Origin of the sequence: Thermincola ferriacetica, assembly GCF_001263415.1 — a bacterium.
Lineage (GTDB): Bacteria > Bacillota > Thermincolia > Thermincolales > Thermincolaceae > Thermincola > Thermincola ferriacetica.
In genome coordinates, this window is the sequence record NZ_LGTE01000006.1 from 1 (window position 1) to 57,671 (window position 57,671).

Consider the following 57,671-nt stretch of genomic DNA (forward strand, 5'->3'; position numbering starts at 1 on the left):
ATGATGGAGGTTTGCTGGTATAGCTTGTTTATCAGGCCAAAAAGCATATTGGCTTCCTGTCTGGTTATGGGCTGAAAACCAACTTTATCAAGTATGATAAGATTAGCCGCATACAGTATCTTAAGTTTTTTCCGGCTTTTACCCGATATCATTTCGGTTTTTAAAGCGTGTACCAAGTCATCCATGGTTGTAAAATATACCCGGTATCCGGCATCTATCGCTGCCAATCCCATGGATACAGCAAGATGGGTTTTACCAACTCCGGGAGGGCCCAGGAACATAATGTTGTAGGCGCCTTCCAGCCATGCCATATCAGTGAGCTGTTTCATCTGTCTTGTTTTGAAATCCGAAATCAAAGTCTTCCAGTGTTTTCATATACGGCAGATTTGCCGCTTTCAGCCGTCTTAGTCTGCCTCGGTCCTGTCGCCCGTTTTGTTCGGCTTCGAGCAATTCCTTAATCGTCTGCAGCGGCGTCCATTCTTCTTTTTGGGCTTTTTCAAGTATATCTTCGAGTTGCTTTGCAGCATATACCATGGCCAGGCTATTAAGCTGTTCCTGTACTGTGTAAAGAAGGTTCATTCTGTTTCACCCCCTTTGGCCAGTACAGCATATTCGGATAACGACCGCTTTTGAGTCGTAACCTGTGGCAATATAACTACCTTTGGTTCCTGTTCAAGACGTTCAATTTCTTGCTCTATCGTACCTTGGAAATAACGGGCGGCATCTCTAAATTCGACAGCGCTGTATAGACTGTTTGTTATGCAATAACTAAGCGCCTTCTGCCATGCCCGTTTATCATACTCTTTTAGGACGCCTTGTATCAGTTGGAATTGATCACGTGCGTACCGGGGTTTAAGCCGACGTATTTGGGCAAGTAAAAGCTCGGCTTCTTCGCTTTCCTCCATGCCCCTGAAGGTTTTCGTTTGCATTTTATCCAAAAAATTGCTGTAATCCCTGACACAGTTGTTATTACGTATCAATCGCCCTTTTTCTTTAGAGACAGGGTATTCTGCCAAAAGTATAGTCAAATTCGTCAAATATTTTTAATGTACTGTTCTTGTTACAATGGGGTTGGATAATTTTTTGGTGCATGGTACCGGCTAGCCCACCGCATTTAGCCCACCGCCAATAAAGGTGGGCTTTCCGGTACCTTGATAAAATGACCACCGCCATTGGCGGAAATGCCTAACTTGTTGACAACCTTATTTGGCGTTCCTTGACAACCGCCACTGACGGTTATCAAACTGCCGCCAAATAATGTGGTCTTCAACAATAAATAATAATAATGAAGTTAAATTTATATTTAATAATATTCCTGTTATTAACGGAGGAGTAAAAGCGGTATATAATTTAAGTGACATAAACTGAATAATATTATCAAACCTAATAAATATGTAAAAATAAGTTTTTTACAAGGAGGAGAGTTGCCTGTACTGGAAACAGGCACAAGTAGGAAGTGAGCAGGTAGTTAACCTTGTTATTAATGATATTAAGATAAATAATGAAAAAGGTGTTGTCACATGTGGAAAGACATTAGTACCTATTCGGTTGATGTCGGAAAATCTAGGGGCCAAAGTAACATGGGATGCAATAAATAAAATGGTAACTGTTGACACTAATGTTGGAGACGAATTAAAGAGAATTAAACTTTTCATTGGAAAACGAAATGCTTTTGTAAAAGAAATTCCTGTTCCCTTGGAAGTACCTGCAGAAATAAGAGGAAATTTGACTTACGTACCCTTAAGATTCCTGGGAGAAAATCTTGGTTTTGATGTTGGTTGGGATAATGTTACTAAAACGGTTTTAGTAAAGAAAAAAATAAGTATCCAGGTGCTATTTTTTAGCTGAAAGCAAAAACGAATGTATTATATAACTTCTATTAAAAGCAGAGGTTTTAAAGCCTGTGCTTTTTAAGTGTCTTTTTTATGGACAACATTTCCTTGGCAGAAAAATGAGAAATTAGGAGGATTTTAGCTTATTAAGTAGAAAATTAACAAAAGGCAAAGCAGAAATGGAAATTAAGGAAGGCTGCTTATGTGGCTTACATATAACAAATCCAGATATTCTTTTTTTATAATGCTAGCAGATGCGGTAATTATTAATATTAGCATAGTTCTCGCTTATCTGGTTCGGTTTAACTTTGCTCTACCGGCATTTAATTTTCAACCGTACCTGGAGATGTCAGTTTGGATTACGTTAGGGGCCGTATTCTTTTTTCATGCTTACCACCTCTATTCCATTTCGGCCCGCACCAAGTGGGACGATCAGTTTTATTCAGTTATTTTGGCCGTAACCCTTACCTTGATGTTAAGTATCTCCTTAACCTACATCAGCGCGAATTATTCTTTTCCCAGGTCTGTTTTTTTGTTAAGCTGGGTGCTACAAATTATGTTTATGCTGCTGTGGAGGTACTTCCTGTGGAAACTGAGCAAAAGGGTTTTAGGGGTACAAAAGGCTGTTTTAATCGGCGATAAACAGGACGCTGCAACACTGGCAGATGAACTGAAGAAATTTCCGGAAAGCCACATTGAGATTGCAGGGTTAATAGTTACGGAAAATAAACCGGTTGACAGAGTAGAAAAATACGAAGTACTGGGTGACTTAACTAATTACGAAAGCATTCTGGCCAATACTGATTTGTATGATGTTGCAGTTATCACCCCTTCCCTGCCCATAACTATAAAAGAGAAAATAGTCTGCAGTTGTTATAATTACGGGAAAGAAGCGCTGCTCGTACCGGATTTATACGAAGTGCTTCTGATCAGGGCAAACCTTGATCTGATTGACGATATACCTTTGTTTAGCGTCAAAGACACCAACGGAAATAATGATCCGGTGAAACGGTGTTTAGATGTTGTGTTGGGAAGTATAGGACTTATAATTGCTCTACCGATAATGGCTGTTCTGGCAGTGATTATTAAATTAGACTCGCCGGGGCCTATCATTTATAGGCAAGAGAGGGTAACCAAAGGCGGCAGGGTTTTTACCTTGTACAAATTCAGGACCATGGTAGAAGATGCTGAAGCAACTACCGGACCTGTTTTTGCTATGGAAGATGACCAACGGGCAACAAGGGTAGGTAAGTTCCTGCGCAAATCCAGGTTGGATGAGCTTCCACAGTTGATAAATGTGATAAAAGGCGATATGAGCCTGGTGGGCCCAAGACCGGAACGACCGGTGTTTGTGGAGCGGTTCTCCAAAGAGATCAATGGTTATGACCATCGCCACAGGATGAAACCGGGCCTGACAGGGGTAGCTCAAGTTGCGGGCAAGTACGATACAGGGCCCAGGGAAAAATTGATTTTTGATTTACTATACGCTAAGCGCAATGGTATTCTGGTTGATATTCAAATTCTGTTGAACACAGTAAAAGTGCTGTTTATGAGGGATAAGGCGTTATGAGCACGAAAGTGCGCATTCTGGAGATTATTACGTTGGGCGAGATTGGCGGAGCGCAGAACGTATTTGCCGATTTAGTCCAAGGTATAACCGAATATGGCCGGAATGTCGAAATTGATATTGTCTTTGGGAAAGGGGATTATCTAAAAGAAATTTTTGCCGGTTGGCCTTTTGGCGAAGTAATACAAATACCTTTTATGGCAAGAAACTTAAATTTATCCGCAGACTTAAAAGTACTATTTTTTTTAAAGAGACTGTGTAAAGAACGTAAATACGATATTGTGCACTGCCATAGTTCCAAGGCTTCCTTTCTGGCACGCGTTGCGGCCCGATGGGCCGGTGTTCCCAGAATATGCATGACGGTACACGGACTACCCTTTCACCAGGGAATTTCACCAGTGGAATCAGCCGTTTACAGAGCTGTAGAAAAATTGGCCTTTCCTCTGGCGTCAGAATATATATTTGTTTCACGTGCTGATATAAAGGAGGCCTTAGAATTAGGGCTTCATGAGAATAAAGTAAAATTTATCCCCAATGGCAGACCTATACCCAAAAAGCCTATGCAAGGATTGCGCCAAAAATATGGAATTCCACGAGAAAGACCCATTGTATGTATGGCGGCCAGACTCAGCCCTGTTAAAAATCCCATGTTTTTTTTGCGAGTGGCTAAAAGAGTTTTGCTGAAAATCCAAGAGGGCTGTAAACCGGTTTTTATCTTAATCGGTGACGGCCCTATGATGCAACAGTGTTTGGATTTTGTTAAAGGAACCGGTTTGGAGAGGGATATTCTCCTGACAGGAGAGATAAAAGAAGCTGCTGCACACTTTTGGGATGCCGATGTAGGGGTGCTTACATCTGAGTATGAAGCCTGTCCGCTTGTGCTGATAGAAGCTATGGCCACCGGGACACCGGTAGTTGCTCCTGATGTGGGGGGGATTAGCGGTATTGTTCAGAAAGACCGGACAGGCTTTCTATATCCTGCAGGCAATGAAGAAGAAGCGGCTGCCTGTCTGATAAAATTGTTAAAGGATGAAAAGCTGCGCCGGGAAATGAAAAAGGCAGCTCTGCAAAGGTATTATGCAGAATTTACTGTCCAGAAAATGATTGAAGGTTATATGAGTATTTTTGATTTGACAGGGGCTTAAAAATGCAAAATGCGTTAAAAAATTATTCACGTAAATTTGATGCTGTTGTTTGTCTTTCTGCCATAGACTGGGACTTTTTATGGCAGCGTACGCAGGAAATAATGTTTCAGTTTGCCTGTATGGGTTACCCCGTTCTTTTTGTTGAAAATACAGGTGTGCGCACGCCACGAATAAAGGATGTTCCCAGGGTATTAAACCGGGCAAAAAATGCGTTAGCCAAATTAAAAAATAGAACAGCCTGGGCAAGAAATAAACAATACGCCGAATCATTAAAAATACATAGTCCTCTTGCATTGCCCTTTCCATATTTCAAGCCGGCCATTAAAATAAACAATATGTTGCTTAAACGCCGGATTATGAAGTTCAGTCAGGAAACCGGGATACCTGTAAACCGCATGTTAATGTGGACCTACATGACAACACCGTTGGCTCTGGAACTGTCAAATGGGTTGCCCTGGGCCGGGGTAGTGGTTGATCTGGTCAGTGATCCTTGCAAGGTTCCCGGGGCGGAAAAGCTCAAACCTTTTCACCTGCAAATACTGCAGAGAGCTCACCTGGTTGCCTGCGCATCTAAGCCAATGTTCGATCAAGTTAAGACGCAAATGCCAAGCAATCAGGTTGACAAAGTCATATTGATTGAAGATGGATTTTCGGCCTGGCTGGCCGAGGCTGCTGATAAAGAAATAAATGTGGTTACAGATGCTTCTTTTCGACCGACGGCTGTTTACATCGGCGGAATTAATCAAAAAATCTGGTGGGAGGCTCTTATCCATCTCGCCAAGAACTTTCCTGAAGTATCGTTCGTTCTCATTGGGCCAAAAGAAACAGAAAAATTGCCCACCGATGAACTGCCTAATGTGACATGGTTACCGCCTTTTTCAAATTACACCCAGCTAGGTGCATTTTTAAAGAGATGCCAAGTTGGTTTAATACCGTATGTAAAGGATACATATGTGGCGGGGATGAGGCCGGCCAAAATCAATGAATACATGGTCATGGGTTTGCCGATAGTAGCGACTAAGCTGCCGGAACTGGTAAGGTTTACAAAAGAACATGGCTCTGGGGTTATGTATGTGGCTGAAACTCCTGAAGAATTTGTTTTCGCACTGAAAAAAGCCCTTGAAGAGGATTGTATAAAATTACGTAGCAAACGAAGACAAATAGCCCATGAGCATGCGTGGATAAAAGTCTGTGGTAAGTTAGAGGGAAAATTACACCAATTGATTTAAAGTTAAGATTAAAATACAGACAAAGATAATATTTTATTGGAGGAAATTGACGTATGGTGTAGGAAAATTGGTTCTGAAGTGGAAATTTAATAAAGTTCTAAATTCCATTGATTTGAAGTGTAGTTTGGGCTGCAATTTGAAAGCTGGCAAATATAAAATAGTATTGAGGGATACTTAATGAGAATTTTTAGGTCAGTTGTTGAACTGCTGGTAAGGAGTTTCCGGATTTTAAAAGTTTATGGATTGCTGTATTTTATTCGGAGAGGTTGGAAATATGTGAAGAGACGTGGGTGGAGAAATTTGTTTGCTTCTGAGGACATAAACACCCAGTATCAAAAATGGATACATAAAAGAAAAGCTTATTATTCTGAGAAGCCATTTAATTGCAGTGTCGTTCCTGTTATCGGCATTATGATGCCTGTTAACTATACAGAGCACATACGTATTCAAGATTCCGTAAAGTCTATATTAGCTCAGGATTCGCCATATTGGCATTTATATTTGGTAACTGATGACCCTACTGAACTCGGTACAAAAGAAAGCTTAGTAAAACAGATTAAAACGGATAAACGTATCTCAATTATTTGGCGTTCAGGTGCGGACGTTGCCGGTATTGTTAAAAAAATGACTCAAGTAGATTATGTCTTATTTATGGATGTAAATGATCGTCTTAGTTCTGAAGCCGTGGCGACTTTTCAAAAAACTTTGATTAAAGACCGAAATTTAGATTTGATATACGCCGATGAAGATACGTTTGACGGGGTGTCAGGTCAACGATTTAATCCTGTTTTTAAACCGGGATGGTCACCTCACTTATTACTTTCGTTTAACTATATTGGTCATCCAGTAGTATTACGTAAGGAATTATTAGAAAAGGTAGGCAAAACGGTATTTTTTAGTAACAACTGGGAATATAGGATTTTGTTAAGCCTGACTAACCTACATGTAAATGCCAAGCGAATACCGGAAATGTTGTGTAGTAGAATTAGTCCCGCCGATTTTATTGTAAATGAATCGGAGGAGAATCATAATTCAGGTTATTTGGCAATAAAGGAAGCATTAAGTAAAAAAGGCCTTCATGCAACAGTTCGATTTTGTCCTGAGATGGGAATCTATGCTACTAGGTTGGGCATTAAAGAGAAAGAAAAGATTTCAATAATAATTCCCACTAAAGATAACGGTAAAATATTACAAGGATGTTTGGAGAGCATACTGGAAAAATCTAGTTATGACAACTATGAAATATTAATTATTGATAATGGCAGTACTGACGAATCTACTTTAATATTTTTGGCGGATATAAAAAAATTCGATAAGATTAGGGTATTAAGTTATCTAAAGGAGTTTAATTACCCGCTGGTTAACAATTTTGGCGCAGCTAATGCAGCGGGAAAACATTTGGTTTTTTTAAATGATGATACCAAAGTAATCAGCTCTGATTGGCTGGAAGCTCTTCTTGAATACAGTCAGATGCAAGAGGTGGGCGCTGTAGGGGCATTGCTATTATTTCCTAACGGCCTCATTCAGCATGCCGGAATTGTTATCGGCATGAGAGGAAGCGCATCTCATGCTTTCTACAAATACGAAGCTGATAAGCCCGGTTATTTGAATTTAATTCAGTGTGTTCGGAATGTATCTGCGGTAACGGCAGCTTGCATGATGATTAAAGCTGAAACTTTTGCCAAAGTAGGTGGTTTTGATCCCAGGTTTCGGTTAGGCATGAACGATGTAGATTTGTGTTTAAGGTTGTTAAAGATGGGTTTATATAATGTATATACGCCATATGCAAAGCTGATCCATTATGAATCATTAACCAGAAACGAATATGTAGACGATAATGAAATTGAAATGTTTAAAAGACTTCATTGCGAATTTATATCTAATGGTGATCCCTATTATCATCCTGAACTAAGCCTTGAACGAAATGACTATTCACTGGCAATATAAATTGTGCTGAAAGTAAGAAAATGTTATGTTGATTCAGGAGGAGAATATTGTCAAAAAGATGAGTTATTTGAAACAGTTTTATTTGTTCTTGATTGATACAATTAAGTGTAGAGGCCTAATTTTTGAATTAGCAAAAAAGGATTTTAGGGCAAAGCATTTAGGCTCATACCTTGGTATTCTTTGGGCCTTTGTTCAACCAACCATTACCATCTTGATTTTCTGGTTTGTATTTCAAGTTGGGTTTAAATCGACTCCTGTTGATAATTTTCCTTTTATACTGTGGCTTTTATGTGGGATGGTACCGTGGTTTTTCTTTTCGGAAGCTATATCCAATGCTACCAATGCTGTAATAGAAAACAGTTATCTTGTGAAGAAAGTAGTTTTCAGAGTCAGCATATTGCCAATCATTAAAATAGTATCGGCGTTATTTATTCATATATTTTTTATCATTTTTTTGTTTTTAATGTTTTTCTTATATGGTTACAAGCCAAATATTTACAATATACAAATAATCTATTATTTGTTGGCAACTGTTATTTTGGTTTTGGGGATTTCATGGATAACTTCGTCGCTAATAATTTTTCTAAGAGATATAGGACAAATAGTTGGAATGTTACTGCAGTTTGGTTTTTGGATGACTCCAATATTTTGGTCATTAAAAATAGTGCCTGAAAAGTATCACAACATTTTGAAACTAAATCCCATCTATTATATAGTGGAAGGGTACCGGGAAAGTTTTATTTATCGTACATGGTTCTGGGAGCATTTATATTTAAGCATTTATTTTTGGATTATAACTCTTTCTCTGTTTATAATCGGGGCTTTAATGTTTAGAAGACTTAGACCACACTTTGCAGATGTCTTATAATCATAAGGGGATAATTATGGATAAAGATATAGCTATTAAAGTACAAAACGTATCAAAGATATATAAACTGTATGATAAGCCAATAGATAGATTGAAAGAGTCTATAAACCCATTTGGGAAAAAGTATCATAAGGACTTTTATGCCTTAAAGGACGTATCATTTGAAGTTAAAAAAGGTGAAACTGTTGGTATTATTGGGAAAAATGGGTCAGGGAAATCAACATTGTTGCAACTTATAACAGGAGTTCTTACGCCTACAACGGGTTCGATTCAAGTAAATGGTAAGGTATCAGCATTATTAGAACTTGGTGCAGGATTTAATCCGGAACTTACAGGAATAGAAAATGTATATTTGAACGGAACTATAATGGGTTATAGTAAAGAAGAGATGGATAAGAGACTTGATGACATACTCTCTTTTGCAGATATAGGTGATTATGTTAAACAACCTGTGAAAACCTATTCCAGCGGTATGTTTGTTAGATTGGCTTTTGCGGTAGCAGTAAGTGTTGACCCTGATATTTTAATTGTTGACGAAGCCCTGGCTGTAGGGGACATGCATTTTCAATTGAAGTGTATTGATAAAATGAAATCTTTTAAAGAGGATGGCAAGACTATACTTTTTGTTAGCCATGACATATATTCTGTGCGCAATTTTTGCGACCATGTTATTTGGATGATGGATGGAAAAATTTATTTAAGAGGCAATGTTTTGAGTGTAACAGACCAATATATGGACTATGTAAAATCGGAACTCGAACAAGTAGATACTCCTATATCAGGAGAAAGGAAAAATGGGATACTCAACATAGACGCAGTTACTATTTTGAATGACAATGACGAGGAAAAAAATAAATTTCTTTTTGGTGAAAATATTAAAGTTGTAGTTGATTATACACTTAGTGAGAAATTGCCAGGAGTAATTGGTGGAGTAGCTATATTTGACAGGCGGAATAGCTATATATGTGGTCTTAACACTAAGTTGGACGAGGTAAAGTTACCAACTTCTCCCGGCAGTTATCAATTAATTTTGCAATATAAAAATATGAATTTGTTGCCTGGTTCGTATTTTATAGATGTTGGTTTTTTTGAAAGCTCTGGAATTGTACCCTTAGATTATAAAAGCCGAATTGCTTCTTTTCAAATTTTCTCGACACATTATATGGCTGAAGGTCTTACCCTACTGAATCATATATGGAATTATAAGAAACGAACTTAATGAGGAGCATTAAATATGAAGTATGAATTTAAAATCGATATGTCGAATGATAGTGCGCACTCGCTTGTTTTACGCCATATACGTTTTGGTTCTCAAGTACTTGAGTTTGGTCCGGCGACTGGGTACATGACCCGCTATATGAAGGAAAAACTAGGGTGTATTGTATATTGTGTTGAAAGAGATATAGAAGCGGCCAGGAAAGCGGCCAATTACTGTGACAGAATGATTATAGCGGATATAGAGAGCATGGATTGGATTGACCCGCTTTCAGAGAAGTCTTTTGACCATATAGTTTTTGCTGATGTATTAGAGCATTTAAGGGATCCCTGGAAAGTACTTGAGTACGCCAAAGCATTTCTTAAGCAGGGTGGTACGGTAGTTACATCCATTCCTAACATTGGACATAGTGCGGTATTAATGGAGCTGTTTCAAGGAAGGTTCGAGTATCAGCCTTTAGGGATACTTGATGAAACTCATATGAGGTTCTTTACAAAGAAAAGCGTTTTGGATCTATTAGAAAAGGCTGGACTATGTCCGATTAAATGGTTAGGAACTATTGCTTATCCCGAAGATACTGAATTTAAGCAAGAATACAGAAAGTTTCCACCAGCCCTCCAAACAATATTAAAAAACCGAGAAGATGCTCATGTATATCAGTTTGTTACAGTATCCAAAAGAAAAGAGGACATATGTCAAACAGAATGTTGCATGAACTTTAATAGCTTATCTCATGCAAATAACGGATATGTGCAGGTTTTTTGGAAATTAGATGGTAGATTTGATGAGAACATATCTGCAAAAGTACCTCTAGAGTGCAACAAAGGGTTTGTGAAATATGAATTGAACCTTCCCCCGAAAATACATGGATGTTTGCGAGTAGATCCAGCAAGTTTTCCAGCTTATGGTGAAATTAAAAACATTGCATTATTTTCTAATAATGTTCATATTACTGGAGAACTTGAGCCGGTGCTATTTTGGAGTAAAGAAAACAATTTTGAAGGCTTGTCTCCGGGGCCAGGCGTAGTGTTTCTAGATGGCCAGGATACTAAAAAATTTTTATGTATTGATTTTGACCCGCAACTATATTTAACCAATGTGCCCGATATAGGCAGTGACCATTCTTTAGTTTTAAGGATAGAAATGAGTATTTCTGAAAATATACCCCAAAATATTTCTGCTCATATTAACGAACTTTTCTCCGAAAATGATAGACTATGGAAAGAACTTAAGAAAAAAAATGAACAATTGAAAACACAGTCTAATGAGTTAGCAAGGACACAAGAAGAATTGAAAAATAAAAACAAACAAATTCAGCACCAGTTAGAAAAGTTGGAAAAACAGGATATGTTGTTGAAAGAAAAAGAAAAGTGTCTTCGCGGATTACAGATTGAACTTACACAAATTTATAATTCAAATGGTTGGAAAGCGCTTTCATTATACTATAAAACAATCGATAAGCTACTGCCAGATGGAACGAAAAGAAGAAATTATTTATTTGCTCTTAAAAATAATATTCGTAAGTCCGCCAGTTATCTAAAATTGTATGGTTTGAAAAGTTTTATAAAAAAAGTGAAATACAAGTTAAATTCAACCAGCGTGAAACTAGACGGTAAAAATACCTTTGATGTTCCGCAGTTAAAGTTAGTCCGTGTTCCAGAAAAAAAAATAGAGCCAACTGATGATGCAACTGTTTCAATTATTATCCCAACAAAAAATGCAGGTGAGGATTTTGATTTACTTTTGGCTATGCTCCAAAAGCAAAAAGGGTTTAAGAATGTAGAAATTATTATAGTAGATTCCGGAAGTACTGATGGGACACTGGAAACTGCAAAAGATTATAAAACAAAAATAGTAACAATCTTGCCAGAACAATTTTCTCATTCATACGCAAGGAATTTAGGAGCCAGTCATGCAACAGGTAATTTTCTACTTTTCACTACCCAAGATGCTTTTCCCCCATCTGATTTGTGGCTTTACGAGCTTTTTTGCGTGTTAAAAAATAATGAAGTTGTAGCCGTTTCGTGTGCAGAAACTCCCCGAGAAGATGCTGATTTGTTTTATAGAGTTATTGCTTGGAATCATTATAAATTTTTAGAAGTAGATAAAAATGACAGGGTTTTCTGTAAGCCTGAAGCAGAAAATTACATGACTTTAAGGAAGAACGGGCAACTTTCGGATATTGCTTGCTTAATTTCTAAAGATATTTTTATGAAATATAAATATAGGTTTAACTATGCAGAAGATTTAGATCTTGGAATAAGACTGATAAAACATGGCCATAAAATTGCCTTTCTTGGTTCTACCAGAATTATTCATTCTCATAATAGACCGCCATATTACTTTTTAAAGAGAGGTTATGTTGATAATCTGTTTTTGTCAGACATATTTTCTGATTTTCCTATTCCATTTATTGAAGTAAACTCTTTTATTAAAGATATTGTTTTTACATACAATATTTTAAATTCTGTCATTAAAAGTGAATTATTAAATTTAAAGTTACCTCTTAAAATAGATGAGTTCATTAGTATCGTTAATAATAAATTTCAAATTGCTAATCGTTGTAGTTATCCTGCTTCTATTGATATTGATGGCAATGAATATATAGATAATGAATTCAAGTCTTTTCTAACAAGAATTTGGTATCATTATTCAGGGCACAGAAATCATGAATCTTACAATGGTATTCTTATCGATGCGCTTCTTGGTTTTCTTGATATAACCTTTCAATATATAAGAAACACTTACGAATTAATAGATGACTATGTACTTGAAGATTTTAAATCATGCATCTTTAAAGAGTATGCTATTTTATGCGGCGCACATTTGGCCTATTGCTATTTAAAAAGCCCAGACAAAGAAAAAGATGCATTACATGATATTTACAGCGAGCTCATTAAAGGGGTATAACTTATGAAAATTCTTTATTTAGTCCACCAGTTTTTTCCAGAATATTGTTCAGGAACAGAAAAATTTGTATTAAACTTGGCCACAATGATGCAAAGAATGGGGAATAAGGTTAAAGTTATTACGTACAGTTTCTATGAAGATTCGTTTTACGATGAAATTGTTGGAAATATCCTAGTTAAAGAATTTACATACAAAGGGATTCCAATAAAAGCTTTTAAGTATAGGCAAAGTCCTGTAGATACTCACTATGCATTAGAAAACAAAGATTTATCTCAGGTGGCTGATAACTTTATTAATGATGAGGGCCCAGATCTTGTCCATATTGGGCATCCCATGAGAGTTGGAGAATTAATTAGAGCTACTAACAGGTTGGAAATACCTTATGTTATAACACTTACCGACTTTTTTCTAATGTGCCCAAAAGTTGTTCTCTCTACTTCTGAAGGTCAACTGTGTACAGGACCTGAGCGTGGAAGTATCTGCATAGATATGTGCAACGAAATTCCCAATAGTCTAATTCAGCAACGGCTAAAATCAGCGGAGGAAATTTTATTTAATGCAAAAAAAGTTGTAGCCCCATCTGAATTTCTCGCAAATTTATTTAAAAAAGAATTTCCAGCTATCGAATTTGAAGTCGTAAATCATGGTATTAGTTTCAGTAAAAGAAAAAAGAATAGAAAGCGTTATACAAAAGAAGATGGGCTAGTCTTTTGCTATGCTGGAACGCTTGCTCCTCATAAGGGTGTTCACATTCTCATAGAGGCCTTTAAAAATATTGCTTCCCCTAAGGCAGGTCTCGAAATCTATGGCTCAGGTCCGGACAAACTGTATATTAAAAAGTTAATGGATCTGGCTGAAAAAGATGTTAGAATTAAGTTTTGTGGCCAATATTGGGAAGACAACGTTGGTAATATATTTACTAATGTTGATGTCGTTATTGTACCGTCGCTTTGTTATGAAAGTTATTCTTTAGTTATGCATGAGGCTTTTTCTTGTAACGTACCTGTTATTGCTTCCTCTATAGGAAATCTAGGAGAAAAGATTATTGATAATTTCAATGGTTTTACTTTTAAACCAGGGGATTCATCCTATTTAACAAAATTGTTGTATTCATTAATCAAAAACCCAGAGAGGTTGAATGAACTGAAAGTGAATCTAAGGTATGGTATAGTACCGTCAGTTGAACAAGAGGCTTACGCCTACGAGAGAATATACAGGCAGGTGATTAATTACAAAACTTATGATATCAAAAAAGGGGGATTTAATGGTGAAATTAGTTAAAAAAAAGTTAATTAAGGAACTAGTATTCTGGTCTGTTATCTTTATGCTTGCGACACCAAAAAACGCATACGCTTATATTGATCCGGGTACAGGCAGCTATATGCTTCAGGTATTGGCTGGAATTGTAATAGGAGCTTTAATAGCTATTAAGACGTTTTGGAAAAGTTTAAAATCTTTTGTTCCAAATATTTTTAATAAAGGTGAAGAAAATTGAAATGTAACATAAGAGAACCCGGATCTTTTAGGGATCCAGGGGGATTCGTTTTTTACAGAGAAGGCCATGTTTATAGGCAGATAAATGAACAGTCTAAAGAGGACTATGAATTTTTCATGAATGGAGGCCTTTATCGAACTTTGGTTGATGCTGAGCTGCTTATTCCTCATACGGAAGTGCAGATTGCTGCAGAAGGTTTTCAGGAAACAGTATATAAAATAATTCAACCAGAGAGAGTGCCTTTTATATCTTATCCTTACGAGTGGAGCTTTAGCCAGCTCAAAAATGCTGCTTTAACTACATTAAGAATACAAAAAACGGCTCTCCAGTTTGGAATGTCTCTTATTGACGCAACGGCGTACAATATTCAGTTTTTTGGTTGGAAACCTGTACATATCGATACACTTTCTTTTAAAAAGTACAACGACGGAGAGCCTTGGAGTGCATATAAACAGTTTTGTCAGCATTTCTTGGCACCGTTAGCGTTAATGAGTTACACCGATGTACATTTGAACCAGCTACTTAAAGTTTATATCGATGGAATCCCTTTAGATTTAGCCTGTAAACTTTTACCCTTTAGGTCGAGATTAAAAAGTGGTCTACTTTTACATTTGCATATTCATGCTAAAAGTCAGCAACATTATGCTGATAAAGCTATTAAGAACAATACCCGCAAAATGCCGCTAAAATCTTTGATAAATTTACTTAATCATTTGGAATTAACTATTGACGAACTTAAGTGGCAACCTAAAGGAACAGAATGGGCGGATTATTATAAGTTTACTAATTATTCATCGGATATGATGAAAATAAAAGAACAAACTGTCGAAAAGTTTATCGATCAGGTTAAACCAAGGAATGTTTGGGACCTAGGAGCAAATATCGGCCTTTTTAGCCGATTAGCGAGTAAAAAGGGAATTTATACATGTGCATTTGATATAGATCCTGCTGCGGTTGAAAAAAACTACCTTGAATGCAGGAAAAATAAAGAGACTCATTTGATTCCCCTTTTGCTTGATTTAACCAATCCAAGTCCACCGATTGGCTGGCAAAACCAGGAGCGCCGTTCTTTGTTGGATAGAGGGCCTGCTGATATGGTTTTGGCGTTGGCTTTGATTCATCATATAGCTATTTCAAATAATGTCCCGCTAGATCGAATTGCTCAGTTTTTTAAGAGTATATGTTCTTTTTTAGTTATAGAATTTGTCCCTAAAAGTGATTCTCAGGTACAAAAATTGCTAGCAACTAGACAGGATATTTTCCCTGATTATACACAAAACGCTTTTGAGAGGGAATTTAAAAAATACTTTACCATTGAAGAGGCTTTGGGTATTGAAGGTTCAGAACGCACACTGTACTTAATGTCTAGAAAAAACTGATTTTAGTAACCAAAAAAATTAATTTATCCTATGAATAATTAAGGGTGTAATTTGACAATATTTTTAAACCATACAAAAATTGAGGTAATCAAATATGATTTTTAATCGAAATATGGATAAAAGCCAGGATAATATACATACCGAACAAGAGCCCAAAATGAGTAATTTTTATTTAATCCACCCTATACTTTTTGCGATTTATCCTATTATTTTTCTATATTCTTATAATGTTCAAGAGACATCATTTAAACAAATTGTTTTGCCTGTTGGTATTTCTGTGGCATTTTCTTTGTTATTTTTCTTAACATTGACAGTCGTTTTACGGAATCGGTTGAAAGCCGGGTTAGTTACAACGTTTTTTCTAATGGCTTTTTATTCGTACGGGCGCATTTTTGACGTTCTGAATGATTATTGGAAATGGAGTTTTAACATTGCTCAACATAGGTACGTTCTTCCAACAATGTTGTTATTGGTTTGGTATGCAGGTTCATTAATTCATGATGTAAAGAACCAAGTTAATTTGGAGAAGCTTTCTAGGATTTTTACTATATTAGGTTTAACATTAATAGTAATTAATTTGTTTAATGTTATGCCAAACGAAATCAATAAAAAACAAACTGACATAAAAGAAAATAAAGTTGTAAAACAGGCTTATGCCAGAAAATCAGATATGCCCGATATTTATTATATCATTTTAGATGAGTACGCTAGTTTAGATACTATTAAAAACATATGGAATTATGATAATACTGAATTTGAAAATAGCTTATCAAAAAAGGGATTTTATATCTGTAGAAACAGCACTAGCAAATATACTGATACGTATAAGTCGTTAGCTGCCTCTTTGAATATGAACTACTTACCGGAAAACATCAGCGAAGCAGATGTATTTAAAATGCTTTCTAACAATAGAGTAATGAACTTTCTAAAAGGAAATGGTTATAAAACTGTATACATTGGAAACTGGTATGATATTTCAAGATATAAAATGAATGTTGATTTTCAATATAACTTTTATTTGGATAGTAACTTAAGTTATGTTGACGAATTTTCCTTAATTTTAATTAAGAGTTCAATGTTAAAACCATTTGAATACCTTTTTGGAATGAGTTATACAGATGGAAATACTTACAGGAGCTCTGTTTTATACTCCTTTAACAAGCTAAAACAGTTACCCCATGTTGAAGGTCCTAAATTTGTTTTTGCACATATTTTGTCTCCTCATACTCCGTTTGTTTTTGATAGAAATGGCGGTCAAGTAAACCAAATAAATAGCCGTAACTGGAAAGATAAGAAGTATTATCTTAACCAATATATATATATATCGAATCAAGTTGACTCTTTAGTTAGTGAATTGATTTCTCAATCTAAAATGAATCCGATTATTATAGTTCAGTCGGACCATGGCCCTAGACCAAACAATAGTCCTAAAGAAGAAGAAAATTTTGAAATTCCTGATATTGATAAGCATAAAATTTTCAATGCTTATTATTTGCCTAACCTTGATAAAGGCTTATTAAGGGAAGATATTTCGCCTGTAAATACATTTAGGATCATTTTTAATAATTATTTTGGCCAAAAGTTAAAGCTATTGCATGATAAATGATTTTTATGAGGGGGATGTGAGTGGGAGGGAAGTTAAGAAACAGAAAAACTTTGCTAAATATTATGGTGTTTATTAGTTTTATTATTTATTTGTTTTGTGCTGATTACATATTTGATGATTTATTGAAGGTTGAAGGAGAATCAAGAATAGAAAGAGTAAACATTGTTCCGAGGGAAACTGACGATATAAAATACAGTATAGATGAAATTAATTCTATTCAAGTTAAATGGAAGGAAATTATGCAAGTAAGAGGGTGGGCTTTTACTAAAAGTGGGAATACACAAGATAGTATTATTCGTATTGTTTTAAAGTCAAAAGAAAACACATATATTTCGGAGACAACCAGTGAATCGAGACCGGAGGTTTCGGTAAAATTTGGTGATTCAAACTTTGATTTGGACAAGTCCGGCTTTGTATCCCTTATTGATGAGAGTGCAATAAAAAATGGTAAATATAATATCGGAATAATAATTGAAAATGGTGTCCTTAAATCATTTATCTTCACTAATAGGTTTGTGACCAAAACTAACAAAATCTTGTACAATAGGCTCATATCGGTGGAACAGAAATTTGAAGTGCCGGAGGAGACCAAACGGATTTCCCTTAATGTTGAAAGGGTCCAAGAAACTTCGGATATGGGAAACAAGTTTATAGAAATAGAAGGCTGGGCCTTTGGTGAAGCACAAAATACAGATAATCAACAAGTTTATGTTGTATTAAAATCAGATAATGGCACATATATTTACGATACAGTTTCGAGAAAAAGGCCGGATGTAACAAATTGTTACAAAAGATTAAAATTAAATCTGGATAATAGTGGATTTTTAGCAGCAATACCTAAGGATGAACTAAAAAGAGGGAAATATGAAATAGGAATTTATATAAAAAAGGATGATGTGGAATTACTCCAATACAGCGGGAAAACTGTAACTATATAATTTGAAATGTTCACATAAGGTATGAAAATATTCTGTAAGAATTCATGTGTGCAAATCTATTACATAGCCCCTTCATGGGGTTTATTTATTGCAAAATACACCTAACGTTGCAGGAATTTTATACCATTAAATAGAATTACAAGCAAAAATGTTTGTAAGGGTGTGATGTTATGGTAAGGGATTTGAAAAGTTTTATTGGAAAATTTTTGGCGGTGCTTTTTTTATGCTTAACGTTATTGGCGCCTGTTTCGGGGTTATTTACATTTCCAGCGTTAGCAACACCTAGTTCGTTTAATGCTGGCAGAAATGATATTATAAGTAACAATTTGGTTAGTAATAGGGTTTATAAAGAACAGAATAGTGTCTTTGCAAAAATACATATGATAGGTCGTAAACCTCTTTATGTACCTGATGAGATTTTAGTTAAAGTTAAAGAGGGTAAAAGCTTAGGTCATGTGATGTCGGGTTTAGATGGTAAATTAGTAAAAGAAGATAAAAAGTCACGAGTTCAAAAAATTAAACTCTCTAAAGGAGTTAATTTATTGTCTGCTGTTGAAGCATATCGTACTAATCCTAATGTAGAGTATGTAGAACCAAACTATATTCGGAAGCCCAGTTATATCCCAAATGATCCTGACCTATATAAACAATGGGGGATCGACAAAACAAGGGTTAAAGAAGCTTGGAATATTTCTAAAGGTGATTCATCAACAATTATTGCAATTATAGATACAGGAATAGACTTTAACCATCCTGATCTAGCTGCAAAAATTGTTTACCCATATGATTCTGTTACAGATTCAACCAATATTTTACAGGTTAAAGATTATCAAGGTCATGGTACTCATGTTGCTGGCATAGCTGCTGCTACCATAGATAATAACATAGGTATAGCGGGTATAGCCGGAAATGTTAAAATAATGCCGGTGAAAGCATATAACGATGAATATGGTGGTTTTTCCGACATGGACATAGCTGATGCCATTTATTGGGCTGTTGACCATGGGGCTCGGGTAATTAACTTAAGTTTAGGGGGATATGGTTATTCGTTTACATTACAAAATGCCGTCAATTATGCTTTAAATAAAAACGTAGTTGTAGTTGCTGCGGCTGGCAATGACTCAACAGATATTCCTACTTATCCCGCAGCTTATGAGGGGGTAATTGGAGTAGCTGCTACAGATGAATATGATTCTGACGCGGTTTTTTCTAATTTTGGTTCATACATAGATATAAGTGCGCCGGGTACAAATATATATTCTACTGTTCCGACATATTACGTTAGTGGATTTTCTATAAATTACGATTATTCTCATGGAACATCTATGGCGTCTCCGGCGGTGGCAGGACTGGCAGGTTTAATTTTAAGTGTGAATCCTTCTCTTAATCGAGTTCAGGTAGAAAGTTATATATGTCAAAACGCTCAGGATATAAATGTTACTGGAACAGAAGCTGGATGGGATCCCTATACGGGATGGGGTCGTATTAATGCTTATAAAACTCTGCTGGCTGTTTTATCGCCTAAAGGTTATTTAGATAGCCCAAAAGAAGGTCAAACTTTAAGCGGTACAGTTAATGTGATTGGTTGGTTTTTGGATGGTAGCGGTGTATCGAAAATAGAAATTTTGGTAGATGGGGTAGTAAAAGGCCAAGCTGTGTACGGTGATACTCGATTAGACGTTGGGAGAGTATTTCCGGCATACAATAATAACAATTCAGGATTCCATTACAGTCTGGACACAACCAAATTAAGCAATGGTACTCATACAGTAACCATACGAGAGACCGGAGCAAATGGTTCTCAAACTATTTTGCCGGCAAGAACCGTTACAGTTTTAAACTCTCTGCCAGCGAAAGGTTATTTAGATAGCCCAAAAGAAGGTCAAACTTTAAGCGGTACAGTTAATGTGATTGGTTGGTTTTTGGATGGTAGCGGTGTATCGAAAATAGAAATTTTGGTAGATGGGGTAGTAAAAGGCCAAGCTGTGTACGGTGATACTCGATTAGACGTTGGGAGAGTACTTCCGGCATACAATAATAACAATTCAGGATTCCATTACAGTCTGGACACAACCAAATTAAGCAATGGTACTCATACAGTAACCATACGAGAGACCGGAGCAAATGGTTCTCAAACTATTTTGCCGGCAAGAACCGTTACAGTTTTAAACTCTCTGCCAGCGAAAGGTTATTTAGATAGCCCAAAAGAAGGTCAAACCCTAAGTGGTACAGTTAATGTGATTGGTTGGTTTTTGGATGGCGATGGAGTATCAAAAATTGAGGTCATAGTGGACGGGATAATACAGGGCCAGGCATATTACGGAGTCAATCGGGAAGACGTATATAATGTACTTCCGGCATATGACAATCACAACTCCGGTTACAGCTATAGCTTGGATACTACACAATTAACTAATGGTAGTCATCAAATTACGATTCGGGAAACTTCTCTGCTAGGAAAAGAAACTAATTTACCGAGTAGGTCTGTAGTTGTAATAAATTAATATTGCCTATTAAATAAAGTTTTTTAATCATAAAGTTTTTAAAGGTAGAACATCCGCATATGGGTGTTTTACCTTTTTAGTTTGATTTGAAAGCAGTTCATCAGTATAATATTAAGAAGGAACCCAATAATTTACATGAAACACTCTAATTTGACAACGAAGTAAAATTATTTTTGAAGTTTATAACAATTAGGGGAGTAAACATGCACATCCTCATCACCGGCTCCAACGGCATGCTCGGCCATGCCCTGACGGCCGTATTATCACAACAGCATAAACTCACCGGCCTGGACCTGCCCGACCTGGACATCACCAATTTATCCGCAGTCAAATCTGCCGTTTCTTTTCACCAGCCCGACCTAATCATCAACGCTGCTGCCTACACCGACGTTGACGGCTGCGAGACCAATGTAGACCATGCTTTTGCCGTTAATGCTTTAGGACCGCGCAATTTGGCCGTCGTATGCAACGAGCTGAACATCCCGATGGTTCACATCAGCACAGATTATGTTTTCGATGGGACTGCCGCTTCACCTTACAGAGAGACGGATAAACCCAATCCCCGGAGCGTTTACGGAAAATCTAAATTGCTGGGTGAGCAGTATGTCCGGGAACTGACCAACAAACACTACATAATCCGCACCTCCTGGCTCTTTGGGGAAAACGGCAAAAACTTTGTTGCTACTATGCTCCGGTTGGCGAAGGAACGGGATGAAATCGGAGTGGTCAACGACCAGACGGGTTCTCCTACATATACAAGGGATTTAGCAAACGCCATATCAGAATTAATACAGCAACCTGCTTATGGAACCTACCATATCACCAATTCCGGTACCTGCACCTGGTACCAGTTTGCCAGGGAAATTTTTAGGCAGGCAGGAATTAACAAAGTTCGAGTCAAACCAATTACTACAGAAGAAATTAACCGACCCGCACCACGTCCCAGATATTCAGTTTTAGATAACTACCTTTGGCGGTTGCAGGGGATGCGGCCCCTCCGCCAATACAAGGATGCTCTGACCGATTATCTTAAATCACTCACCAAGGAGGAGAACCAATGAAAGGTATAGTTCTTGCAGGAGGGACAGGCTCCAGGCTCTTTCCGCTGACAAAGGTCACCAATAAGCACCTGCTGCCTGTAGGGCGGTATCCCATGATTTACCACCCCATTTTCAAACTTAAAAATGCCGGTATCAGGGAGGTTTTAATTGTTACCGGTAAGGAGCATATGGGCGATGTTGTTAACCTGTTAGGCAGCGGCCGTGACTTTGAAATGGAGTTTACCTATCGAGTGCAGGACCAGGCCGGCGGCATTGCCCAGGCTTTGGGATTGGCGGAACAGTTTGTAGGCAGGGAAAACTGTGTGGTCATTCTGGGCGACAATATTTTTCAGGATGAAATTAAAAGGTATGTTGCCGATTTCGCCGTCCAGGGGGGAGGGGCCAAAATACTGATTAAAGAAGTACCCGATCCTCAACGTTACGGAGTGGCTGAGTTAAAGGACGGTAAGATTGTGTCTATTGAAGAAAAGCCCCAAAAGCCCAAGAGCAATTATTGCGTTACCGGCATATACATGTACGATTGCCAGGTGTTTAATATCATTAAAACACTAAGACCTTCCGGCCGTGGTGAATTGGAAATTACAGATGTTAATAACGCTTATATAGCTCAAAATAAGCTTACTTATGGCATTTTAGACGGTTGGTGGACTGATGCCGGTACTTTTGAATCACTGTTAAAGGCCAATGAACTTGCCAACGGGTTGGACCTTAAAAAGGCTGAAAAAAATAACAAATTTGAAGAAATGGCAGGGTAGGGGGTTTTTGGTTTGGATTTGATAGATGGTGTAAAGATAAAAAGGCTCCGGGTAATTCCCGACGAACGGGGCCGGCTGATGGAGATGCTGCGCTGTGATGACGACTTGTTTATTAAGTTTGGACAGGCATACATAACGACAGCTTATCCCGGAGTTGTCAAGGGGTGGCACTATCATAAGAAACAGACTGACAACTTTGTTGTTGTCAAAGGGATGATGAAGGTAGTACTCTACGACAGCCGGGAAGATTCGCCGACAAAAGGGGCAATCAACGAGTTTTTTATGGGCGAGCATAACCCTATCCTGCTACAGATCCCGCCTTATGTTTTTCACGGGTTTAAATGTATCAGTGAAACTGAGGCCATGGTGGTGAATTTCCCCACTGAGCCATATAACTATGATGACCCCGATGAATTCCGGGTGCATCCTCACGATAACGACATCCCCTATGACTGGGCCAGAAAGGACGGGTAGGCACGACACTCAAGACCTTCGATGGAATCTCTCCATTAAAGGTCTTTTTTAATCTGTTCAAAAAATCAATTTGCTTTTCTCTTTGTGGCAGATATAATACAATTAGGCGCTAGCCAAAATAAATGTACATGGTTATTACGCGAACGGAGGACATATGAGCAGAAACCTGATATTTGTGGCAATATTTACACTAATTCTGGTTATCTACGGCCTGATGAACTACTATATAGGGTTAAGGGGCTGGCAGGCGGTAGGTAGGACGCTTCCATGGCTGAACGTGCGGGTATACTGGACCCTGCTGTGGCTGGCTGCCCACCTGTACATAATCGCCCGCTTTCTCAGAAATATGGTTCCGCTTGCTGCCGAGCGCTGGCTGGTTTATGTCGGCGCCTACTGGCTGGCCGCTTTTTATTACTTGTTCTTAATCGTATTACTGCTTGACCTGCTCCGTTTGCTGGACAGGTGGCTCAAGTTTATACCGGGGCCTGTAAAGGCCAGTCCCGCCCTGCTGGGTTGGGGAGTGATAGCGCTGGTGGCCGGCCTGTTGGCTTACGGCACCTGGAATGCCCACAATCCCGTGGTTACTCACTATGATATCAATATAAACAAAAGGGCAGGGCAAATGAAGGAGCTTCATATTGTCATGGCCTCAGACCTCCACCTGGGGTTAATAATGAATAACCGGAGACTGGAGCGTTTTGTTTCTATGGCCAGGGAGCTGAACCCCGATATGGTGCTGTTGCCCGGGGATATAGTGGATGAAAGTGTGCGTCCCTTCATTGAGGAAAAAATGGCCAAGACCTTCAGGAAATTGAACCCGCCGCTGGGAATATATGCTGTGCCCGGCAATCACGAGCATTTTGGCGAAGACAGTAATGAAACCTTTCGCTATCTAAATGAGGCGGGTATACAGGTCCTGGTGGACCGGTACGTTAAGGTCAATGACAGTTTTTACATTGTTGGGCGTGACGATACCGGGCACGGCCGCAAGTCCCGCAAGGCGCTGGCGGAGGTGTTGAAAGATGTGGACAGATCCCTCCCGCTGATCATGCTGGACCATAACCCCAGCCGCCCGAGCCTGCAAGAAGCGGCAGAACAGGGGATTGACTTGCAGTTATCCGGTCACACCCATAAAGGCCAGTTTATTTTTAACAATCTGATTACCGGACGGATATACGAAAGAGATTGGGGTTACCTCCGCAAAGGGCCCTATCAGTTGATTGTTTCCAACGGTTTTGGCACCTGGGGCCCACCCATCAGGATAGGCAACCGGCCGGAGATAGTTGATATAGTCATCAGGTTTTCTCCAACCAAAACATGAGTTTCTGCCTCCTTTTATTTTATTGCAGGAATTTGGCGCAATTAGGCGAAATATAACAAAAGAACGTCTTATTGTAAAAAGCGCTAATCGGAGGAATACCAGATGGCCAAAAAAAACGCAAAAAGTTTAAATGGTTTTGGTAGCAATCATCTTTTTCCCTTTGTTTTATTGTTGCCCCTGCTTTTTTTACCGCCTTTTTTCAGAGGACTTTTTTTTGATAGCGAATCCTTTGTTGCCTATATGTACGCTGCTGCAGTTCTGATGGTATATGTACTGTACACAAAGGATAATTTTAAATTATCCTTTAACCTGATGGAAGCAGCCTTTACCGGTTTTGTTCTGGCCTGGTTCATTTCAATTCTGGCGGCATATGATGTAAGGGAAGCTGTGGGCGATGCCCTGCGAAACCTGAATTACCTGATTATTTTTCTTCTTTTGGCCGCCCTGGCGGAAAATCTGCAAAAAATGCGCCTGGCCTTATGGACCTTTTTTGTTGCCGGTATCGGAGTAGCCCTGACCGGTTTGGGGACAGCCTATGGAACCTTTGATTTTAACGGTGCTTTTGTTGATGGCCTGATTAATTCAACGCTGCAATACCATAATGCCGCGGCCATTTATCTGATGGCTTGCGGGATTATTGGCCTCTACCTGGCTGCGGTTTCCGAAAACCTCTGGCTCAGGTATTCCGTTTCAGCAGGTAATTTCCTTGTTTTGCTTACAGCCTTTGGGGCCGGTTCCCGGGGGGCCATGTTGATGGGTCCGATAGCCTTTGCTTTATTCTTTATCGGTGTGCCCGGCCTGCGGATAAAAACTCTCATACCTTTGCTTGCCGCAGCCATTCCTTTTGCCTTGTTATCGTCCCGCCTGCTTGATTTCAACAACCTATCCCTGCCCTGGTTATTCCTTTTTATCGGGATGTTTTTGACGTCAGCCATACATCTTGGATTGGATAAAGCCGTTGGTCGATTGTCGCTTAATATTGACAGAAAAAAAGTATGGACGGCAGTGACTGTTGTGTTTCTGGCGCTGGGCGCTGTTTTGTTCATTTTCAGTGAGCAAATCATGCCCCAGGGGATCTCCGACCGGCTGCATAATTTTAATCTCCAGCAAAACAGTGTTCAGGAACGCTTTACATTCTATAAAGACGCCATGAAAATCATCAAGGACCATCCCCTTCTGGGAACGGGTGGCGGAGGGTGGAATGCTGTGTACAGGCAGTACCAGAGCTATCTCTACCATTCTACGGAGGTGCACAACCACCCGCTGCAGGTTTGGGTGGAGGCGGGAACAATAGGCTTTGTTTTCTTTATATTGCTATGGTTGGCCGGAGTCGTTACCATAATACAAATTTACAGGTCAGCCTTGCCGACAGAGTATAAAGCCCTGGCATGGACTGCTTTCTGCGCCGCTATTGCGTTGGGGCTGCACAGCCTGATTGATTTCTCCCTGTCTGAAGGCGCTGTTTCCATCCTCTTATGGGGCCAGTTTGGTTTGATCAGAGCCGTGCAGAAGCGTCTCGATAGGCAACCTAAAGCAATAGTGAATTATAGGCCGGTAGCCCGTAAAGTATTGGGTGGGGTCGTGGCGGTAGCTTTCTTTGTTTGCAGTTTGCTGCTTTTTATTGGTGACAGATATTGGATAAAAGCGACCGAAGCCTTGCGTTACGGCAATGTCGCAGATGGAAGAGCAGCCCTGGAACAGGCGGTGAAATTTGATCCCCTTAATGCCAGGCTGCGGGTGCAATTGGCCCAGGTTTACAGTTACGAAGCAGCCCAGAATAAAAACTATTACCTGAACGGAGCGGCCTTAAGAGAGGCTGAAGAGGCTATCAAATGGAATCCTACCAATGCCGAAAATTATTGGGCTGCCGCGCAGGCCGCTGCCGGCACGGGCCAGGTGGCGGAAATGGTCCGGTATGCGGAAAAGGCGGTAGAGCTGGCGCCTCTGGTCCAGGCAAATTATGAGCAACTGGCGCTGATATACCTTAATGCAGGAAAGATGTACATTAACCTGAAGCAGCCGGATAAAGCCAGGGAGTATTTGCAAAAGGTCGAAACCCTTTCGCTGCGGATGGAAGATATCATGGCCACTAAAAATGACATAGAAAAAAGATTCTGGAAAGGGCCGCTTTTGGGGCCTTCCGACAGGTTTAACCAGATAAAGACGGAAGCTGACCAGCTTCTAAATAAGCTATAACTAAGGGGATTAAGGGATGAAAGCGATGATTATGGCGGCGGGGGTCGGTTCGCGGCTGGACCCGCTCACCCGCACGTTGCCCAAACCTATGGTACCCATTCAGGATAAACCTTTGATGGAGCATATCATAAACCTGTTACGGCACTATGGGATTCGGGACATCATAGCCAATTTGCATTACCTGCCCGGCGTTATAAAATCATATTTTGGTGACGGGTCTGATTTTGGCGTGAAGTTGCTTTACTCTGAAGAGCAGAATCTTATGGGTACTGCCGGCGGAGTAAAAAACAATGAATGGTTTCTGGATGAAACTTTTGTGGTCATAAGCGGTGATGCTTTGACTGATATTGATTTGGCTGATTTTGTCCGTTATCACCGGCAAAAGAAGGCCCTTGCCACTATTGCGCTGAAAAGGGTTGCAGAGGTGGAACGATTTGGTGTGGTAGTTACCGGCGAGGCGGGCAAAATAGCGGCATTTCAGGAAAAGCCCAGGAAAGAAGAAGCTCTCAGCAACCTGGTTAATACAGGCATATATATATTTGAACCCGAGATATTTAAATACATACCGGAGCATCAGGTTTACGATTTCGGCAAGCAGTTGTTTCCCCTGCTGGTTAAGGAGGGATTACCCTTCTACGGTTACCCCATGGATGGGTACTGGCGGGATATTGGGACCCTGGAGAGCTACAGGCAGGCCAGGGAGGATGCTGCCTGCGGAAAAGTCAAACTTGGCGCGGCATTGACTAAACCCCGGTGTCAGCATTCCATATATTATTAAATATTGTTTGGAAACCGCAAAGACATTCGGATAGGGGTGTGGCTATTGAGAATTTTGGTCACAGGCGCTTCCGGTATGCTTGGCCGGGCATTAATTAACAAGTTACAGCAAACAGGCTTTGAATATATGGCTACAGATGTGAACGATGTATCCTCAGATGTGACTGAGCTGGATATAACAGACTTCACCCGTGTAATGTCTGCTGTAAAAGATTATAGACCCGATGTGGTTATAAATGCTGCAGCTTTTACTGATGTTGACGGCTGTGAGGCAGACCGCGATACTGCATTCAGGGTTAATGCATTGGGGCCGAGGAACCTGGCGGTTGCCTGCGAAGATGTTGGCGCAGCCCTGGTACAAATAAGTACAGATTATGTATTTTCCGGCCAGTCCAATACTCCTTATAACGAATACTCCCCGACCGGACCGTTAAATGTTTATGGTTGGTCCAAACTGGCCGGTGAAATGAATGTCTGCCACCATACCAAAAGGTTTTATATAGTGCGCACCGCCTGGCTTTTTGGCAGGTGGGGCAAAAACTTCGTCAGTACCATACTGAGACTGGCCAAAGAGCAGCGACTATTAAGCGTTGTTGACGATCAAGTGGGTTCACCAACCTATGCGGCTGATTTGGCAAAAGCTATTGTTCAATTGATAAAAGAACCTTCATACGGTATTTACCATATTACCAACAGCGGGACATGTTCCTGGTACCGTTTTGCTCAGGTGATTTTGGAAGAAGCAGGAATTGATAACGTGGAATTGCGCCCGGTTTCCACCAGAGAAAGTAACCGCCTGGCACTTAGACCCGCAAATTCTGTTCTGGAGAATCACAATTGGGTATTGCACGGTAATGAGCCTTTAAGGCATTATAGAGAGGCTTTGCAAGAATATATCAAGGAGGAGTCAAAATGAAAGGTGTTATCCTTGCCGGTGGGACGGGCTCGAGGCTTTTTCCGCTGACAAAGGTTACCAATAAGCACCTGCTGCCTGTAGGGCGGTATCCCATGATTTACCACCCCATTTTTAAACTTAAAAATGCCGGTATCAGGGAGGTCCTGGTTGTTACCGGTAAGGAACACATGGGCGATGTTGTTAACCTGTTAGGCAGCGGCCGTGACTTTGAAATGGAGTTTACCTATCGAGTGCAGGACCAGGCCGGCGGCATTGCCCAGGCTTTGGGATTGGCGGAACAGTTTGTAGGCAGGGAAAACTGTGTGGTCATTCTGGGCGACAATATTTTTCAGGATGAAATTAAAAGGTATGTTGCCGATTTCGCCGTCCAGGGGGGAGGGGCCAAAATACTGATTAAGGAAGTACCCGATCCTCAACGTTACGGAGTGGCTGAGTTAAAGGACGGTAAGATTGTGTCTATTGAAGAAAAGCCCCAAAAGCCCAAGAGCAATTATTGCGTTACCGGCATATACATGTACGATTGCCAGGTGTTTAATATCATTAAAACACTAAGACCTTCCGGCCGTGGTGAATTGGAAATTACAGATGTTAATAACGCTTATATAGCTCAAAATAAGCTTACTTATGGCATTTTAGACGGTTGGTGGACTGATGCCGGTACTTTTGAATCACTGTTAAAGGCCAATGAACTTGCCAACGGGTTGGACCTTAAAAAGGCTGAAAAAAATAACAAATTTGAAGAAATGGCAGGGTAGGGGGTTTTTGGTTTGGATTTGATAGATGGTGTAAAGATAAAAAGGCTCCGGGTAATTCCCGACGAACGGGGCCGGCTGATGGAGATGCTGCGCTGTGATGACGACTTGTTTATTAAGTTTGGACAGGCATACATAACGACAGCTTATCCCGGAGTTGTCAAGGGGTGGCACTATCATAAGAAACAGACTGACAACTTTGTTGTTGTCAAAGGGATGATGAAGGTAGTACTCTACGACAGCCGGGAAGATTCGCCGACAAAAGGGGTAATCAACGAGTTTTTTATGGGCGAGCATAACCCTATCCTGCTACAGATCCCGCCTTATGTTTTTCACGGGTTTAAATGTATCAGTGAAACTGAGGCCATGGTGGTGAATTTCCCCACTGAGCCATATAACTATGATGACCCCGATGAATTCCGGGTACATCCTCACGATAACGACATCCCCTATGACTGGGCCAGGAAGGACGGGTAGGGGATGAATGGCAAAACTGTCCTGGGCAGCCGGTGCTGGTTTGTCGGTTCAAACTTTATTAATTACATGTTTAGGAAATATACGGATGTTAAAATTATCAACTTTGATTTACTCACTTATGATTTATTTAGGAGTTTTAATTTTGAGAATTAAAATAGGTTTAAAATCATTGATAAAGTACGCATTAAGTTATGATGACACGAGAGGAGAGGCTAGTCTCCGTATACGGTTTGTTCATGGAACTTTATGGAGTCTTATTGGTACTGTTACTTCTCGTGTTCTCTCTGCAGTTGCAGGAATTTTAACTGCGAGAATACTTGGTAAGAGTGGGTTCGGTGAATTAGGAATAATTAATAGCACTGTAGGTATGTTTTCTACCTTTGCTGGGCTAGGTTTGGGTCTAACCTGTACAAAGTTTATTGCGGAACTACGTTTGACAAACCCAACCAGGGTTGGACGTATAATGGGTTTGACAATGCTTATGAGCTTATTTTCTGGTAGCCTGATGGCGTTAATCTTATTTGTTGGTGCTCCATGGCTTTCGGCTTCAATTTTAAATGCCCCAAATCTAGCCCCAGAACTGCGTATTGCCTCCTTGCTTTTAATATCTGGAACCATTTCAGGGGTGCAGACTAGTTCCTTGGCTGGCTTTGAAGCTTTTAAATATACTGCCCGCATTGGAATTATTCAGGGTTTAATCTCCTTTCCATTAATGATAAGCGGGGTATATTTTCTTGGGTTACGGGGAGCAGTACTAGCGCTTATTTTAAATAGCATTACAGTCCTAATTTTAAACAAAATAGCATTGAACAAGTTCACACATCAATTTGATATTCAGCCTATATACAAGGGTGTATTATCTGAATCCAGTGTGTTATGGAAGTTTTCTATTCCTGCAATGCTTTCGAGTTTTACGGTTATTCCGGTTATGTGGTTAGTAAATACCCTGCTTGTAAACACGGAACATGGTTACGCCCAGTTGGGACTTTTTAATGCTGCAAATCAATGGCGTAATTTATTGGAATTTCTCCCCGGAGTTATTGGGGCAGTTCTTCTTCCAATGATTTCTGCTAAACCTAACAATAAAAATCTAAAGCTGGAAACTGCCAACTTTCTAGCCAGTTGGGTTTTAGTTACAGTTATGGCATTACCATTAATTGCATTTCCAGAGGCTATAGGATTTCTTTACGGAAAAGATTATAATTCAGTACAATATTACCAATCATTGGCGCTTTTACTGTTTGTTAGTTGTATAGTTTCATATGTTGATGGCATTTCACGAAAACTTGTAGCGAAAAATCTTATGTGGCTAGGGTTTTCCTATAATTTTTTTTGGGCCTTATTGATTATTGGAGCAGTAACGGTTTTAAAAAGGGCAGGTGCTCCAGGTATAGCAGCTTCATATGTTATCGCATATGTCATTGCTACAGTATTGTTTGTACCTTTGTATTTACATAAGCGGGTTATGCCAAGAGGTCTGCTTTTGTCAAAAGAGGTTTTGGTAATTTGGATTGTACTAAGCATAGAGACAATTCTTACTGTTTTAAGAGTTTCTTTGAACCTGAGATTTATATTCTTTTTTGTTTTTTCTGTAACAATGATTTTTTGCTTTTGTTCAATTTGGCGTAAAACAAGTTCAGACTTAACTTCCTTTGAAATTTAAGGTGGTATTTTTGGTCTCAAAACAATGTATATCGAGCAAGAGTATCGTATTCATTGGAAAGGGGTTAGAATTTGAACAAACAACTTATTGAATGGATAAAAATTACAAAAGATTTAAAAATTGAAGATGTTATAAATTTATATAAAAATCCTCACGAATTTCAAGTCGATCTTAAAAATATTATTAATGAGTACTCAGAAATATATAGGGACATCATAGAAGTGGGTTGCGATACGGGCGTTACAAGTTTAATTTTAAGTGATAAATTTAATAAAACTTTGTTAGATATAAATCCTTATGCAATTGAGCTTTCCAAATCAGTTGCAGATAAGCTTAATAAAAAAGTTACTTTTGTTGTCGCAGATATGTTTAATATGCCTTTTGAAGATAAGTCATTCGATATAGTTTTTAATTCTGGAGTGATAGAACATTTCGATGCTGATCAAAGAACAATGTTATTAGCAGAATATTCTAGAATACTCAGAGATAATGGGTTAATTATTATTGGTTTTCCAAACCATTACAGCTTACCATACCGTTTAGCTTATGTTTTACATAAAAAAGTACTATTGGGATATAATTGGCCTTCTCCAAATGAATTTAAAATCTTCGACATGAAAAATGAAATTGTAAAAAATAATCTTATCCTTGAAAAAAGAGTTATAGTTTCCAAAAATTATTTGTTTGGTTTATGGAATAAATTTAAACCTGTAAAATACATATTTAAAATTTTAGACAAGTTTATTAATTTTCAAAGTTATTTAACAGTGTTAGTAATAAGAAAGAATAAAGAAAAAATTTAGTCTGATTTTATTTGTAAATTTAACGGTAAGAGGAGATTCTATGTTAAAAGTCCTTTTCCAAAATAGGCCCGATGCTTTTGATATCTTGGGCGGCGATACAATCCAGATGATGAAAACACGAGAACAACTTATAAAATTAGGCATAGAAGTTAATGTCTGTTTAGACGATGAACCGGATGTTAGTCAATATGATTTGATTCATATTTTTAATATACAGACTGCGGAGTATGGACTTAAACAGTTAAGAAATGCAAAGAGATACGGGAAACCAGTTGTTGTATCCACAATATACTGGGACCTTCGCTATGTAAATCAAAGAGAAGACGTGGTTAGATTTCATAGGTCGAGGTTAATTAGGGCTTTAGCCAACAAAAACTGGGAAATATCTTATAGGCTTCTTCAAATTAAGAGATTATTAACTGTTTATAATGTTTTTAGGGATTACAGATTAAGAAAAAAAAATAAGAAGAAGGCTTATGAAATGCTAAAAGAATCTGATTTGTTATTACCGAATTCTTACGCAGAAACCGAAATTATGGCATTTCAATTTGATGCCCCATGGATTAGGTCAAAAGCAATTGTAGTTCCAAATGGTATAGAGGTTCGAGAGTATGAGAGTATCAACAAGGCCGATGTAGAAAATCTTGTTGCCCAACTACCCGAGAAATATGTATTAGAGGTAGGTAGATTTGAACCATTTAAGGGGCAGTGGCGACTTATCAAGGCTCTAATGGATACTCCGGAAATTCCGCTTGTATTTATTGGATACGCCGGGAATAAAATCTACTGGCAGGAGTGTAAAAACCTAGGTGAAAAGAGGGGCAATACTTGGTTTATTGAGGCAGTTCCGCATGATAAAATTGATCTTTTTTACAGAAAGGCAAAAGTACATGTCTTGCCCAGCCTTAGAGAAAGCCCGGGTCTTGTTACACTTGAAGCTGCCGTTAACGGCGCCAATTGTGTTGTTAGTATTCACGGGCCTGTTATGGAATATTTCGGCTGTGATGTCTGGTACTGTGACCCCTTGGATATTGGTTCAATTAAAAAAGCAGTATTGCAAGCGTGGGATTCACCTTGCACCACGAACCTAAAACAAAAAGTTGTAGAAAATTTTACTTGGATTAAAGCTGCAAAAAAAACGATTGAGGCTTATAAGCATGTCTTATCTGATAGCCGAAAGGTAAGTACTTATGAATAAAGTCTACATCATCGTCCTGAACTGGAATGGCTGGCAGGACACAGTTGAATGTGTTGAATCTTGCCAAAAGCTCACCTATCCCAATTTTCGTATTCTGATTGTAGATAATGGGTCTTCCGATGGCTCCGAAGCCATACTGCGCAACCGCTTTCCCGATATTGAATTTATTCAGACCGGTGCCAATCTGGGTTATGCCGGTGGCAACAATATAGGCATTAGATATGCCCTTGCCCATGGAGCTGATTATATTTGGCTGTTAAATAACGATACCACCGTTACGCCTGATGCATTAACGGCATTGGTTGATGTTGCGGAAAAAAACCCTCAAGTGGGAATTGGCGGTTCTAAGATTTATTTTTACAACAAACCAAAAACCCTTTGGTTTGCGGGTGGCCACATAGATTTTCACAGCGGAGAGACTTTGCACATGGGGATGGGGGATCTAGATACCGGGCAGTTTGACTACCGGAGAGAGGTTGATTATATTACAGGATGCAGTCTATTGGCCAGGCGAAATCTTATAGAAACAATAGGCCTGATGGACGAAGAATATTTTCTGTACTTTGAAGAGACGGCCTGGTGTGTAAAAGCTTCTTTGGCTGGTTACAAGGTAGTCTTTGTACCGGAGTCAGTTATTTACCATAAGGAGTCTGGTTCTACAGGAGCGCGTTCCCCATTATTTTATTATTACATGACCAGAAACCGGTTGTATTTCTTAAAGAACTTTGGCAGGAAGGTAAAATGGTTAAAAAGGTTTTACAGTGACTTCCGAGGTATAGCACAGTTTATAAAAAATGATCCCTGTTGGGGACAAAAGACGCGGGCAATTACTCAGGGTTACCTGGATTTCTTCCGGGGTAGAATGGGGCAGAGGAAGTGAGACAGTGAATATATTAATACTTAGCCCTGAACCGCCGTATCCTCCTGTGAGCGGAGGAAGGTTACGGGTATTCAATGTTATGAAAGAACTGGCCAGGAATAACAATGTTTTTTTAATAACTTTTGTTGATAAAGAAGAAGAACTTAAATATAGACCGGAACTTTTAGATTACTGTAAAGACGTGGCTTTGTTGAGCCGAAATCATACCGTTTTTACAAAAATTAACAGCCGACTCCAGGCGTTGTTAAACAAAAAAAAGACAATTATGCTGTCGAGATTTTATTCGCCGGTTTTTCAGCAAAAGATTAACGAGTTTATGGCTAAATATGATATAGATATTGTGCAGTTAGAACATTCATATATAGATGTTTATGAAATACCGGTCTATACCGGAAGGAAACCAGCGAAGGTCCTTGTTCAACATAACCTGGAATACAAGCTTATCGAACAACAGGCCGGGGCCAGGTGGCCGGGGACCTCTTTGCGCAGGAAAATAGAAGGGTATATAGACCTTGACAGGTTTAAGGAATTTGAAATAAATGCTATGAAAAGAGCCGGTCTTTGTGTAATGATGTCTAATGATGATAGAAATCAGCTAGCCGAAGTTGTACCTGAGGTATTGAGCAAGACTATTGTTGTGCCAAACGGGGTTGATGTGGAATATTTTCAGTATTATTCGGGACCAAGGGATGAATGCACTCTTGTCTTTTCAGGGTTTATGGGGCACTTTCCCAACGAGGACGGGATATTGTGGTTTTTTCATAAGGTTTTTCCTTATATTAAAAAGCAGTATCCCCGAATAAAGGTATTTGTGGTTGGGCGTGGTCCCAGTAAAAGGATCAGGAATCTGGAAAATAAATATAGTCAGGTAACCGTTACCGGTTTTGTTGATGATGTAAGGGAATATCTAAATAGGGGGACTGTATTTATATGCCCTCTGCGGATGGGAAGCGGGACAAGGCTAAAAATTCTCGAAGCCATGTCGGCCGGCATACCGGTGGTTACGACTTCCATAGGGTGCGAGGGTCTCCAAGTTGAAGATGGACAACACCTTTTAATCGCTGACAGTGAAGAAGGATTTGCTACCAAAGTTAACCAACTTTTAGAAGACGGTTCATTCCGAACGAAGCTATCTAAAACTGCAAGAAGTCTGGTAGAGGATAGATACAGTTGGCCAAGCATTGTGGCAGAATATGAAAAGGAACTGCAACAACTTGTCAAGGGTTAAGAAGAGGATTCTTACTCCCTTTGGAGGAAATATGTCTGCGAATATCTTTATCAACGCTCGTTTTCTCACCCAACCTGTTACCGGTGTCCAGCGTTATGCCCGGGAAGTGGTTAAGGCGCTGGACCACCTTATTGAACATGGTGAAATAGATAAGTCAAAATACAGGTTTACACTACTTTCGCCGAGGCGGGAAACCAAGGCCCCGTTGGAACTTAAACATATTCCTTTGCAACAGGTGGGATTTTTATCGGGACATGCCTGGGAACAGTTGGAGTTACCCTTGTATTCCAGGGGAGGACTCCTTATTAACTTATGTAATACCGGGCCTTTGTTAAAAGACAGCCAGGTAGTTACAATTCACGATGCCGGCGTTTTTGCCTTCCCGGAGGCTTATTCTTTTGCTTTTCGTGTCTGGTACAGGATACTTTTCAAGGAACTGGGTAAAAGGGCAAGGAAAATAATTACCGTATCCTCTTTTTCAAAAAATGAGCTTATCAGGTTTTGCGGCATTGATCCCGAGAAAATAGAAGTTATTTACGAAGGTAAGGAGCAAGTTTTTTCCGTTGCGCCCGATTATTCCATTCTGGAGAAATTTGACGCGGAAAAGCCCTTCATACTGGCTGTCAGCAGCTTGAGCCCTCATAAAAACTTTCAGGCTGTGGTAAGAGCTATAGAATTACTTGGTCATACCGGTTTTCAGTTTGTTATTGCCGGGGGAGTCAATCCAAAGGTCTTTAAAAGTTCGGCTGAACCGCTGCCCGGTGGTGTGATACATCTGGGATATGTTTCCGATGGGCAGCTCTGGGCCCTTTATGAAAAAGCGGCGTGTTTTGTTTATCCTTCCTTTTACGAAGGGTTTGGGTTGCCGCCTCTGGAAGCGATGGCCTGTGGGTGCCCCGTTATAGTGTCTGAAGTAGCTTCCTTACCCGAGATTTGCGGTGATGCGGCTTTATATTGCAATCCGCACAGCGCTTCCGATATAGCTGATAAAGTTAAGCAGGTCATGAATAATGCTGGTTTGCGGCAGAGGTTACGTCAAAAGGGGCTTGAACGAGTTAAGATGTTTACATGGCTGGAGTGCGCCCGGAAAACTTTTGAGTTGATCAAGACTGTTCTGAATCCATATTGACTGGTTAAGGTGAAATTATGGAGTATTTCTTTTATTTAATTATATTTCTTATACCCTACCTGGCAGTTTCGCCATGGCAAAAAGTTATGAGGATCCCTGCCGGGTTGATCTACGTGGGGCTGGTATTGGTTTTTGTTTTAATGTTATTACTGGAACGTCCTGAACGCCTCAGATGGAAAAACATCTCCCGTGTCCAACTCGTAGTTCCTCTTCTTATTTTTTTCGCTGTAAATTTATTTTCAATTTTGCGGATTATTATATCAAAGGGAATGGCGGCTTTAAATGCCAATAACCTTAAAGAAATGGGCTTTTTAGGGTTTGCCGTACTTTTTTACTGGGCGGTAACAGTTTTTGTCGACAATGAAGAAAGGTTCATGAAATCTCTTAAAACCTTTGTTATCTGTTCGTCGATAGCTAGTATATATGGAATAACCAGGCTTATATTGTTTATGGTCGGTTCCGATTATGGGCTGGCCCAGGGGTGGACAGTTCCCCGGTTGCTTGCCACGGCAGGCGAGTCGCAGGTATTTGGCGGTTTTGTCATTTCCGTTTTACCTCTGATGATAGCAGATGTATTGTTTAAAAATAACATTTTTGAGGGACCGTGGAATCATTTTCATATGGGGATTTTGCTGCTGGCTTTAATTATGACCTTTTCGGCGGGCGCCTGGGCTGGTTTAGTCGTGGCGGTGATATTTCTGGTTCTGTGGTTCAGGTATTACAGCCCAAAATCTATCGTATCGTCTGCTTTGGTTGTTTTGGTCGTAACTATGGGTGTTTTCCTCATAGATAGAACAATATATCCCAATTACCTGGAAGGCTTCAATTCAATTGTCTTTAAAATTACTGGGCACGCTCCTGCACCGGAAAAGTTTGCTAATAAAAATGCCTTTGAGGTTTTGAAACAGGAAATGCCTCAGAGTACGGCTTCGAGAGATCAACAATATGTCGAAAGCGTGTTTTCCAAAGTTGAACGAAGCTGGTTCCGGGCAGCTCTTTGGAATATGTTCAAGAGTTCGCCGATTTTGGGTATCGGGGCGGGTAACTTTGAGGCTCTGTACAATAAGTACCGGCCGCCCGGCGTCCCTGCACCACCCTATGTCCCGAAACCGCATAATCAATACATGGAAATACTGGCTGAAACAGGAATAATTGGGATGCTGGCCTTTATCGGTATAATACTGAATTTGTTTTGGTATATATTTCAGTGCTGGCCCCGCCTGGAGCCAAACAAAAGGAGGATTCTTGTCGGGCTGGTAGCTTGTTTGTTGGCGGTAGGCGTACATGGTTATGCCTTCGGCATCCTTGTCCACTTACAAGTGTGGTTGTTACTGGCATTAACCATGTCTCTTCTAAAGCTTGATCCCACAACCAGAACATTATCTGCTATAAGGGGAGGTTTATATTGAAAACAGCCATTATCACTGACTGGCTTACGCAGATGGGCGGCGCGGAACGGGTTGTTTTGGCCATGAAAGAGCTTTTTCCCGAGGCGCCGATTTATACCACGGTATACAACCCTGACACCGTGGACAAAGTATTTCATTCCATGGATATCCGGCCTTCTTTCATTCAAAAGCTGCCCGGGGCCAAAAAAAGCTACCAGAAATACCTGCCCCTTATGCCCACGGCGGTGGAACAATTTGATTTACGCGAGTTTGACCTGGTGATCAGCAGCAGTTCCTCAGTAGCTAAAGGAGTAATTACCAGGGCTGATACGGTGCACATATGCTACTGTCATACACCCATGCGGTATGCCTGGGATTTTTACCATGAATACCTGAACGGTCCCGATGTGGGGAAAATAAAACGCAAATTGATTCCCTGGCTGATGAACTATATCCGCATGTGGGACAGGCTGACGGCAGACAGAGTGGACTATTTTATCGCCAATTCTCAAAATGTGGCCAAAAGAATCAGGAAGCATTATCACCGTGATGCAGAAGTGATTTATCCGCCGGTAGAAACTTCCTTTTTTGCCCCTGTTCCTGAAGTCGAAGACTTCTTTTTGGTCGTATCCCGTCTAGTGCCGTACAAACGGGTTGATTTGGCCATTCAGGCCTGCAACCGTTTAAAGCTGCCCCTGCGGGTTATAGGAACCGGGCCTGAGTTTGACCGGCTGAAAGCTTTGGCCGGGCCGACGGTACAGATGATGGGCCGTCTTTCGCAGGAAGATATCAAATGGCATTATGCCCGCTGTAGGGCTTTCCTGTTCCCGGGCGAGGAGGATTTTGGTATAACTCCCGTTGAGGCCCAGGCCAGCGGCCGGCCGGTTATAGCTTACGGGCGGGGCGGGGCGTTGGAGACCGTGGTAGAGGGAAAGACCGGGTTGTTTTTTGCCGAGCAATCGGAAGCTTCACTTGTAGAAGCCCTAAAACGTTTTGACAATATGGATTTTGACCCGCAGACTATCCGGTCCCACGCAGGAACTTTTGACTCAGTGATATTCAAGGAAAGGCTAAGCTTATTCATTAAAGAAAAAGTAGAACAATTTTTTGACAGATGATGGGGGACCAAAAACAAATGGCGGTATTTAAAAGAGTATTTCTTTGCTACTTACTTCATTATCTGGTTATAATTCCGGCAGCTTTGATAACTTACTTCTGGCTGCCCGACTTTCCGGGGCCAACCGCCACGATGGAGGTAACTTCCTCCTGGTTTTTAAACCTCTGGACCCGTTATGATTCCGGATGGTACTACGATATAATAAAGTCTGGATATACCGCAAAAAGCGTTGCTTTTTTCCCTCTTTACCCTTTTACTGTAAAACTTTTCAGTCGGTTACTGGATGTGCACCCCGTGGCTGTCGGTTTAATTATTTCCAATCTGGCATTTTTTGGTCTCCTGTGGTTTCTGTATAAGCTGGTCCAACGTGAATTCGGGACTGGTGCGGCACAGAAGGCCACTCTATATTATGCGTTATTTCCTACAGGAATTTTCTTTTCTGCCATGTATACTGAATCGATGTTTATGTTTTTTGTACTGGGAGCTTTCTATTTTGCCGGGGAACGAAAATGGACGGCTGCCGGACTGATGGGCGGCCTGGCGGCGCTGACCCGGAATCTTGGTGTTTATTTGTTCATTTCATTAGGTTATCTGTATTTAAAACAGGCGGATTTCCGGCTGCGCAATTTTAAACTGAACTCTTTTGCATTGGGGTTAATACCTTTGGGGTTAGCCGTCTATATGTTGTACCTCCATGTTCACTTTAATGATGCCTTTGCTTTTGTTCATGCGCAAAAGTACTGGAACCGGGAGTTGGTGTTTCCCCTGGCGGCGTTAGTTAATTCAGGGATAAAAGAAAGTGGACCTTCCTTTGTATTTTTAAGCCTGCTGCTGGTTGCTGTTTTCAGGTTGCCGCCACATTACTGGATTTATTATGCGTTTATGTTGTTAATTCCCATGAGTATGGGGGTGAAATGGGAAGGAGAGATAAGGCTTTTTGCCATGTTAAGGTATATTTTGCCCTGTTTTCCAGCTATGATTATACTGGCAAAGTGGGGTAGGTTTAAATTCCTTAATTATAGCATATTAACCTTGTTTATATGTGGACTGGTCTTTTTTACGGCCTTGTTTGTGAAAGGATTTTTTATTGCCTGACCTGTCTGTAAACAGGTTAAGTCAAGAGCTTTCGGGGGGGAGTTTGGTGCTCCGGAAAACAATTATCAGCTTACTCGTCAAGTTTTGCTATATTGTTATTGATTTGACGTTTATTGCAGCAATTTATTTTGGGTTGTATCTTTACCGTATTTCCCATGAATTCCGGCTGGTCTTTACGTGGCGGGAACTTTTCGATTACGGGTTTTGGAACAATTTAACATACTTCTCGGACTATGCCAGGTTTTACATCATTGTTACAGTTGCCGCTGTCTTTTTCCTGCATAGATACGGCTTATACAGGTCCGGCATAAACGTAAGCGGGCCGGATGAATTCTGGCAGGTGACAAAGGCGGTTATCTATTCTATTTTCACGGTAGCGGCTTTATCCTACCTTTTTAAAAGTCAGGTTTTTTCCCGCTTCGTTTTCTTTGCCTTTACTATTCTGGCAACCTTAACATTATGGTTCTGGCGGTTAATCAGGCGGCAAATTATTTTAAACCTGCTGCAACGTGGTTATTTCCAAAAAAACCTGATTATCGTAGGCGCCGGCCGGGTGGGGCAGCGGGTTGCCGGTGAACTGGCCCACCGTCCCCAGTTAGGGTTTAACGTGATTGGTTTCGCTGACGATGATGCCACCAAGGAACAGCAGGACTTTGCCGGTTTAAAAGTTTTATGCCGCAGCCACAACTTGGCGGAAACCGTGGCAAAATACCATATTGATGAAATCCTGATTACCATACCGTCGGAAAGAGAACTTATCCGGCAAATTATTACCCAGTGCCGGAGACAGGATGTCCAGATAAGGATAGTACCGGAAATGTTTAACCTTATGACTTCTTCAGTGGAGGTCGGACAGTTGGGGCCGGTACCTTACATGCGTATTGTCAAAACGCCCATGCAGGGGATGCCCCTTGTTTTCAAAAGGTTGTTTGACGTCATTGTATCACTGACCGGAATTGTCGTCCTGTCTCCTTTAATGTTGGCTACTGCTCTGGCCATCAAACTGGATTCGCCGGGGCCGGTGCTGTTCAGGCAGAAACGGGTCGGGAAAAACGGACAACTGTTTGATTTCTACAAATTTCGTTCCATGGTGCCCAATGCCGAGGAACTGCTGGCAGAATTAGCGGCAGCCAATGAAGCCGACGGGCCTGTATTTAAAATAAAAGAAGACCCCCGGATTACCAGGGTAGGCAAATTTATCAGGAAATACAGTATCGATGAATTGCCCCAGTTATTTAATGTGCTGAAAGGAGATATGAGCCTGGTGGGCCCCCGTCCCCCCTTGCCCAACGAGGTGGACCAATATGGCGATTTTGAGTGGCGCAGGCTGGAGGTAATTCCCGGCATCACGGGGTTATGGCAGGTCAGCGGCCGTAGCGATTTATCCTTCCATAAGTGGATGGAACTGGATATCTATTACATAGAAAATTGGAGCTTTTGGCTGGACCTGAAAATATTGCTGCAGACTGTTCCTGTTGTGCTCACAGGCAAAGGGGCTTACTAGCATCTCTGGTTTTAGTATTTTTTTTATAATTTACAAATACACAGAACAGTGATATCCTTAAACAATGATGGGATTTTGTCGAAGCATTTGGGGGTAATAATATGAATCTGCAGCCCAAAGAGGCCCAATTGCAGACACAACCCGTGGTATCGCAAAAGTCCGGTTTATATTTGTTGCTGAAGACCATGCGGCCCAAACAGTGGACGAAAAACCTGATTATTTTTGCCGGCATAATTTTTGCCCGGAAAATTTTCACTGATGGGTACCTGCTGAAAACCCTTTATGCATTTTTGGACTTTTGTATACTATCGGGCAGTGTTTATATAATAAACGATCTGGTAGACATCGAGAAAGACAAAGCGCATCCCAAAAAGAGGAACCGCCCGTTAGCCTCGGGACAGCTTAGTGTCCCTTTAGCCACGGTTTTTGTTATACTTTCAACGGTTCTTTCTTTGGGTAGCGCCTTTTTCCTGAATATAAATTTCGGTTTTGTGGCCCTGGCTTACTTCCTGCTCACTTTAAGTTACAGTTTTAAACTAAAAAATGTTGTTATAATTGACGTTATTGTTATTGCCTTAGGTTTTATACTCAGGGCGGTAGCGGGCGCGGTCGTTATAGCTGCTGATATTTCTCCATGGCTCCTGGTGTGCACTTTTCTGCTGGCCCTGTTTTTGGCTTTAACCAAGCGGCGGCATGAGCTGCTTCTTTTGGATGATAAGGCCCGGTCCCACCGGAAGATTTTGGACGAGTACCAGCCGGAAATGCTGGACCAGATGATTTCGGTGGTAACATCATCTACGGTAATGGCCTATTCCCTGTATACCTTTACTTCAGGGCATTCCATTTATTTGATGACCACGATTCCCTTTGTTGTTTACGGCATCTTCCGGTATCAATACCTTGTGCACCAGAAAGACATGGGCGGCAGCCCCGAGGTTGCCCTGCTTAAGGACAAGCCTTTGTTGATTAATGTTTTGCTGTGGGTTGTAACATCGGCCCTGATTCTTTACCTGACTTAATACTATATGTAATAGTAAAACATGTTTTCCCCGTGTTCTCCGTGTCCTCTGTGGTGATATTTTTGAACCATTGTGGTTAATTAGAAAGGGATGAAAGTTGGTTATATCAAGAGCAATTAAACTGCTGGCTCTGTTAAAAGGGCTTGTTAAAAAAGATTTTGGCAGTGTTTCCGTAATCATGGGGGAAATGCACGGACTGCCCCAAAAGCTGGGTCAGCATTTCACCCTTTACCGGGGAAGCGGCTTGGACCGGTATTTTGCGTCCCTTTGCACCGAGAGCAAAACCGAAAAAATCCCGGTAGCAGAAGCCCTCAATAAATTAGGCCTTGATTATGCTGAGATTGCAGTTTATGCCCAGGCCTCTATCGGGCAGGTTTACAGAGTGAAAAACGATGCCGGGGATATGGCTCTTAAAGTTAAATATCCTGCCGTGGAAAAAAGAATCAAAAGCGATTTGTGGCTGTTGAAAGGGATTATTTGGCCTACTCGTTTTTTGCCTTTGCAGAACAGCGGTCTTTTACCGATGCTGGAAAACCTCAGAACCATGCTGCTGAATGAATGTGATTACATGGCTGAAGCAGAGAAGCAGCAGCGTTTTTGCCGGGTTTTCCGGGACCATGAGGCTGTTTCTGTTCCGGAAATTATAGCTTACAATGACGAGGCTATTGCTTCCCGGTGGGTGGAAGGAAACGACCTGCGACATTATCCAGGAACCGATAAATGGTTTGTTGAAAATTATACCGCTTTTATTTTATATTCTCTGAAGGCATTGGGGATGGTTCATGCTGACCCGCACCCGGGGAACTTTATTATTAACGGCAGCGCAGCCGACCGGAAGTTGACGGTTTTGGATTTCGGGTCAGTTGTGGAGTTTACTCCGGTGGAATCAGTAGCGGTTAGCAGGCTGTTAACCGGGGGATACGCAAGCGAGGCTGAACTCATTAAGGACCTTCAATTGTTAGGGGTTAGCGAAGAAAGCCTGGCCACCTACCGGCCGATTATCGGAGATTTGGTATCGGTTCTGCTGGAACCGTTTTATTGTTCCGGTGCCTACGATTTTGGCGACTGGCGCATGCAGTATAAAATAAATACATTGTTGGCTTCCAGGGCATGGGAGAAGCCGCTGCAGATTCCTGTGAAGCTTCTCCTATTGTTCCGGGTGCTGCAAGGGCTTTACTATTATGCCGGAAAATCGGCCATAAAATTTAATTGGCACGAAGCGGCGAAAACTTATTTGGGGTGAGAAAATGAGCACTGTTTATGTATTTAAAACCAGGCCGGAAACTGTTGTGGATGATTACATTAAGCTGTTGAAAACCGCCCAGGTGAACAGGCATTTGGATCCCAATACCACAACTATATTAAAGGACAACATTTCCTGGCATTTTCCCTACCTTAGCGCCAATACTACCCCATGGCAGTTGGAAGGTACTATCCTGGGGCTGAAGGAACTGGGTTTTCGCGATATAACCTGTGTCCAGAACAAGACCGTTGTCACTAACGCTTTCAAAGGAGAAAAGCTCAACAAATACGTGCCTATATTCAAAAAATATAATATTCCCGTGCTTTACAATTTCCGGGATGAGGACATGAAGTGGGTTACTTATGAGCCTAAAGGCGATATTCTGGTATTGGACAAGATTTTCCCTGAAGGCATCAGGATCCCTGACTATTTCTTTGGTAAAAACGTGGTTCATCTGCCGACAATGAAGTGCCATATCTATACCACGACTACCGGGGCCATGAAAAATGCCTTTGGCGGGCTCTTAAATACCAAGCGGCATTATACCCACAGTGTAATTCACGAAACACTGGTGGACCTGCTGACTATCCAAAAGGAAATCCATCCCGGCGTGTTTGCTGTTATGGACGGTACCGTATGCGGCAACGGCCCGGGGCCGCGTACCATGGAGCCCATCGAAAAAGATTACATCCTGGCCAGTGCTGACCAGGTAGCCATTGATGCTATTGCGGCCAAAATGATGGGCTTTGACCCCCTTTCCCTTCCTTTCATCAGGCTTGCCCATGAGAAGGGGTTAGGGGTTGGTGATCCACGGCAGATCGAAATAGTCGGAGAGGATATTGAAAGGGTAAACTTTAACTTCAGTGTAGGCGATAACCTGGCTTCACGGGTGGGCGACCTTTTGTGGTTCGGGCCCTTAAAAGCCATGCAAAATCTCTTTTTCCGTACCCCGTTAGTAAACCTCTTTATCTTCGGTTCCTTTTTCTATCACGATTATTTCTGGTGGCCCACCAGGGGTAAGAAAAAGATGGAGTACGTAAGAAAAAACTACCGCTGGGGCCAACTTTTTGATAAATACAGTGAGTAAGATTCAAGGGAGGGGCGGCCTTGACCAAGCTAAACAAAAAATTTATCTGGGCTATCCTGTTAGGGGTCGCCACAACTCTGGCCATTTCGCTGATTTCTGACTACAGGGCCACGTTGGACGCTTTAAGCAGGTTTAAGGTCATTTATTTGCCTTTGATCTTGGGCCTTACATTTTTAAATTACGTCCTGCGCTTTGTCAAATGGCATTATTTTCTCAACATCATTAACGTAAAATTAAATATCCGGCAGAGCTTCACCATATTCCTGAGCGGATTGGCTATGTCTGTAACACCCGGCAAAGTTGGAGAATTACTGAAGTCTTTTTTGCTGAAAGAATTAAAAGGAGTGCCCATCAGCAAATCTGCCCCTATTATATTTGCCGAACGGCTTTCCGACGGTATAGGTTTAATTGTTTTGTCCCTGGCCGGCATGTGGTATTTCGAGTACGGTAAAAAAGTAGTGGGTCTGATAGCCCTGATGCTGCTGGCCATGGTAATTCTCTTGCAGTTTCCCGGCTTTACAAAAAGGCTTATTACGCTTGTATCCCGGGTGAAGTTCTTACAAAGGTTTGAACAGGTAATGCACAATCTTATAGACAGCGCCAATCAGCTCCTGAGGCCGCTGCCACTTCTTTTTATGGTAATAATCAGCGTGGTATCCTGGTCTTTTGAGTGTATAGCCTTTTACTTTGTCTTTACCGGTTTGAACTATGACGCTTCCCTGCTGGTTTCCACCTTTACCCTGGCTTTTTCGGGTATAGTCGGGGCTGTTTCCATGCTGCCGGGGGGGCTGGGGGCAACGGAAGGAAGTATTTTGGGGCTGCTGGTCCTGGTAGGTGTCCCCAGGAACGTAGCGGCCGTAGCCACCATTTTAATCAGGTTTTGCACCCTTTGGTTTGGCGTACTGGTTGGCCTAATTGCCCTGATGTCAAATAAGCGTATCCTCGGCTTTGCCAGGAAATTTGAAGCCGATTCTCCGGCAAGCGATGCGGTAGCAGGGGAATGATAAAGGCACTGCGCCAGATGAATAAGTTGTTGGTTGGAGGTTATCCATTTGAAGGTTTTGGTTACTGGAGGAGCGGGGTTTATAGGTTCCCATATCGTGGACAGGTTGATTCTGGAAGGGTATGAAGTGGTGGTCGCCGATAACCTTTCTACCGGAAGCCCGGCAAATATCAATGCGGAAAGCCGGTTTTATCAGGTTGATATTACCGGGGATGATTTGCAAGACTTATTTGCCAAGGAAAAACCTGAAGTGGTGATACACCATGCTGCCCAGGCAGATGTGCAGGTTTCACAACGGGAACCAGTTTTTGATTCCATGACTAATATTTTGGGTACTGTTAATCTGCTGCAATGTTGTATTACGTATAATGTAAAAAAGCTGATTTATGCCTCTTCGGCCGCCGTTTACGGCGCTCCTTGTTACCTTCCTGTTGACGAAAACCATCCAGTTAATCCTATTTCCAATTATGGCATTTCAAAATACGTACCGGAGTTATATATCAAAGCTTTTCACAAAAATTTTAATTTGAATTATACCATCCTTCGTTACGCCAATGTTTATGGGCCCAGGCAGGGGCTGAAAGGGGAAGGGGGCGTTGTTTTCCTGTTTGCCAGGCGGTTTCTGGCCGGAGAACCTCCCTTGATTTATGGCGACGGTGAGCAAACGAGGGATTTTGTTTTTGTGGAGGACATCGTTAATGCCAACCTCCTGGCCCTTGAACAGGGCGACGGGATGGTTATAAACATAGGAACCGGCGCCCAGGTATCCGTTAACGATTTATGCAGCCGCCTCAGGGAAATATTCAAGAGTGATTTACGGGCCGAGTACCTGGAGCCAAGGCCGGGCGACATCAAAAAGAGCGTATTTGACATTTCGTTGGCCAAGAATGTATTGGGCTGGCAGCCCCTTGTTTCCCTGGAAACGGGATTGCGGCAAACTATTGAATTTTACCGGGATTTATGGAGAGAGGTGTAATTAATTGGATTTCGGTTTTGCCTGCCCGAACAAGAAAAGAACAAATATCCTTCTGGCAGTTTTTTTATTTATTGCTGCCGCAGCCGTTTGGTACTCTTATTACGACTCTGTTTTCAACGGCCTTTTATATAATGATGCTATGGATTATGCCAGCATAGGCAGGAATGTGGCCCGCGGCGAGGGTTTTGTTTCCGCTTACATAACGCCCCTGGGTTTACAGTACTATGGTATCCCGCATCCCAACCCATGGCGGGCGCCTTTATGGCCGCTGATATTAGCCCTTTCCATGCAAATACTGGGTTCTAATGACAATGCTGTTGCTGTAACCACGGGGCTGTTTTTTGTGCTTACCGTCCCTTTGATTTATCTGATCGGGCAGAATCTCTTTAACCGGGCTGTCGGTTTCTGCGCGGCGCTTATTTTTATGTTCAGCGGCCTGGCGCTGCATTTTGGCGTGTCGGGCCTGACCGAACCGTTAGCGGCTTTTTTGATGTGCTTATGGATATATTTGTTGACGGGTGAAAAACTGGAAGGTCCCCGGGGAGACCTGATTATCGGGTTAATTGGCGGAGTGTTTTACCTGGCCAGGTACAATGCGCTGGTTTTTCTGCCTTTTGTTTTGGTTTATCTCATGTTAAAACGGAGAAAGAAAATATTTATTATATTGCGGTTCGTAGCAGGATTTTTGATTCCCACTGTGCCCTGGTTTATAAGGAATTTCCTGCTTTTTGGCAGCCCGCTGTTTTCCTTGCAAAAGTTTGAACCGGTGATGTTTACTGCGGCCTATCCGGAATATTCTCTTTATATGATGTTAAAGAAGCCGGATGTGCTGGATTTTATTGCATCACACCCCGGCCAGGTTATGGCCAAGGTAAAAACAGGGTGGTTCAGTTTTGCCGGTGACTTTTTTAACCCCTCGTTTTCCGGTATTCACTGGGGTTTGATGGTTTTATGCCTCCTGGCCCTGGTATGGCCTTTGGGCAAAAAAACAGCGCCGTTAAAACTGGTTTTGGCAGGCAGTTTTTGCGCCCAGTTGGCCGCGCTGCTGGTTATCCATTATATCCCCCGGCTGTTTTTCCTCTTTGTTCCTTTTTATATATTGCTGGGATTGGCTTTCGTTTGGCGCCTGCTCGAAAAGCTGCCTTCGCTGAAATTGCGGAAACCTTTACAGGTACTCGTTTTAAGCGTCTTAACCACTGTGTTTATCCTGGGCAACCTGCCCGATTGGAACAGTAAACATACCCCCGAACCTGTCTTTAAAAAGTTTTCGGCCCAGATAACTTTTTTGGCCAACCATTCCACCCGGTCTGATTTAATCATCTCCAACGATGGGCATATGTTGAGCTGGTACGGGGACAGGAATGCCAGCAAAATTCCCTACAGCCCGGAAATGCTGGCGCAATTAAACAGGTATCAGAAAGCCAGGTACCTGTTCCTTTCTTCCAGGAGCAGTTGGAACATCCCGGAAGCAGACAAGGAATGGCAGGAAATTTACTGGGCCAGGCCGCAGGAGTTCAATGGTTATGTAATTAGAAAGGTCTTTGCGGACGGTTCGTTAATATACGAAAAAAAGCCTTGAAAACTGCCCCTGACCGGTCTAAAATTGATTGACAAAAGCTTCTTGGTAAAAGTATACTTATATTAGTATTAGACTGACTGACTGGTCGGTTCTAAGTACCCTTTTGCCTTTTTCTTATTGTGCATTAAATCAATTTTAACGAATCAGGGGAGTTTGGTGTGGATGAGGAGATTAAAAAGAACATTGATTTTGTTTATGCTACTGCTGTTTGCCGTACTTGCCGGCGGATGCGGGAACAAAGAAACCGCTGCTAATGATGAACAAAAACCGGTACCGGTATCGGTTGTCAAAGTGGAGAAAGGGAGTGTTACCAATAATACTGTAATAACCGGCAAGGTAACTGCCAGCGCTGAGGTTATGATTATCCCCAAAATTGCGGGGAAAGTGACCAGGGTAACCGTTGATGTAGGTTCGAAGGTGAAAAGAGGCGATTTACTGGTTCAATTGGATACAACCGAGCTAAATGCGCAGTTGAAACAGGCCCAGGCCGCATTGGAACTTGCCAAGGGCAACGCCGTGCAAAACGACTACCGTATCCAGGATGCCTGGAACAATTTAAAGCGCATGGAAAATTTATATAAAGAGGGCGCTATATCAAAGCAGCAATATGAACTGGCTCTTTTACAGTATAACCTGTCCCTGAATACTCCTACGGAGGCGCAGGTAAAACAGGCCCAGGCCAATGTGGACCTGATTAAAGCCCAGCTCGCTAATGCCCGTATCACCGCGCCTATAAACGGTGAAATTTCAGTAAAAAACGTGGAAATAGGCGAGTTGGTAGGTCCCAGCGCCCCTGTGTTAACAATAGTTGATACCGGCAATGTTTATGTGGAAGGCGTAATTACTGAAAAAGACATTCCTTTTGTGCGAGAAGGCCAAAAAGTAAAGGTCGAGATAGATGCTCTGGGCGAAAAAGATATTGTGGGAACTATTGCTGCCTTAAGTCCGGCTGCCGACTCCAGGACCAAGGGATACCAGGTCAAAGTAAAAATAGAAAATGCGGACGGCAAGATAAAACCCGGCATGTTTGCGGAGATTTCCATCACCACGCAGGCCAGGGAGGATGTGCCTCTGGTTCCCAAGGAAGTATTGGTAGCCCGGGGAGATAAAAAAGTGGTCTATGTGGTTAGAGATGGAGTAGCCTACGAACAGGATGTTACAACGGGTCTGGAAGATGAAAAGAATGTAGAAATCACTAAAGGTTTAAAAGAAGGTGAACAGGTGGTCATTCTCGGACAAAATTCATTAACCGATAAGACCAGAGTGGTTATTAAAGAATAGGGATTTGTAGTTTAAAGAAGGGGGAGAGAGAATGCCGGCGCGATTATCAAACAAAAAGGTTACCTTTTTTATTACAGCTATGCTGCTTATAACTCTGGCCGTAGGCGGTATTACATATGCGCAAAGTACCGGGCCACAGGTAAAGGAGCTTTCTCTGCAGCAGGCCATTGATCTGGCCATGGCCAACAATAACGACCTGAAACTGGCGCGCATAGAGACTAAAAAGGCCGAAAGGGATCTGGATTTGGCTGAGAAGACCGCTGATGACATTGATTTGGACAGAGTGAGTACTTACGACCTCGGCAAACTGAAATGGGTTGCTCCCAGGGCGGCGCAAATGGCTGTTACGCTGGCAAAGGAAAAGGAGCAATTTACGGAAAAAAGCACTAAACTGGCTGTTGAAGGAGCTTATTACAATGTCCTGAAGGCGCAAAAAATGCTACAGATAAAAAAAGATACATTGAATTATGCCAAGGACCAGTTGGCGATTGTGCAAAACAGTTATCAACTGGGAACAGTGGCCAAAAGCGACGTTCTTGCCGTTGAGGCTTTGGTGGCTGCCAGTGAAGCCGGAGTAACAAGTGCACAAAATGATTTGTCCCTGGCTGTTATGAAGTTGAATGAATTGATCGGTTTGGATATAGACACCCAGTTAAAGTTAACCGACAAATTTGAATATGTCCCGATGAAAGATGTTAATGTTGCTGACGAAGTCTACAAAGCCCTCCAGAATAACATTGAAATAATATCGGTCCGGGAAAACCAGGCTGTCAAGGAAAAGGAATACGAGGTAGCCAGGAAATATTACAGCGGGGGAGTAGTCTACTTTGACAAAGCAAAACTGGATGCGGAAGCAGCAAATGTGGCGGTGAACAAACAGGAAGTGGCCACCACCCTGGCCGTCAAGCAGGATTATTTATCACTCAAAGCCCTGGAAAAAAGCATTGCGTATAAGCAGAAAGAAGTTGAGAAACAGCGGGAAGTTGTAAGAATAGATATGCTGAAATTTAAAGCCGGCTTGCTGACCAACCAGGACGTCAAAAAGTCAACTATTGACCTGGAAACCGCTGAGCAGGGTTTAACCGAGCTTATCTATAATTATAACCAACTGAAGTCGAAGTTTAAGTATGGGTTATTTATTTCCGGTTTAACCGCGGGAGCGTCATCGTCTACCGGCGCTGCGTATTAAAAACTTTTGCAAAGAAATATGGTGAGACATGATGACTAAAGATGTTTTATCAGATAAACGCCAGAGAATTATCGAGGCGGCCGTAAAGGTTTTTTCCTCCAAGGGCTTTCACGAAGCCAAAGTGGAGGAAATTGCCCAGATTGCCGATGTTGGCAAAGGGACGGTATACGAATATTTCTCCAGTAAAGTTGAACTGTTTCAGGAAATATTAAAGTCCGGCATGGAATTTTACAACAAAAACATAACGGAACAGCTTAGTGCAAGTATTTCTGCCACGGAAAAATTGAAACAGGTTGCCCGGCTGCATCTCAGGTTTATCCTTGAATATAAGGATCTGGCTAAAGTAACCATGACCGAACATGCCCACTTTGGTAGAGAATTTCGCAGTTGGTTAATGAAAATGCGGGAAGAAAAGTTTGCGGCCATTGAAAACATCATTAAATCTGGGATTGATAGAGGCGAGATAAGGAATGAAGTTAATTCCAGGGCAGCCGCTATGGTTTTTACCGGTATGATGGGAGGGCTTGTTGGTCCTGCGGTTTTTGGAGATGAGGGAGTGCAAAATCTGGAAGATACTCTGGAACAAATGCTGGAGATTTTATTGAAAGGACTTCTGGCAAACCCGTAGCTTGTGCTATGGGTTTATTAATTTTGGCGCCAACTTTATTTCTGGAATTAATTTGCGTTTTCGGACACGAACCGGCAGGAGAGACCGTAGCTATTGTCGAACTAAGTTACTAACATTTTCTGGGAGGTAAAGGCAGTGGCTGTTTCTGTAATAATTTTGGCAGGCGGAAAAGGAGAACGTTTTTGGCCCAGGAGCAGGGAGTCTATGCCCAAACAGTTTATCAGGCTTTTGGACCAGGGAACCATGCTGCAGCTTACCTTTAACAGGGCCAGAAAAATGGTTTCGGTAAATCATATCTATGTGGTGACGGCCAGACCTTATGTTGATTTGGTCAAACAGCAATTGCCCGGTTTACCGGCGGCGAACATTATCGTGGAACCTGAGGGCAGAAACACGGCTCCTTGTATAGGCCTGGCGGCAATTCTTTTACAGCATAAAGACTCCGAATCTGTAATGGTTATCCTGCCGGCCGACCACTATGTGGCTGATAATGACAGGTTTGTTCAAACTCTTAAAACAGGGGTAAGGCTGGCTACTGATAAAGAAGCCTTCATTACCCTGGGAATTGTCCCGACCCGGCCGGAGACAGGTTATGGATATATAGAATTGGGAGAGCAAAAGAAGTATTCCGGAGCGGTATATTTTGAGGTGAAATCTTTCACCGAAAAGCCTGATTACCAAACTGCGCAGGCTTACCTTGGCTCCGGCAATTTTCTTTGGAACAGCGGAATGTTTATATGGAAGACAAGTTCGATCCTGAGAGCCATGGAAACATATCAACCTCAGTTATACGAGGGCTTGTGTCAAATTGGCAGGGGGCTGAATGAGGGGGATTTTGAGCAAAGACTGCTACAGGTATACGGAAAGTTGCCTAAACAATCCATAGACTATGCTATCCTGGAAAAGGCAAACAACATTTTGGTTGTGCCGGGTGATTTTGGTTGGGATGACGTTGGCAGTTGGGCTGCTTTATCCAGGCTTTTCGAGGTTGATTCGGAAGGTAATTACCTGCAGGGTTCAGTAGTGACCATCGGCGCCCATAACTGCATAATTGACGGAAAGACCAAATTGATTGCCGCAGTGGGAGTAGATAATCTCGTAGTTATAGACACGGAAGACGTGCTGCTTATTTGTCCCAAAGAACGGTCCCAGGATATTAAGCTCATTCTGGAAGAGCTGAGAAAACAGCGCATGGAAAAATACCTGTAAAAGTTGCCGGGGAAAAGTCCTTTCTTTTGGAGGTATCCGTTTTGAAGCAAAAAACTGTTAAATTTAAAATATTGGCCGGCATGTTAATCTGTTTTTTATGTACAGGTTTTTTTGCGCCTGCCGTTGTTTTGGCCGGCGGTTTTTCCGATACCGGGGGGCACTGGGCGGAAAAAGAAATATTAAAGGCAGCGGCCGCCAAAATAATAAATGGTTATAACGGGGCTTTTTGGCCCAGACAAAGTGTTACCAGGGCCCAGTTTGCCGTAATGATTGTTAACGCGTTGGGACTGGATACGGAAGCTGCGGCTTTGCAGGGTGTTCCTACCGGATTTACGGACTTGAAGTCTTCGCATTATGCGGCCGGACACGTCCTGGTGGCCAGGGAAAGAGGTTTAATTTCAGGTTACCCGGACGGAACCTTCAAACCCGATAAACAAATCCGGCGAGATGAAATAACATCTATTTTAATCAGGGCTTTGCAAACTGAGCCCAATAGCGATTCTGCCCTGCTGAACAAATTTACCGATGCCGATATGATCCCGGATTGGGCAAAAAGTTTCATCGCCACTGCTGTAAAACTTCAATTTTTGTCCGGTTTTCCTGACGGAACCTTCAGGCCGGACCGCCCGGCCAGCCGGGGAGAAACGGCGGTTCTGATAAATAAACTGCTGGCTGAACTGGACCGGGGATATACTTTTGTCGGGGAAATTGAGGATATCAGCCTACAAAACAGGGAACTGGCGCTCAATATTAACGGGCAGCGGGAAAAGTTTACCTACGCAAACAATACCGACTTTTATTCTGATACAAAAAGAATTTTACCACAATATTTAAAGCCGGGAGATAAAGTAGCTGTTATAATCGACGAATATGGACAGTTAAACTATGTGGAAAAACTTACGCAGGAAATAAGCGGTCAGGAAGAACAGCAAACCCCAGCTAACGGGGAAGCTGCGCAAAAAGCCGGTCTGACTTTGGAAACAAGCAATCAATTGACTAATAACGGTAAAGACAGTGTCTCAAAAGACAGTGACCAAGAAATACTGATAACCACTGCCGCCGGGCAAGCCGGCCGGGTCAGGACGGCCATTGAACGGATGGGCGGAAAGGTTAATTTGTTTTATCCACGCCTGGATTACCTTACGGCTACCGTACCACCAAGCCAACTTGATATAATTGCCCATATGCAAGGCGTAGAGAGGATAAACCTGGACAGGGAACAAAGGGTTGCGCCGTTGGAAGCAGCCGAAACGGATGCCGGTATGCTTATGGACCCCCGGAAAAGTTTGCAGGTGACAAAAAGCAGTATTTCGGCGGATCTTTTCACGAATGAAACGGGAGCCGACGGAAAAGGTCAGATTGTGGCGGTAATTGATACAGGGGTTGATCCCGGCCATCCTGACCTGCAGAAGACTACCGACGGGAAGAGAAAAATTATCACCTGGAAAGATTTTACAGGGGAAGGCGTATTAGATACAAAGGCTATTGCCCCCAAAAATAATGGAGCCGTAAATTTGGCTGACGGGAACTATCGGATTGGTTCTATCGTCTCTAAAAGTGAACATTTTCATTACGGTTATATACGGGAAAGCGATTTTTCCACCGCTAACGGAAACGGTATGGATATAAATTTCAATGGGAATACAAACGATGTTTTTGCTGTTTTGGTTACCGATGCAAAAGTAAGTGGAAAATATGACACTGTATATGTAGATACAGACCTGGACAAGGACTTTGCAGATGAGACTGCCCTTAATTTGTTTGAAGGTTCAGGGGTCTTCGCCAATTTTAAAAGCCTGGACGGAAAAAATATTTTTAATTTTAACCTGCTGGAAATCGATCCAAATGGAAATAGAATTCACCTGGGTTTTGACGGCAATGATCACGGAACTCATGTGGCGGGGATTATTGCCGCTAACGGGTATGCTCAAGGGGTAGCCCCGGGGGCGCAGATTATGGCTTTAAAAGTATTGGATTCCGCCGGTTACGGCAGTTGGAGCTCTGTTTCGGAGGCCATGATTTATGCTGCTTCACATGGGGCTAAAGTTGTCAATCTCAGCCTGGGGTTTAAGCCCGATGATTACGTTGGGGGAAGTGTCCCGGCCAAGTTAATAAATACCTTAACAGAAGAATACGGCGTTGTTTTTGTGGTGGCTGCGGGAAACGACGGTCCCGGATTAAGTTCAGTAACTACTCCTGCCGATTCCGATTCGGCTATCAGTGTCGGGGCGTATACTGCTCCGGAAATGTGGGAAACCGACTATGGCTGGAAGGTGCCGGCAGAAAACCTCTGGTTTTTCAGCTCTGTGGGCCCCCGCAGAGATGGCGCCATGGCCCCGCGGGTAGTAGCCCCCGGCAGTGTGGTGTCTACTGTGCCGATGAGAAAAGGTGAACAGTACTTCATCAGTGAAGGGACCAGCATGGCAGCTCCGCACGTTGCGGGGGGTATTGCCCTCTTGCAGGAAGCTGCTACGCATGAAAAAATCAATGTTACTCCGTATATTATTAAAAGAGCTATAGAACTGGGCGCGAGAAAAATACCTGACTATTCCTATGCTGAACAGGGCTATGGGTTGGTCAATATTGCTCAGACCTGGATTGAAATGCAGTTTATTAAAGAGAATGCCAACTTTAGCTCATCGATATATAACTCGCAATGCGGTATGGGATATGGACTGTTGGAACAGCGTCTGGAACCGGGTAAAGTATCATGGTATGTGAAAAACAACTCTTCCGGAATAAAAGAGTTGTCAATTTATACTCTATCGCCGTGGGTCAAGCCTGACACAGACCGGATTCTTGTCCCGCCCGGAAAGACACGGGAAATACCTCTCCAGTTTGATCTTCCGGCTAAGGAAGGACTGTATTCCACCTTGGTCCGCGCCAATGACCAGACCAGTTATGGAATTGATACAGACCTTTTAGTGAATATTGTAAAACCTTACTCTTTAAATGAGACTGACAACTACAGCCGCAGCCTGGAAGAAACACTAAAGCCCGCCCAGTACAAAAGGTACTTTTTCGAAGTGCCGCCTGGAAGAGCGCAACTGGATGTTCTTTTAAGCGTTAATAAACTAAATACAGACCTATATGCCGGCAAAGTTAGGATGTACCTGTATGACCCGGAGGGCAACAAAAAAGCTGAGACGGGGTTTGCCGGAGGCGATGCCGCGGGTAAGCCCGGTGTTTCTGCCCAGGTTCTTTCCCCCCGGGCCGGTACATGGGAAGTGGTAGTTTACAGTTCCGCCAGCCTTAGCGCTTTGGGCCTTGACCGTTCACAGTTTTCTCTGAGTGTGGCCGCTTCAGGAGAGAATGGGTCTGATTTGCCTGTCAGCGAACGTACCGTTATTGTGTCCGTAATACCAAGGGATTTGCCGGTAGACCGGGTAAGTTTTGTTACCGTGCAGATCAGGAACCGGGCGGATAAGCGTCCGTTCCGGGGAGCTGTCGAGGTAAACGGGAAGTTATATTACACCGGTAAGGGATATATTACTATTCCGCTCAAACCGGGCGATGAGCGGCGCCTGGTTGTAAAGACGGTAACCGATATCTCCAAGGCCAGACCCGTAGAGTACGAATTTCGTTTTTAGTGCTCCCAAGTGTTGGTTATTGAATATGACAGAAAAATACTGTAAAATTATTTAGGAAGCACCTTTTTTTGATTTGGGGTGGGTTTTTATGAAGAACAAATTTTTTAAGATTATGAATATCCTGGCGTTAGTCGCTGTTTTTGCCGGTTCTTTTTACATTGGCAATATTTTGGCCAATATAGGTGAGAAAAAGAATAATGAGCCGGTTAAGATAAAAGCTGCCGAAAATAAAGACGACTTGCCTGTTGACAGGCTGAATGTATTGTTGCTCGGCATTGATGCCCGGAAAGGGGAAAAAGATACCCGCACTGATACCATGATTCTGGTGAGTATTGATAAGGAAACCAAGAAAATTGCCATGCTTTCTATTCCCAGAGACACACTGGTTGATATTCCCGGTTACGGCAAATCAAAGATTAATGCCGCTAACCAGATAGGCGGAACCGATCTGGCCGTTGCCGTTGTGGAAAATTTACTGGGAGTAAATATACCATACTATGTTAAAACCAATTTCGAGGGATTTAAAGATATTGTTGACACTTTGGGCGGGGTTACCATCGACGTGGAAAAAAGGATGTACTGGCGCGATGGGAAGAACACAATTAACCTGTACAAGGGCGTGCAGCGCCTGGATGGCAATAAAGCTTTGCAGTATGTGCGTTACCGCCATGACGCTCTTGGGGATATCTCCCGTACAGAGCGGCAGCAGAAGTTTCTAATGGCTTTGGCCGATGAAATTCTGCAGGCGAAAACCATAGTCAAGTTGCCAAAACTGTTGCCACAAATCTTTTCGGTAGTAGATACAAACTTTGGATTTAAAGATATATTCTTTTTGACCAGAGTTGCTTCATCATTAAACCCGGATAATATTGTGGCGCAAACCCTGCCGGGAACCTTTTACAACTACAAAGGCATCAGTTACTGGAAGGCTGATGAAGAAAAAACCAAACTGGTATTGGCCGACATGTTCAAGGGTGTAACAACTGCCGCCGTAGTTGATAAACCAATAAATGTTCCGAAGGATATACCTAAAAAGACGAGTAAGGGGCATGTGAAAAAACAGATAGAAGCACCTCCACAAAACAAACCGCAGGTTGACGTAAACATTGGCGAAACAGACAGCCAAACGCCGCAACAAAGCCCCAATGGTTCCGTTAGAGTTCCTCCACCGGAGGGGAATACAGGGAATACCGCACCCACTGAACCTACCGAACCAAATAATAATGGTTCGATAATTAATCCTTCCAACGGGACGCAGCAGCCGGGTAACGGTTCTACGGGAGGCGCGGAATCCATCGGGCCAAAGCAGGGAGGCGTTCCTGCCACCGGACAGGGTGGGACTAATATTGTTGTACCGCCCTCGAACACCGGTGCAACCGGGACGGCGCCCAAATCCACTCAGCAGGATGAGGGCCTGGCGCTCCCATAGTACTGGATTAACTTGATAAGTGGTTTAACTTGATAAGATAGAAAAAACACAGGAGAGGTTTTATGCCT

At 41.8% G+C, this 57,671-nt stretch carries 46 protein-coding genes and 1 pseudogene; 45 read left to right on the plus strand and 2 right to left on the minus strand.

Annotated elements, in window-relative coordinates; all coding sequences use genetic code 11:
* Both Tfer_RS17275 and Tfer_RS05575 read right to left on the minus strand, forming a co-directional pair.
* Positions 1-579, minus strand: a pseudogene (locus Tfer_RS17275) (ATP-binding protein); the annotation flags it as partial.
* The gene (locus Tfer_RS05575) at positions 576-980 is read right to left on the minus strand and encodes a hypothetical protein (protein WP_152908980.1); all 405 of its coding nucleotides are present in this window, start codon (positions 978-980) and stop codon (positions 576-578) included. The gene Tfer_RS05575 and the pseudogene Tfer_RS17275, both read right to left, overlap by 4 nt.
* 514 nt (positions 981-1,494) lie before the next feature.
* Here Tfer_RS05575 and Tfer_RS05580 point away from each other — a divergent pair.
* From Tfer_RS05580 to Tfer_RS05800, 45 genes are all read left to right on the plus strand, one after another.
* A complete protein-coding gene (locus Tfer_RS05580) occupies positions 1,495-1,848 on the plus strand; it encodes a copper amine oxidase N-terminal domain-containing protein (protein WP_282432057.1) in 354 nt (117 codons plus the stop codon).
* 186 nt (positions 1,849-2,034) lie between these two features.
* Positions 2,035-3,402, plus strand: coding sequence for a sugar transferase (locus tag Tfer_RS05585; protein WP_052217245.1), 1,368 nt, complete (start codon positions 2,035-2,037; stop codon positions 3,400-3,402).
* Positions 3,399-4,544, plus strand: coding sequence for a glycosyltransferase family 4 protein (locus tag Tfer_RS05590; protein WP_052217246.1), 1,146 nt, complete (start codon positions 3,399-3,401; stop codon positions 4,542-4,544). Before Tfer_RS05585 ends, Tfer_RS05590 begins: the two co-directional genes overlap by 4 nt.
* Positions 4,545-4,546: 2 nt before the next feature.
* Positions 4,547-5,773 carry a glycosyltransferase gene (locus Tfer_RS05595; RefSeq protein WP_052217247.1) on the plus strand — a complete coding sequence of 409 codons (1,227 nt, stop codon included), beginning with the start codon at positions 4,547-4,549 and terminating at the stop codon, positions 5,771-5,773.
* Between the two features lie 300 nt (positions 5,774-6,073).
* Positions 6,074-7,720, plus strand: coding sequence for a glycosyltransferase family 2 protein (locus Tfer_RS05600; protein ID WP_160315532.1), 1,647 nt, complete (start codon positions 6,074-6,076; stop codon positions 7,718-7,720).
* 58 nt (positions 7,721-7,778) lie between these two features.
* Complete coding sequence (locus tag Tfer_RS05605) at positions 7,779-8,588, plus strand: ABC transporter permease (protein WP_052217249.1); 810 nt, start codon at positions 7,779-7,781, stop codon at positions 8,586-8,588.
* A 16-nt stretch (positions 8,589-8,604) separates the two neighbouring features.
* Positions 8,605-9,807 carry an ABC transporter ATP-binding protein gene (locus Tfer_RS05610; protein WP_052217250.1) on the plus strand — a complete coding sequence of 401 codons (1,203 nt, stop codon included), beginning with the start codon at positions 8,605-8,607 and terminating at the stop codon, positions 9,805-9,807.
* A 15-nt stretch (positions 9,808-9,822) separates the two neighbouring features.
* Entirely contained in the window at positions 9,823-12,714 is a 2,892-nt protein-coding gene (locus Tfer_RS05615; protein WP_052217251.1) for a glycosyltransferase, read from the plus strand.
* A gap of 3 nt (positions 12,715-12,717) precedes the next feature.
* The gene (locus Tfer_RS05620; RefSeq protein ID WP_052217252.1) at positions 12,718-13,995 is read left to right on the plus strand and encodes a glycosyltransferase; all 1,278 of its coding nucleotides are present in this window, start codon (positions 12,718-12,720) and stop codon (positions 13,993-13,995) included.
* Entirely contained in the window at positions 13,982-14,209 is a 228-nt protein-coding gene (locus Tfer_RS05625; RefSeq protein WP_152908982.1) for a hypothetical protein, read from the plus strand. The genes Tfer_RS05620 and Tfer_RS05625 overlap by 14 nt, the downstream gene beginning before the upstream one ends.
* A 140-nt stretch (positions 14,210-14,349) precedes the next feature.
* On the plus strand, positions 14,350-15,588 hold the full coding sequence (locus tag Tfer_RS05630) for a class I SAM-dependent methyltransferase (protein ID WP_200901009.1): 1,239 nt from the start codon (positions 14,350-14,352) through the stop codon (positions 15,586-15,588).
* 94 nt (positions 15,589-15,682) lie between these two features.
* Positions 15,683-17,194 carry a sulfatase-like hydrolase/transferase gene (locus Tfer_RS05635; RefSeq protein WP_052217255.1) on the plus strand — a complete coding sequence of 504 codons (1,512 nt, stop codon included), beginning with the start codon at positions 15,683-15,685 and terminating at the stop codon, positions 17,192-17,194.
* A gap of 20 nt (positions 17,195-17,214) precedes the next feature.
* Positions 17,215-18,132 (plus strand): hypothetical protein, encoded by a 918-nt coding sequence (locus Tfer_RS05640; protein WP_052217256.1) that lies wholly within the window; start codon positions 17,215-17,217, stop codon positions 18,130-18,132.
* Between the two features lie 170 nt (positions 18,133-18,302).
* Complete coding sequence (locus Tfer_RS05645) at positions 18,303-20,636, plus strand: S8 family serine peptidase (RefSeq protein WP_052217257.1); 2,334 nt, start codon at positions 18,303-18,305, stop codon at positions 20,634-20,636.
* Between the two features lie 188 nt (positions 20,637-20,824).
* Positions 20,825-21,697, plus strand: coding sequence for a dTDP-4-dehydrorhamnose reductase (rfbD, locus tag Tfer_RS05650; RefSeq protein WP_282432058.1), 873 nt, complete (start codon positions 20,825-20,827; stop codon positions 21,695-21,697).
* Positions 21,694-22,452 (plus strand): sugar phosphate nucleotidyltransferase, encoded by a 759-nt coding sequence (locus tag Tfer_RS05655; RefSeq protein WP_052217259.1) that lies wholly within the window; start codon positions 21,694-21,696, stop codon positions 22,450-22,452. The genes rfbD (Tfer_RS05650) and Tfer_RS05655 overlap by 4 nt, the downstream gene beginning before the upstream one ends.
* Positions 22,453-22,464: 12 nt before the next feature.
* Positions 22,465-22,926 (plus strand): dTDP-4-dehydrorhamnose 3,5-epimerase family protein, encoded by a 462-nt coding sequence (locus tag Tfer_RS05660; RefSeq protein WP_200901010.1) that lies wholly within the window; start codon positions 22,465-22,467, stop codon positions 22,924-22,926.
* A 154-nt stretch (positions 22,927-23,080) separates the two neighbouring features.
* Complete coding sequence (locus tag Tfer_RS05665) at positions 23,081-24,247, plus strand: metallophosphoesterase (RefSeq protein ID WP_052217260.1); 1,167 nt, start codon at positions 23,081-23,083, stop codon at positions 24,245-24,247.
* A 102-nt stretch (positions 24,248-24,349) separates the two neighbouring features.
* Positions 24,350-26,443, plus strand: coding sequence for an O-antigen ligase family protein (locus tag Tfer_RS05670; protein WP_052217261.1), 2,094 nt, complete (start codon positions 24,350-24,352; stop codon positions 26,441-26,443).
* Positions 26,444-26,459: 16 nt separating this feature from the next.
* The gene (locus tag Tfer_RS05675) at positions 26,460-27,221 is read left to right on the plus strand and encodes a nucleotidyltransferase family protein (RefSeq protein ID WP_052217262.1); all 762 of its coding nucleotides are present in this window, start codon (positions 26,460-26,462) and stop codon (positions 27,219-27,221) included.
* A 45-nt stretch (positions 27,222-27,266) separates the two neighbouring features.
* Positions 27,267-28,136 (plus strand): dTDP-4-dehydrorhamnose reductase, encoded by an 870-nt coding sequence (gene rfbD / locus Tfer_RS05680; protein ID WP_052217263.1) that lies wholly within the window; start codon positions 27,267-27,269, stop codon positions 28,134-28,136.
* Positions 28,133-28,891 (plus strand): sugar phosphate nucleotidyltransferase, encoded by a 759-nt coding sequence (locus Tfer_RS05685; RefSeq protein ID WP_052217264.1) that lies wholly within the window; start codon positions 28,133-28,135, stop codon positions 28,889-28,891. The genes rfbD (Tfer_RS05680) and Tfer_RS05685 overlap by 4 nt, the downstream gene beginning before the upstream one ends.
* Before the next feature lie 12 nt (positions 28,892-28,903).
* Positions 28,904-29,365: a dTDP-4-dehydrorhamnose 3,5-epimerase family protein gene (locus Tfer_RS05690; protein ID WP_200901011.1), complete on the plus strand. Its 462-nt coding sequence runs from the start codon at positions 28,904-28,906 to the stop codon at positions 29,363-29,365.
* 7 nt (positions 29,366-29,372) lie between these two features.
* Positions 29,373-31,028 carry an oligosaccharide flippase family protein gene (locus Tfer_RS05695; RefSeq protein WP_083436809.1) on the plus strand — a complete coding sequence of 552 codons (1,656 nt, stop codon included), beginning with the start codon at positions 29,373-29,375 and terminating at the stop codon, positions 31,026-31,028.
* 71 nt (positions 31,029-31,099) lie between these two features.
* A complete protein-coding gene (locus Tfer_RS05700) occupies positions 31,100-31,831 on the plus strand; it encodes a class I SAM-dependent methyltransferase (RefSeq protein ID WP_052217266.1) in 732 nt (243 codons plus the stop codon).
* 40 nt (positions 31,832-31,871) lie between these two features.
* Positions 31,872-33,029, plus strand: a complete 1,158-nt coding sequence (locus tag Tfer_RS05705) for a glycosyltransferase (RefSeq protein ID WP_052217267.1) — start codon at positions 31,872-31,874, stop codon at positions 33,027-33,029.
* Positions 33,022-33,909: a glycosyltransferase family 2 protein gene (locus Tfer_RS05710; RefSeq protein ID WP_052217268.1), complete on the plus strand. Its 888-nt coding sequence runs from the start codon at positions 33,022-33,024 to the stop codon at positions 33,907-33,909. Before Tfer_RS05705 ends, Tfer_RS05710 begins: the two co-directional genes overlap by 8 nt.
* 4 nt (positions 33,910-33,913) lie before the next feature.
* Entirely contained in the window at positions 33,914-35,137 is a 1,224-nt protein-coding gene (locus Tfer_RS05715) for a glycosyltransferase family 4 protein (protein ID WP_052217269.1), read from the plus strand.
* Positions 35,138-35,168: 31 nt separating this feature from the next.
* Positions 35,169-36,266, plus strand: coding sequence for a glycosyltransferase family 4 protein (locus Tfer_RS05720; RefSeq protein ID WP_052217270.1), 1,098 nt, complete (start codon positions 35,169-35,171; stop codon positions 36,264-36,266).
* A 17-nt stretch (positions 36,267-36,283) separates the two neighbouring features.
* Positions 36,284-37,675, plus strand: a complete 1,392-nt coding sequence (locus Tfer_RS05725) for an O-antigen ligase family protein (RefSeq protein ID WP_052217271.1) — start codon at positions 36,284-36,286, stop codon at positions 37,673-37,675.
* Positions 37,672-38,772 (plus strand): glycosyltransferase, encoded by a 1,101-nt coding sequence (locus tag Tfer_RS05730; RefSeq protein ID WP_052217272.1) that lies wholly within the window; start codon positions 37,672-37,674, stop codon positions 38,770-38,772. The genes Tfer_RS05725 and Tfer_RS05730 overlap by 4 nt, the downstream gene beginning before the upstream one ends.
* A gap of 17 nt (positions 38,773-38,789) precedes the next feature.
* Complete coding sequence (locus Tfer_RS05735) at positions 38,790-39,866, plus strand: mannosyltransferase family protein (protein ID WP_052217273.1); 1,077 nt, start codon at positions 38,790-38,792, stop codon at positions 39,864-39,866.
* A 46-nt stretch (positions 39,867-39,912) separates the two neighbouring features.
* Entirely contained in the window at positions 39,913-41,370 is a 1,458-nt protein-coding gene (locus tag Tfer_RS05740) for an undecaprenyl-phosphate glucose phosphotransferase (protein WP_052217274.1), read from the plus strand.
* 101 nt (positions 41,371-41,471) lie between these two features.
* Positions 41,472-42,389 carry a decaprenyl-phosphate phosphoribosyltransferase gene (locus tag Tfer_RS05745; RefSeq protein WP_052217275.1) on the plus strand — a complete coding sequence of 306 codons (918 nt, stop codon included), beginning with the start codon at positions 41,472-41,474 and terminating at the stop codon, positions 42,387-42,389.
* A 97-nt stretch (positions 42,390-42,486) separates the two neighbouring features.
* Positions 42,487-43,632, plus strand: a complete 1,146-nt coding sequence (locus tag Tfer_RS05750) for an AarF/UbiB family protein (protein WP_052217276.1) — start codon at positions 42,487-42,489, stop codon at positions 43,630-43,632.
* A 4-nt stretch (positions 43,633-43,636) separates the two neighbouring features.
* Positions 43,637-44,719, plus strand: coding sequence for a DUF362 domain-containing protein (locus tag Tfer_RS05755; RefSeq protein WP_013121659.1), 1,083 nt, complete (start codon positions 43,637-43,639; stop codon positions 44,717-44,719).
* Between the two features lie 20 nt (positions 44,720-44,739).
* Positions 44,740-45,723, plus strand: coding sequence for a lysylphosphatidylglycerol synthase transmembrane domain-containing protein (locus tag Tfer_RS05760; RefSeq protein ID WP_013121658.1), 984 nt, complete (start codon positions 44,740-44,742; stop codon positions 45,721-45,723).
* A gap of 48 nt (positions 45,724-45,771) precedes the next feature.
* Positions 45,772-46,698 carry an NAD-dependent epimerase/dehydratase family protein gene (locus Tfer_RS05765; protein ID WP_052217277.1) on the plus strand — a complete coding sequence of 309 codons (927 nt, stop codon included), beginning with the start codon at positions 45,772-45,774 and terminating at the stop codon, positions 46,696-46,698.
* Between the two features lie 4 nt (positions 46,699-46,702).
* On the plus strand, positions 46,703-48,277 hold the full coding sequence (locus Tfer_RS05770) for an ArnT family glycosyltransferase (RefSeq protein ID WP_052217278.1): 1,575 nt from the start codon (positions 46,703-46,705) through the stop codon (positions 48,275-48,277).
* A 162-nt stretch (positions 48,278-48,439) separates the two neighbouring features.
* Positions 48,440-49,558: an efflux RND transporter periplasmic adaptor subunit gene (locus Tfer_RS05775; RefSeq protein ID WP_052217279.1), complete on the plus strand. Its 1,119-nt coding sequence runs from the start codon at positions 48,440-48,442 to the stop codon at positions 49,556-49,558.
* A gap of 31 nt (positions 49,559-49,589) precedes the next feature.
* Positions 49,590-50,747 carry a TolC family protein gene (locus Tfer_RS05780; protein WP_052217280.1) on the plus strand — a complete coding sequence of 386 codons (1,158 nt, stop codon included), beginning with the start codon at positions 49,590-49,592 and terminating at the stop codon, positions 50,745-50,747.
* Positions 50,748-50,778: 31 nt separating this feature from the next.
* Positions 50,779-51,375: a TetR/AcrR family transcriptional regulator gene (locus Tfer_RS05785; RefSeq protein ID WP_052217281.1), complete on the plus strand. Its 597-nt coding sequence runs from the start codon at positions 50,779-50,781 to the stop codon at positions 51,373-51,375.
* Positions 51,376-51,510: 135 nt separating this feature from the next.
* A complete protein-coding gene (locus tag Tfer_RS05790; RefSeq protein ID WP_052217282.1) occupies positions 51,511-52,584 on the plus strand; it encodes a mannose-1-phosphate guanylyltransferase in 1,074 nt (357 codons plus the stop codon).
* A gap of 41 nt (positions 52,585-52,625) precedes the next feature.
* Positions 52,626-56,174 carry a S8 family serine peptidase gene (locus tag Tfer_RS05795; RefSeq protein ID WP_052217283.1) on the plus strand — a complete coding sequence of 1,183 codons (3,549 nt, stop codon included), beginning with the start codon at positions 52,626-52,628 and terminating at the stop codon, positions 56,172-56,174.
* Between the two features lie 88 nt (positions 56,175-56,262).
* Positions 56,263-57,603, plus strand: a complete 1,341-nt coding sequence (locus Tfer_RS05800; protein ID WP_052217284.1) for an LCP family protein — start codon at positions 56,263-56,265, stop codon at positions 57,601-57,603.
* Positions 57,604-57,671: the final 68 nt, after the last annotated feature.

Excerpts from the sequence above, each read along its gene's own strand:
- Tfer_RS05585 (WP_052217245.1), top strand. The coding sequence starts at position 2,035 with ATGTGGCTTACATATAACAAATCCAGATATTCTTTTTTTATAATGCTA.
- Tfer_RS05590 (WP_052217246.1), top strand. The coding sequence starts at position 3,399 with ATGAGCACGAAAGTGCGCATTCTGGAGATTATTACGTTGGGCGAGATT.
- Tfer_RS05595 (WP_052217247.1), top strand. The coding sequence starts at position 4,547 with ATGCAAAATGCGTTAAAAAATTATTCACGTAAATTTGATGCTGTTGTT.
- Tfer_RS05605 (WP_052217249.1), top strand. The coding sequence starts at position 7,779 with ATGAGTTATTTGAAACAGTTTTATTTGTTCTTGATTGATACAATTAAG.
- Tfer_RS05610 (WP_052217250.1), top strand. The coding sequence starts at position 8,605 with ATGGATAAAGATATAGCTATTAAAGTACAAAACGTATCAAAGATATAT.
- Tfer_RS05615 (WP_052217251.1), top strand. The coding sequence starts at position 9,823 with ATGAAGTATGAATTTAAAATCGATATGTCGAATGATAGTGCGCACTCG.
- Tfer_RS05620 (WP_052217252.1), top strand. The coding sequence starts at position 12,718 with ATGAAAATTCTTTATTTAGTCCACCAGTTTTTTCCAGAATATTGTTCA.
- Tfer_RS05635 (WP_052217255.1), top strand. The coding sequence starts at position 15,683 with ATGATTTTTAATCGAAATATGGATAAAAGCCAGGATAATATACATACC.
- Tfer_RS05645 (WP_052217257.1), top strand. The coding sequence starts at position 18,303 with ATGGTAAGGGATTTGAAAAGTTTTATTGGAAAATTTTTGGCGGTGCTT.
- Tfer_RS05655 (WP_052217259.1), top strand. The coding sequence starts at position 21,694 with ATGAAAGGTATAGTTCTTGCAGGAGGGACAGGCTCCAGGCTCTTTCCG.
- Tfer_RS05665 (WP_052217260.1), top strand. The coding sequence starts at position 23,081 with ATGAGCAGAAACCTGATATTTGTGGCAATATTTACACTAATTCTGGTT.
- Tfer_RS05670 (WP_052217261.1), top strand. The coding sequence starts at position 24,350 with ATGGCCAAAAAAAACGCAAAAAGTTTAAATGGTTTTGGTAGCAATCAT.
- Tfer_RS05675 (WP_052217262.1), top strand. The coding sequence starts at position 26,460 with ATGAAAGCGATGATTATGGCGGCGGGGGTCGGTTCGCGGCTGGACCCG.
- Tfer_RS05685 (WP_052217264.1), top strand. The coding sequence starts at position 28,133 with ATGAAAGGTGTTATCCTTGCCGGTGGGACGGGCTCGAGGCTTTTTCCG.
- Tfer_RS05695 (WP_083436809.1), top strand. The coding sequence starts at position 29,373 with ATGGCAAAACTGTCCTGGGCAGCCGGTGCTGGTTTGTCGGTTCAAACT.
- Tfer_RS05705 (WP_052217267.1), top strand. The coding sequence starts at position 31,872 with ATGTTAAAAGTCCTTTTCCAAAATAGGCCCGATGCTTTTGATATCTTG.
- Tfer_RS05710 (WP_052217268.1), top strand. The coding sequence starts at position 33,022 with ATGAATAAAGTCTACATCATCGTCCTGAACTGGAATGGCTGGCAGGAC.
- Tfer_RS05720 (WP_052217270.1), top strand. The coding sequence starts at position 35,169 with ATGTCTGCGAATATCTTTATCAACGCTCGTTTTCTCACCCAACCTGTT.
- Tfer_RS05725 (WP_052217271.1), top strand. The coding sequence starts at position 36,284 with ATGGAGTATTTCTTTTATTTAATTATATTTCTTATACCCTACCTGGCA.
- Tfer_RS05735 (WP_052217273.1), top strand. The coding sequence starts at position 38,790 with ATGGCGGTATTTAAAAGAGTATTTCTTTGCTACTTACTTCATTATCTG.
- Tfer_RS05745 (WP_052217275.1), top strand. The coding sequence starts at position 41,472 with ATGAATCTGCAGCCCAAAGAGGCCCAATTGCAGACACAACCCGTGGTA.
- Tfer_RS05755 (WP_013121659.1), top strand. The coding sequence starts at position 43,637 with ATGAGCACTGTTTATGTATTTAAAACCAGGCCGGAAACTGTTGTGGAT.
- Tfer_RS05775 (WP_052217279.1), top strand. The coding sequence starts at position 48,440 with ATGAGGAGATTAAAAAGAACATTGATTTTGTTTATGCTACTGCTGTTT.
- Tfer_RS05780 (WP_052217280.1), top strand. The coding sequence starts at position 49,590 with ATGCCGGCGCGATTATCAAACAAAAAGGTTACCTTTTTTATTACAGCT.
- Tfer_RS05785 (WP_052217281.1), top strand. The coding sequence starts at position 50,779 with ATGACTAAAGATGTTTTATCAGATAAACGCCAGAGAATTATCGAGGCG.
- Tfer_RS05800 (WP_052217284.1), top strand. The coding sequence starts at position 56,263 with ATGAAGAACAAATTTTTTAAGATTATGAATATCCTGGCGTTAGTCGCT.